At 30.8% G+C, this 57671-nt stretch carries 55 protein-coding genes, 1 pseudogene and 1 riboswitch (2 of these 57 only partly in view); of the genes and pseudogenes, 31 read left to right on the top strand and 25 right to left on the bottom strand.

Going from position 1 to position 57671, the window contains the following annotated elements; translation table 11 throughout:
* The 4 genes from NSQ15_RS06985 to mprF all read left to right on the top strand — a co-directional run.
* Nucleotides 1-1122 carry the 3' portion of an alanine/glycine:cation symporter family protein gene (locus NSQ15_RS06985; protein ID WP_017638430.1) on the top strand. 345 nt of this gene lie to the left of the window's left edge, so only the last 1122 of its 1467 coding nucleotides appear in the window; the start codon falls outside the window, past its left edge; it ends in the stop codon at nucleotides 1120-1122.
* Nucleotides 1123-1327: 205 nt separating this feature from the next.
* The gene (gene glcT, locus NSQ15_RS06980) at nucleotides 1328-2176 is read left to right on the top strand and encodes a glucose PTS transporter transcription antiterminator GlcT (protein ID WP_217193886.1); all 849 of its coding nucleotides are present in this window, start codon (nucleotides 1328-1330) and stop codon (nucleotides 2174-2176) included.
* Between the two features lie 175 nt (nucleotides 2177-2351).
* Nucleotides 2352-3560 carry an AI-2E family transporter gene (locus NSQ15_RS06975; RefSeq protein WP_176745265.1) on the top strand — a complete coding sequence of 403 codons (1209 nt, stop codon included), beginning with the start codon at nucleotides 2352-2354 and terminating at the stop codon, nucleotides 3558-3560.
* Nucleotides 3561-3821: 261 nt separating this feature from the next.
* Nucleotides 3822-6344: a bifunctional lysylphosphatidylglycerol flippase/synthetase MprF gene (mprF, locus tag NSQ15_RS06970; RefSeq protein ID WP_070451233.1), complete on the top strand. Its 2523-nt coding sequence runs from the start codon at nucleotides 3822-3824 to the stop codon at nucleotides 6342-6344.
* 83 nt (nucleotides 6345-6427) lie between these two features.
* On the opposite strand, the gene msrA is transcribed toward mprF, so the two are convergent.
* A complete protein-coding gene (gene msrA / locus NSQ15_RS06965; protein WP_029055389.1) occupies nucleotides 6428-6934 on the bottom strand; it encodes a peptide-methionine (S)-S-oxide reductase MsrA in 507 nt (168 codons plus the stop codon).
* A gap of 136 nt (nucleotides 6935-7070) precedes the next feature.
* Between msrA and NSQ15_RS06960 the strand changes: the two genes are divergently transcribed.
* A complete protein-coding gene (locus NSQ15_RS06960) occupies nucleotides 7071-8075 on the top strand; it encodes an LCP family protein (protein ID WP_017636419.1) in 1005 nt (334 codons plus the stop codon).
* Nucleotides 8076-8131: 56 nt separating this feature from the next.
* Here NSQ15_RS06960 and NSQ15_RS06955 read toward each other — a convergent pair whose 3' ends face one another.
* The gene (locus NSQ15_RS06955) at nucleotides 8132-8317 is read right to left on the bottom strand and encodes a 2-hydroxymuconate tautomerase (protein WP_017636418.1); all 186 of its coding nucleotides are present in this window, start codon (nucleotides 8315-8317) and stop codon (nucleotides 8132-8134) included.
* A 150-nt stretch (nucleotides 8318-8467) separates the two neighbouring features.
* Here NSQ15_RS06955 and NSQ15_RS06950 point away from each other — a divergent pair, with 150 nt between their 5' ends.
* On the top strand, nucleotides 8468-9730 hold the full coding sequence (locus NSQ15_RS06950) for a Y-family DNA polymerase (RefSeq protein ID WP_070451232.1): 1263 nt from the start codon (nucleotides 8468-8470) through the stop codon (nucleotides 9728-9730).
* A 101-nt stretch (nucleotides 9731-9831) separates the two neighbouring features.
* Here NSQ15_RS06950 and NSQ15_RS06945 read toward each other — a convergent pair whose 3' ends face one another.
* Nucleotides 9832-10923 carry a prephenate dehydrogenase gene (locus NSQ15_RS06945; RefSeq protein ID WP_070451230.1) on the bottom strand — a complete coding sequence of 364 codons (1092 nt, stop codon included), beginning with the start codon at nucleotides 10921-10923 and terminating at the stop codon, nucleotides 9832-9834.
* A gap of 144 nt (nucleotides 10924-11067) precedes the next feature.
* Here NSQ15_RS06945 and NSQ15_RS06940 point away from each other — a divergent pair, with 144 nt between their 5' ends.
* From NSQ15_RS06940 to NSQ15_RS06885, 12 genes and pseudogenes are all read left to right on the top strand, one after another.
* Nucleotides 11068-12102, top strand: coding sequence for a M42 family metallopeptidase (locus tag NSQ15_RS06940; RefSeq protein ID WP_070451228.1), 1035 nt, complete (start codon nucleotides 11068-11070; stop codon nucleotides 12100-12102).
* Nucleotides 12103-12691: 589 nt separating this feature from the next.
* A complete protein-coding gene (locus NSQ15_RS06935; protein ID WP_124760157.1) occupies nucleotides 12692-14098 on the top strand; it encodes an anthranilate synthase component I in 1407 nt (468 codons plus the stop codon).
* Nucleotides 14095-14670 (top strand): anthranilate synthase component II, encoded by a 576-nt coding sequence (locus NSQ15_RS06930; RefSeq protein WP_070451223.1) that lies wholly within the window; start codon nucleotides 14095-14097, stop codon nucleotides 14668-14670. The genes NSQ15_RS06935 and NSQ15_RS06930 overlap by 4 nt, the downstream gene beginning before the upstream one ends.
* Entirely contained in the window at nucleotides 14671-15669 is a 999-nt protein-coding gene (gene trpD / locus NSQ15_RS06925) for an anthranilate phosphoribosyltransferase (RefSeq protein WP_070451221.1), read from the top strand.
* Nucleotides 15670-16473 carry an indole-3-glycerol phosphate synthase TrpC gene (gene trpC, locus NSQ15_RS06920; protein WP_029055386.1) on the top strand — a complete coding sequence of 268 codons (804 nt, stop codon included), beginning with the start codon at nucleotides 15670-15672 and terminating at the stop codon, nucleotides 16471-16473.
* Nucleotides 16464-17084: a phosphoribosylanthranilate isomerase gene (locus tag NSQ15_RS06915; protein ID WP_217193891.1), complete on the top strand. Its 621-nt coding sequence runs from the start codon at nucleotides 16464-16466 to the stop codon at nucleotides 17082-17084. The genes trpC and NSQ15_RS06915 overlap by 10 nt, the downstream gene beginning before the upstream one ends.
* Before the next feature lie 3 nt (nucleotides 17085-17087).
* Nucleotides 17088-18307 (top strand): annotated as a pseudogene (gene trpB, locus NSQ15_RS06910) (tryptophan synthase subunit beta).
* On the top strand, nucleotides 18300-19028 hold the full coding sequence (trpA, locus tag NSQ15_RS06905; protein WP_029055384.1) for a tryptophan synthase subunit alpha: 729 nt from the start codon (nucleotides 18300-18302) through the stop codon (nucleotides 19026-19028). Before trpB ends, trpA begins: the two are co-directional and overlap by 8 nt.
* A 474-nt stretch (nucleotides 19029-19502) precedes the next feature.
* On the top strand, nucleotides 19503-20759 hold the full coding sequence (locus NSQ15_RS06900) for an aminoacyltransferase (protein WP_029055383.1): 1257 nt from the start codon (nucleotides 19503-19505) through the stop codon (nucleotides 20757-20759).
* 42 nt (nucleotides 20760-20801) lie between these two features.
* A complete protein-coding gene (locus tag NSQ15_RS06895; RefSeq protein WP_070451219.1) occupies nucleotides 20802-22061 on the top strand; it encodes an aminoacyltransferase in 1260 nt (419 codons plus the stop codon).
* 916 nt (nucleotides 22062-22977) lie between these two features.
* Complete coding sequence (locus tag NSQ15_RS06890; RefSeq protein WP_070451217.1) at nucleotides 22978-23724, top strand: HAD-IIB family hydrolase; 747 nt, start codon at nucleotides 22978-22980, stop codon at nucleotides 23722-23724.
* A 66-nt stretch (nucleotides 23725-23790) separates the two neighbouring features.
* On the top strand, nucleotides 23791-24807 hold the full coding sequence (locus NSQ15_RS06885; protein ID WP_340747049.1) for a siderophore ABC transporter substrate-binding protein: 1017 nt from the start codon (nucleotides 23791-23793) through the stop codon (nucleotides 24805-24807).
* A 72-nt stretch (nucleotides 24808-24879) separates the two neighbouring features.
* Here NSQ15_RS06885 and NSQ15_RS06880 read toward each other — a convergent pair whose 3' ends face one another.
* The 5 genes from NSQ15_RS06880 to NSQ15_RS06860 form a co-directional block, all read right to left on the bottom strand.
* Nucleotides 24880-25575 carry an ABC transporter ATP-binding protein gene (locus tag NSQ15_RS06880; protein WP_017636985.1) on the bottom strand — a complete coding sequence of 232 codons (696 nt, stop codon included), beginning with the start codon at nucleotides 25573-25575 and terminating at the stop codon, nucleotides 24880-24882.
* Nucleotides 25568-26341, bottom strand: coding sequence for an ATP-binding cassette domain-containing protein (locus tag NSQ15_RS06875; protein WP_340747048.1), 774 nt, complete (start codon nucleotides 26339-26341; stop codon nucleotides 25568-25570). Before NSQ15_RS06875 ends, NSQ15_RS06880 begins: the two co-directional genes overlap by 8 nt.
* Nucleotides 26342-27157 carry a nickel transporter permease gene (gene nikC / locus NSQ15_RS06870; protein WP_070451213.1) on the bottom strand — a complete coding sequence of 272 codons (816 nt, stop codon included), beginning with the start codon at nucleotides 27155-27157 and terminating at the stop codon, nucleotides 26342-26344.
* Nucleotides 27147-28148: a nickel ABC transporter permease gene (nikB, locus tag NSQ15_RS06865; protein WP_017636982.1), complete on the bottom strand. Its 1002-nt coding sequence runs from the start codon at nucleotides 28146-28148 to the stop codon at nucleotides 27147-27149. The genes nikC and nikB overlap by 11 nt, the downstream gene beginning before the upstream one ends.
* Before the next feature lie 149 nt (nucleotides 28149-28297).
* Nucleotides 28298-28654, bottom strand: coding sequence for a hypothetical protein (locus tag NSQ15_RS06860; RefSeq protein ID WP_029055375.1), 357 nt, complete (start codon nucleotides 28652-28654; stop codon nucleotides 28298-28300).
* 194 nt (nucleotides 28655-28848) lie between these two features.
* Between NSQ15_RS06860 and pepF the strand changes: the two genes are divergently transcribed.
* Nucleotides 28849-30663: an oligoendopeptidase F gene (gene pepF, locus NSQ15_RS06855; RefSeq protein WP_070451210.1), complete on the top strand. Its 1815-nt coding sequence runs from the start codon at nucleotides 28849-28851 to the stop codon at nucleotides 30661-30663.
* Nucleotides 30664-30752: 89 nt separating this feature from the next.
* On the opposite strand, the gene phoU is transcribed toward pepF, so the two are convergent.
* The 6 genes from phoU to cvfB form a co-directional block, all read right to left on the bottom strand.
* Nucleotides 30753-31400 (bottom strand): phosphate signaling complex protein PhoU, encoded by a 648-nt coding sequence (gene phoU, locus NSQ15_RS06850; protein ID WP_017636979.1) that lies wholly within the window; start codon nucleotides 31398-31400, stop codon nucleotides 30753-30755.
* 3 nt (nucleotides 31401-31403) lie between these two features.
* The gene (pstB, locus tag NSQ15_RS06845) at nucleotides 31404-32279 is read right to left on the bottom strand and encodes a phosphate ABC transporter ATP-binding protein PstB (RefSeq protein WP_070451208.1); all 876 of its coding nucleotides are present in this window, start codon (nucleotides 32277-32279) and stop codon (nucleotides 31404-31406) included.
* A gap of 88 nt (nucleotides 32280-32367) precedes the next feature.
* The gene (pstA, locus tag NSQ15_RS06840; protein ID WP_017636977.1) at nucleotides 32368-33297 is read right to left on the bottom strand and encodes a phosphate ABC transporter permease PstA; all 930 of its coding nucleotides are present in this window, start codon (nucleotides 33295-33297) and stop codon (nucleotides 32368-32370) included.
* Nucleotide 33298: 1 nt separating this feature from the next.
* Nucleotides 33299-34225 carry a phosphate ABC transporter permease subunit PstC gene (gene pstC, locus NSQ15_RS06835; RefSeq protein ID WP_017636976.1) on the bottom strand — a complete coding sequence of 309 codons (927 nt, stop codon included), beginning with the start codon at nucleotides 34223-34225 and terminating at the stop codon, nucleotides 33299-33301.
* Between the two features lie 176 nt (nucleotides 34226-34401).
* A complete protein-coding gene (locus tag NSQ15_RS06830; RefSeq protein WP_340747047.1) occupies nucleotides 34402-35367 on the bottom strand; it encodes a PstS family phosphate ABC transporter substrate-binding protein in 966 nt (321 codons plus the stop codon).
* Nucleotides 35368-35713: 346 nt separating this feature from the next.
* Nucleotides 35714-36622, bottom strand: a complete 909-nt coding sequence (gene cvfB, locus NSQ15_RS06825) for an RNA-binding virulence regulatory protein CvfB (protein ID WP_017636974.1) — start codon at nucleotides 36620-36622, stop codon at nucleotides 35714-35716.
* A gap of 144 nt (nucleotides 36623-36766) precedes the next feature.
* Between cvfB and NSQ15_RS06820 the strand changes: the two genes are divergently transcribed.
* The 9 genes from NSQ15_RS06820 to lysA all read left to right on the top strand — a co-directional run bounded on the left by NSQ15_RS06820 (nucleotide 36767) and on the right by lysA (nucleotide 47262).
* Nucleotides 36767-38368, top strand: a complete 1602-nt coding sequence (locus tag NSQ15_RS06820) for an ABC-F family ATP-binding cassette domain-containing protein (protein ID WP_340747046.1) — start codon at nucleotides 36767-36769, stop codon at nucleotides 38366-38368.
* Between the two features lie 358 nt (nucleotides 38369-38726).
* Nucleotides 38727-38903: riboswitch (Lysine riboswitch) on the top strand.
* An 82-nt stretch (nucleotides 38904-38985) separates the two neighbouring features.
* Nucleotides 38986-40191, top strand: a complete 1206-nt coding sequence (locus NSQ15_RS06815; RefSeq protein ID WP_141738031.1) for an aspartate kinase — start codon at nucleotides 38986-38988, stop codon at nucleotides 40189-40191.
* A 57-nt stretch (nucleotides 40192-40248) separates the two neighbouring features.
* Nucleotides 40249-41238, top strand: a complete 990-nt coding sequence (locus NSQ15_RS06810; protein WP_340747045.1) for an aspartate-semialdehyde dehydrogenase — start codon at nucleotides 40249-40251, stop codon at nucleotides 41236-41238.
* A gap of 1 nt (nucleotide 41239) precedes the next feature.
* Nucleotides 41240-42124 carry a 4-hydroxy-tetrahydrodipicolinate synthase gene (dapA, locus tag NSQ15_RS06805; RefSeq protein WP_070451198.1) on the top strand — a complete coding sequence of 295 codons (885 nt, stop codon included), beginning with the start codon at nucleotides 41240-41242 and terminating at the stop codon, nucleotides 42122-42124.
* Nucleotides 42124-42846 carry a 4-hydroxy-tetrahydrodipicolinate reductase gene (dapB, locus tag NSQ15_RS06800; RefSeq protein WP_017636969.1) on the top strand — a complete coding sequence of 241 codons (723 nt, stop codon included), beginning with the start codon at nucleotides 42124-42126 and terminating at the stop codon, nucleotides 42844-42846. The genes dapA and dapB overlap by 1 nt, the downstream gene beginning before the upstream one ends.
* A 21-nt stretch (nucleotides 42847-42867) precedes the next feature.
* Entirely contained in the window at nucleotides 42868-43587 is a 720-nt protein-coding gene (dapD, locus tag NSQ15_RS06795) for a 2,3,4,5-tetrahydropyridine-2,6-dicarboxylate N-acetyltransferase (protein WP_217193898.1), read from the top strand.
* Between the two features lie 175 nt (nucleotides 43588-43762).
* Nucleotides 43763-44914: an amidohydrolase gene (locus tag NSQ15_RS06790; protein ID WP_070451197.1), complete on the top strand. Its 1152-nt coding sequence runs from the start codon at nucleotides 43763-43765 to the stop codon at nucleotides 44912-44914.
* A gap of 3 nt (nucleotides 44915-44917) precedes the next feature.
* Nucleotides 44918-45994, top strand: a complete 1077-nt coding sequence (locus tag NSQ15_RS06785; RefSeq protein WP_340747044.1) for an alanine racemase — start codon at nucleotides 44918-44920, stop codon at nucleotides 45992-45994.
* A 2-nt stretch (nucleotides 45995-45996) separates the two neighbouring features.
* On the top strand, nucleotides 45997-47262 hold the full coding sequence (lysA, locus tag NSQ15_RS06780) for a diaminopimelate decarboxylase (protein WP_070451193.1): 1266 nt from the start codon (nucleotides 45997-45999) through the stop codon (nucleotides 47260-47262).
* Nucleotides 47263-47330: 68 nt separating this feature from the next.
* On the opposite strand, the gene NSQ15_RS06775 is transcribed toward lysA, so the two are convergent.
* The 7 genes from NSQ15_RS06775 to msaA form a co-directional block, all read right to left on the bottom strand.
* Nucleotides 47331-47639, bottom strand: a complete 309-nt coding sequence (locus NSQ15_RS06775) for a hypothetical protein (protein ID WP_340747043.1) — start codon at nucleotides 47637-47639, stop codon at nucleotides 47331-47333.
* A gap of 173 nt (nucleotides 47640-47812) precedes the next feature.
* Nucleotides 47813-48058 (bottom strand): hypothetical protein, encoded by a 246-nt coding sequence (locus tag NSQ15_RS06770; RefSeq protein ID WP_340747042.1) that lies wholly within the window; start codon nucleotides 48056-48058, stop codon nucleotides 47813-47815.
* Between the two features lie 15 nt (nucleotides 48059-48073).
* On the bottom strand, nucleotides 48074-48928 hold the full coding sequence (locus NSQ15_RS06765; RefSeq protein WP_124760152.1) for an ABC transporter ATP-binding protein: 855 nt from the start codon (nucleotides 48926-48928) through the stop codon (nucleotides 48074-48076).
* Complete coding sequence (locus tag NSQ15_RS12515; RefSeq protein WP_046466669.1) at nucleotides 48922-49323, bottom strand: Msa family membrane protein; 402 nt, start codon at nucleotides 49321-49323, stop codon at nucleotides 48922-48924. Before NSQ15_RS12515 ends, NSQ15_RS06765 begins: the two co-directional genes overlap by 7 nt.
* Nucleotides 49324-49327: 4 nt before the next feature.
* A complete protein-coding gene (locus NSQ15_RS12510) occupies nucleotides 49328-49633 on the bottom strand; it encodes a CPBP family intramembrane glutamic endopeptidase (protein ID WP_186803558.1) in 306 nt (101 codons plus the stop codon).
* A 567-nt stretch (nucleotides 49634-50200) separates the two neighbouring features.
* A complete protein-coding gene (gene cspA / locus NSQ15_RS06760) occupies nucleotides 50201-50401 on the bottom strand; it encodes a cold shock protein CspA (protein WP_002433901.1) in 201 nt (66 codons plus the stop codon).
* Between the two features lie 186 nt (nucleotides 50402-50587).
* Nucleotides 50588-50896 (bottom strand): regulatory protein MsaA, encoded by a 309-nt coding sequence (gene msaA / locus NSQ15_RS06755; RefSeq protein WP_017636529.1) that lies wholly within the window; start codon nucleotides 50894-50896, stop codon nucleotides 50588-50590.
* A 156-nt stretch (nucleotides 50897-51052) separates the two neighbouring features.
* On the opposite strand from msaA, the gene NSQ15_RS06750 reads away from it, so the two are divergent.
* The 3 genes from NSQ15_RS06750 to NSQ15_RS06740 are packed head-to-tail and all read left to right on the top strand — an operon-like array spanning nucleotide 51053 to nucleotide 53128.
* Complete coding sequence (locus tag NSQ15_RS06750) at nucleotides 51053-51322, top strand: acylphosphatase (protein ID WP_026083438.1); 270 nt, start codon at nucleotides 51053-51055, stop codon at nucleotides 51320-51322.
* A 25-nt stretch (nucleotides 51323-51347) separates the two neighbouring features.
* On the top strand, nucleotides 51348-51971 hold the full coding sequence (locus NSQ15_RS06745; protein WP_017636527.1) for a 5-bromo-4-chloroindolyl phosphate hydrolysis family protein: 624 nt from the start codon (nucleotides 51348-51350) through the stop codon (nucleotides 51969-51971).
* Nucleotides 51972-51994: 23 nt separating this feature from the next.
* The gene (locus NSQ15_RS06740) at nucleotides 51995-53128 is read left to right on the top strand and encodes a toxic anion resistance protein (protein WP_070451425.1); all 1134 of its coding nucleotides are present in this window, start codon (nucleotides 51995-51997) and stop codon (nucleotides 53126-53128) included.
* A 76-nt stretch (nucleotides 53129-53204) separates the two neighbouring features.
* On the opposite strand, the gene brnQ3 is transcribed toward NSQ15_RS06740, so the two are convergent.
* The 4 genes from brnQ3 to NSQ15_RS06720 all read right to left on the bottom strand — a co-directional run.
* Nucleotides 53205-54548, bottom strand: a complete 1344-nt coding sequence (gene brnQ3 / locus NSQ15_RS06735) for a branched-chain amino acid-like transporter carrier protein BrnQ3 (RefSeq protein ID WP_017636525.1) — start codon at nucleotides 54546-54548, stop codon at nucleotides 53205-53207.
* A 126-nt stretch (nucleotides 54549-54674) separates the two neighbouring features.
* Nucleotides 54675-56564 carry a vWA domain-containing protein gene (locus NSQ15_RS06730; protein WP_070451185.1) on the bottom strand — a complete coding sequence of 630 codons (1890 nt, stop codon included), beginning with the start codon at nucleotides 56562-56564 and terminating at the stop codon, nucleotides 54675-54677.
* A 12-nt stretch (nucleotides 56565-56576) separates the two neighbouring features.
* Entirely contained in the window at nucleotides 56577-57368 is a 792-nt protein-coding gene (locus NSQ15_RS06725) for an ATP-binding protein (RefSeq protein ID WP_070451183.1), read from the bottom strand.
* Nucleotides 57369-57494: 126 nt separating this feature from the next.
* Nucleotides 57495-57671: the 3' portion of a DUF6501 family protein gene (locus NSQ15_RS06720; RefSeq protein WP_002451189.1), read on the bottom strand. Its footprint extends 27 nt past the window's final position; 177 of the gene's 204 nt are visible here — the last part of the coding sequence; its start codon lies beyond the right edge, outside the window — the gene reads right to left on this strand; it ends in the stop codon at nucleotides 57495-57497.

The following is a 57671-nucleotide window of genomic DNA, read 5'->3' as shown; positions in this document are numbered from 1 at the left end:
GGTGCGGCAAGTGCTTTTATGGAAGCTACTTTAGCTCAGGTTTATAAAGTTCATGATAAAGATGGTGGTTTCCGTGGTGGACCAGCTTATTACATAACTAAAGGTTTAAACCAAAAATGGCTTGGTATTGTGTTTGCGATATTAATTACAGTTACCTTCGCATTTGTATTTAATACAGTGCAATCTAATACGATTGCGGAATCATTAAATACTCAATATCATATTAGTCCAGTGATTACAGGAATAGTATTAGCAGTTGTAACAGCCATTATTATTTTTGGTGGGGTTAGAAGTATTGCTACTTTATCATCATTAATTGTTCCAATTATGGCTATCATATATATTGGTATGGTTTTAGTTATCTTGTTATTAAACTTAGACCAAATTGTTCCAATGATTGGTACAATTATTAAAAGTGCTTTTGGTTTTGAACAAGTAACTGGTGGTGCAGTTGGTGCTGCTATTTTACAAGGGATTAAACGTGGTTTATTCTCAAACGAAGCAGGTATGGGTTCAGCACCTAACGCAGCTGCAACAGCAGCAGTCCCTCATCCAGTAAAACAAGGTTTAATTCAATCATTAGGTGTTTTCTTTGATACAATGCTAGTATGTACAGCTACAGCAATAATGATTTTATTATATTCAGGTTTAAAATTTGGAGAAAACGCTCCTCAAGGTGTTGCAGTTACTCAATCAGCTTTAAATGAACATTTAGGTTCAGCTGGTGGTATTTTCTTAACAGTGGCAATAACATTATTCGCATTTTCTTCAGTTGTAGGTAACTACTATTATGGACAATCTAACATTGAGTATTTATCTAATAACAAAACAATTATTTTCATCTTTAGATGTTTAGTAGTTGTGCTTGTATTTATTGGTGCGGTTGCTAAAACTGAAACAGTTTGGAGTACAGCCGATTTATTCATGGGCTTAATGGCCATAGTGAATATTGTCTCCATTATTGGACTTTCCAATATTGCATTTGCAGTAATGAAAGATTACCAAGTACAACGTAAAGCAGGTAAAAAGCCTGTATTCAAACCAGAGAATCTTGAAATTAATTTATTTGGTATTGAATCTTGGGGAATTAATGCAAACAAATCAAATAAAGATTTAAAATAAATGATTAGCTTGAGTGTCGTAAGGATACTCAAGCTTTTTAATTTGAAATTTATAATTATATCTATTATTTATTATAAAGAGGTAGAAAATTGTTTAATATACTAAAAATTAATTTTACTCATGAAAGTATTTAATAAGTTATTTTCTTTTCATTTATATCATTAAGCCTTATAATTTTAATAATGGAGTAAGAAAGGTGATAATGATGGGGAAGTATAAAATTAGTAAAATTCTCAATAATAACGTTATCATATGCACGAATAAAAACCAGGAAGTTGTTTTAATTGGAAAAGGTATAGGTTTTAATAAAAAGCAAGGCTATACGTTAGATGAATCAGCTTCCATTGAAAAAGTTTATAAACTTGATCTAGATAAGCATAAAGAACACTATAAGACATTAGTTGAGATGGCTGATGACCATGTTCTACAAGCAGTGATTGAAGCTGTTAATTTAATTACAAATACGACTCTAGATGTTAATGATGAAAATCTAGTTGTTGCGCTAACAGATCATATTATTTTTGTGTATAAACGTTTAAAACAAAATCAAATAATTAGCAACCCTTTTGCCATGGAAACAAAATACTTATATCGAGATGCTTATCAAATAGCTGAAAAAGTAATTGATAGACTAAATGAACAGTTAGATGTTGATTTTCCAGAAGATGAAATTGGTTTTATCGCATTACATATTGCTTCGAACTCTGAAGAATTATCTATGAGAGAAATGGCGTTAATTAATCAATTAATCAATAAAAGTATCACTATTATTGAAACGGATTTACAACATCAAGTTGATCAATCCTCAATACAATATCAACGTTTTATTAGACATGTACAATTTCTCATTCGTCGTTTAAGAAATAATGAAACATTACATGCTCAAAATGATTTTGTTGATATGGTTAAAAATCAATATCCTAGTTGCTATTCTACAGCTTTTAAAATATTAAAAATGATTCAGATGGAATTTGATATTACTGTTAATGATGTTGAAATCATTTATTTAACATTACATATCCATCATTTTGAAGCCCAAATGAAGTTGGATTAAAAGTACTTATGCGCTCTCATAAGTACTTTTAATTTTTATATAGACTAGTTTTTAATATTCCTTAGTTTTGTAAAATTATGTTATGATTAGTGTTAGAAATTTTTAGTAACTCATTTTTATGATTTTTATAAAGCGAGGTAACATGAAAGTATGGTGATGTCGAATGTCGAATGAAATGAAATCTTCCGAAAAGAAGACATCTAGAAAGTTTAAAACGATTTTCAGTATGTCTGAAACAAGATTCATGAAATTTTTAGGCGGCAATGATTTAATTTATGCTTTGTTAGCACTTGTGCTTTTAGGGATAGTTATATTTATCTTTGATAAAGTATCATACGTGTTTCAACCATTTATTATAGTATTCAATACTATTGCTGCACCAATTATAGTTTCATTGATTATATTTTATTTATTTAACCCTCTTGTTAATTTGATGGAACGTTATCGAATTCCAAGATTAGTAGGGGTTTTGATTATTTATGTTGCGATTGTAGGCATAATCGTGTTGATTGTTAATTTATTAATTCCTCTAATTAGTTCACAATTAGGAAGTTTCATTAATAACTCTCCTCAATATTTTAAAAAGTTAACTAATACAATTAATAAAGTAACAAGTAATTCAATTTTTGCTGGTTATTATGATCAAATTAATGATCAATTGAACTCATTAACTAAAAAGATACCATCTATGCTTTCAGATTATTTTGATGGCTTTGGTTCAAAATTAGCATCATTCGTTGAAGCAGTAGCTAATGTTGGAGTAGTCATTGTGACTACACCATTTGTTTTATTCTTTATGTTAAAAGATGGTCATAAGTTCAAAGATTTCACTACTAATATTATGCCACCTAAATTTAGAAAAGATTTTCATGATTTACTTGAAAAAATGAGTGTTCAAGTAGGTTCTTACATACAAGGACAAATCATTGTGTCATTCTGTATAGGTGTTTTACTATTTATTGGTTATTCTATTATTGGATTGAAATATAGTTTAATATTAGCTTGTATAGCTGCTGTAACAAGTGTGGTACCTTATTTAGGACCTACAATAGCGATTTCACCAGCTATCATTATTGCTTTAATTACGTCTCCAATAATGTTACTCAAATTAGCGATTGTATGGACTTTAGTTCAATTCTTTGAAGGACACTTCATTTCTCCAAATATCATGGGCAAAACATTACAAATTCACCCGCTAACAATTATCTTTATCTTACTAAGTGCAGGTAATTTGTTAGGTATAGTCGGGGTTATATTAGGTATTCCTGGTTATGCAGTGTTGAAAGTTTTAGTTTCTCATATGTTCTTATTATTCAAGCGTAGATATAATAGATATTATGGAGAAGATGCAGGAAATTATAAGTTAAATAAAGAACAAGAATAATCTATCTTTGTACAAGGATATCTTTAGAAATTATTTCAAGTAGCTTTTATGCCATCAATTTGTGGCACATGGATACTTAATTTCTAAGATATCCTTTTTTGTTTTTAAAGATATACAATCTTCTTATCTACAAAAGATTTGCACATTACATTGAGTATGACAATAATGTTATGCATAATTGACTTTATTTATATTCTATTTATCTTATTCTTATGATATATTTTTCTATATAGAAGAATTAAATAGAATTGAAGTGAAAAAATGACCCAGGAAAATAAAAGTAAATTATTATCTATATTAAAATTTGTGTTTGCTGCTGCACTATTTACGTTTGTAGTTTTCACGTTATATCGAGAATTATCTTCCATTAATTTCAAAAATACTTTAATGCAATTTGGTAAAATCAATCGTTTATGGATTGTATTATTGTTTATTAGCGGGGGAGCGTCTTTATTAATTTTATCTTTATATGATGTCATTCTTGTTAAATCACTTAAGTTAAAAATTCCTTTAATAAAAGTATTAAGAGTGAGTTATATTATTAATGCTTTAAATGCCATTGTAGGCTTTGGTGGGTTTATCGGAGCAGGTTTAAGAGCATTTATTTATAAAAATTATACCCAAGATAATAAGAAACTCGTTCACTATATATCTATCATACTCATTTCGATGTTAACAGGTTTGAGCTTGTTATCGATTTTAGTTGTTCTTCATGTGTTTAACGCATCTGATATGTTAGATAAAATATCATGGGTACGTTGGGTTTTATATATTGTTGCTTTATTTTTACCAGTATTTATTATTTATACGATTGTGAAACCTGCGGATACAAATAACCGATATATGGGCGTATATTGTACGTTAGTTTCTTGTGTTGAATGGTTAGCTGCTGCAGTTGTTTTATATTTTTCTGCATTAATTGTAGGTATTGATATTTCCTTTATGAATTTTATTGGTATTTTCATTATTGCAGCATTGTCTGGATTAGTTAGTTTTATTCCAGGAGGCTTTGGTGCATTTGATTTAGTAGTACTACTCGGTCTTAAATCACTTGGTATAAATGAGGAAAACATTTTATTAGCTTTATTACTATATCGTTTTGCTTATTATTTCGTACCTGTAGCCATTGCATTAGTATTATCTACATTTGAATTTGGTAATACAGCTAAAAAATATATCGAAGAATCTAAATACTTTGTTCCTGCAAAAGATGTTACGTCATTTTTGATGTCATATCAAAAGGATATTTTATCTAAAATTCCATCTTTTTCATTAGCTATTTTAGTATTTTTAACAAGTGTTATTTTCTTTATTAATAATTTAACAATCATATATGACGGATTATATGATGATAATCATTTAGCTTACTATTTAACATTATCTATTCATACAAGTGCTTGTTTATTATTAATGTTAAATGTAAAAGGAATATTTAAGCAAAGTCGACGTGCAATTATTTTTGCTATTATTTCGATTTTATTAATTTTTGCGGCAACAGTTTATACGTATGCGTCATTCATACTTTTAACATGGCTGTTGGTTATGTTAGTACTCTTGTTTATTGCTTATCGTCGATCAAAAGTACTTAAGAGACCATTAAGATTAAAAAATGCCTTCTTATTCATATTAATAAGTATCATCGTACTTTATATTAATCATGTTATTATCTCTAGCACGTTATATGCACTCGATGTTTATAATATTGAAGTAGATACGACAGTGCTTAGATATTATTTCTGGATAACGATAGCTCTAATTACTATTATTGTTGCACTTATTGCATGGCTATTTGATTATCGATTTATTAAATCAAGTCAAAATAAAAATTTAGCTGTTTGTGAACAAATTATTCAACAATATGGTGGTAATTATTTAACGCATCTTATTTATAGTGGAGATAAAAATTATTTTATTCATGAAAACGAATCAGCCTTTTTGATGTATCGATATAAATCTAATGCTTTAGTAGTATTAGGTGATCCAGTTGGGGATACTGCATCGTTCGAATCTTTATTAGAAGCATTTTATGAATACGCTGAATATTATGGCTATGATATTATTTTTTATCAAGTAAGTGATAGATTCATGCCACTTTATCATAATTTTGGTAATCAATTCTTTAAACTTGGGGAAGAAGCAATTATTGATTTAACTACATTTACTACTTCTGGTAAAAAGCGTCGTGGTTTTAGAGCAACTTTAAATAAATTTGAAGATTTAAATATCAAATTTGAAATAATTGAGCCGCCATTTTCACAAGATATGTTCGAAACATTAAAAAATGTGAGTGATCAATGGTTAGAAGGTAGAAGTGAAATGCATTTTTCAGTAGGTCAATTTAGTGAAGATTATTTATCTAAAGCGCCGATTGGTATTATGCGAAATGAAGAAGGAAAAATTATAGCGTTCTGTACTCTAATGCCAACATATTTTAATGATGCTATTTCGGTTGATTTAATTCGTTGGTTGCCGGAATTAGATTTACCATTAATGGATGGATTGTATTTACACATGCTATCGTGGAGTAAAGAAAAAGGATATCAATCATTTAACTTAGGTATGGCGACGCTATCTAATGTAGGACAACTACATTATTCATATCTTAGAGAACGATTAGCTGGAAGAGTATTTGAACATTTTAATGGATTATATCGTTTCCAAGGTTTAAGACGTTATAAAGAAAAGTATGGTCCACAATGGGAGCCAAGATTTTTAGTTTATAGAAAAGATGCCTCGTTATGGCAATCTATGATTAAAGTAATGAGAGTTATACGTCACAAATAATATAATAAAAGCGATTGATGAAAATAAATGATTTCATCAATCGCTATTTTTGTATGTTTATACAACTTTCTCTGAATTAACAGTTAGTCTTTTTTATAATTTTTACGATCTTGTTCTTCTTTAGCATATCTTTCAGGTTGTTTCTTATAAAAATCTTGATGATATGCTTCTGCTTCATAAAACGTCGTTGCAGGTAAAATTTTAGTAGCAATCGCTTTATCAGCGTTGATTGTATTTTGCATTGCCTTGATATAGTCTTCGGCTAGTTTCTTTTGATGTTCATTGGAATAGAAAATCGCCGTTTGATATTGAGAACCTCTATCTTGAAATTGTCCTTCATCATCTAAAGGATCAATTACAGAAAAAAAGATTTCTAATAATTTATTGTATGAGAATAATGCGACATCATATTCTACTTTTACAGTTTCATAGTGTCCAGTAGTGCCACTTTTAACCTGCTCGTATGTAGGATTAGCAATATCTCCACCCATATATCCTGATGTAACTTTTTCTATTCCATCAAATGTATCAAAAGGTTTCGTCATACACCAAAAGCACCCACCCGCAAAATATGCAGTATTTATATTCATTTATGACACCCTTTCATTGGACCTTAGTACCATTTATTAAAAAAACCCTTGCTTTTTGAATACTTTTTCTATAACGTTAATACATATTAATTATAGATGATAGTATTATAATTTTAAAGGTATAAGGTAGGTAAATATGAGAGACGAGAAGGATAACAGAGAAGAAACTGAGTATAAACGACAAGCAGGTACATCAACTACACCTTCTAGGCGACGAAAGAAAAAAAGAGTGCGCAAATTACCTTTTATTATTTTATTAATTTTAATTATCTTCATCATTATTATTGCTTATATTGTTCATGGATATAATAGTGGTGTGAAGTATGCTGAAAAGCATGCTAAAGACATTAAAGTACATCAATTTAACGGTCCAGTGAAAAACGACGGTAAAATTTCTGTATTGGTTTTAGGCGCAGATAAAGCTCAGGGTGGTAAATCACGTACAGACTCCATTATGGTTGTACAATATGATTACATTCATAAAAAAATGAAAATGATGTCAGTCATGCGTGATATATATGCAGACATACCTGGATATGATAAATATAAAATTAATGCTGCTTATTCTCTTGGTGGTCCAGAATTACTAAGAAAAACATTAAATAAAAATTTAGGAATTAATCCTGAATATTACGCAGTGGTTGATTTTACTGGTTTTGAAAAAATGATAGATGAATTAGAACCTAATGGTGTTCCTATAGATGTAGAAAAAGATATGTCTGAAAATATTGGAGTATCATTGAAAAAAGGTCATCATCGTTTAAATGGTAAAGAGTTACTTGGTTACGCAAGATTTCGTCATGATGCAGAAGGCGATTTCGGACGTGTACGTCGTCAGCAACAGGTGATGCAAACACTTAAATCTGAATTAGTGAATTTTGGTACAGTTGCTAAGCTACCTAAAGTAGCTGGTATTCTTCGAGGATATGTGAATACAGATATGCCTGATTCAGCTATGTTCCAAACTGGAATAAGCTTTGGTATTCGAGGAGACAAAAATGTTGATTCATTAACTGTTCCTATTAAAAATTCTTATCAAGATATTACTACTAATAACGATGGTAGTGCATTGCAAATTGATAAAGCAAAAAACAAAAAAGCAATTCAAGACTTTTTTGATGACAAAAATGATAAAAAATAATACGAATAAAGCCACGCACAAGTTGTTAAGTGCGTGGCTTTATTTTATTTATCAACTTATTGATCTGATTTTCTAACTCCTGCAACACCATAATGATTTTTCTTCATTTCTTCAATGACTACATGGATAGCCTCTCTATTAGCACCTGTTGTTCTTTCTACCGCTGATGTTACTTCTGTAACTAAGTCTTTAAGTTGTTCATCTGAACGACCTTCTAATAATTTAACGTTTACGATTGGCATATGTCATTCCTCCAATGATATTTATTACACTCTTAGTATAGCATGAATAGTTAATAAAAAAACATTTTCCTTTTAGAACGTTTGTTCGTTATATACTTGAATAAGAACATTTGTTCGTATATAATGAAAATGTATTAGGGAGGGGTAATGATGTATGACTATCATTTATTAGAAGATAGAGATGTACTATGTATTGATCAAAAGAGCTTTTTCGCAAGTGTGTCATGTATAGAAAAGGGATTGGATCCTTTAACAACAAAATTAGCAGTAGTTGCTGATACTAAAAGACAAGGCTCAGTCGTATTAGCTGCGACACCTAAACTTAAAGAACTAGGTGTTAAAACGGGATCAAGGTTATTTGAAATACCACATCGCAACGATATATATATTATTAATCCAAGTATGCGAAAGTATCTTAACGTTTCAGTAACTATATCTAAGATTGCTTTACGTTATGTGCCACCAGAAGATTTACATCAGTATAGTATTGACGAATTTTTTATGGATGTGACTGATAGTTACCATAGATTTAATTCAACCGTTCAAGCATTTTGTGAAAGATTACAGAAAGAAATTCATGAAGAAACAGGTATTAGATGTACTATTGGTATAGGTTCCAATATGTTACTAAGTAAGGTAGCAATGGATATTGAAGCCAAGCATACAAAAAACGGTATTGCTGAATGGCGTTATCAGCATGTACCAGAAAAGTTATGGCCAATTCAACCATTAAGAGAATTTTGGGGAATAAATAGAAAGACAGAAGCTAAATTAAATAAAAGAGGAATTTTTACTATAGGTGATTTAGCTCAATATCCGTATCAATATTTAAAAAGGGATTTTGGGATATTAGGTGTGGATATGCATCTTCATGCTAATGGTATTGATCAAAGTAAAATGAGAGAAAAATATAAAGTCAATAATCCATCAATATGTAAAAGTCAGATATTGATGAGAGATTATGAATTTGAAGAAGCCAAAGTTGTTATGCAAGAGTTAATTGAGGATGTAGCAAGTAGGGTTCGAGCAAGAAAACAATTGGCACGTACCATACACTTCTCATTTGGTTATAGTGATGAAGGTGGCGTACATAAGCAATATACCTTGGAAGAAGGAACTAATTTAGAAAAAGATATTTTCAAGGTAGTTAACTATTTTGCGAACAAATTGTGTGATAAACAAGCATTGTACCGGACATTAAGTGTGTCACTAACACAATTTATAAATGAGAATGAAAGACAAATGAACTTGTTTATTGACGAATATGAACGGAAACGAGACGAAAAATTAGCAAAAACGATTGACCATTTACATTTGAAATATGGAAAAGGTATTGTTTCCAAGGCAACATCGTATACAGAAGCTGGTACGAAACATGGACGACTAGGACTTATGGCAGGTCATAAAATGTAATAAAACGCTAATAGAAATATTATTTTTAAAACGTAATAAGCATATTTTAACCTGAGACGTATTAATTAAAGTCTCAGGTTAAAATCATTGAATCATAAATATTATTCAATATAAGTATCAAATTGACTTAGTGCTTGAATAGCACTTTCCCGATCTTCAGGAGTTTTAAAACTAATTTGTAAGGCACCATAAATATCTTCACGGACTTCTAAAATTTTAAGGTTGCTTATAGAAATATTATGTAAACCTAGAATGTGAGTAACTTTGCTAATCATACCCGGTTTATCCGGAATATCAACAAATAGATCATACGCCGTAGATAGCGCACCTCGTTGTTTAGCGGGTAGTTGATCTCTGTAATCTTTAGCATTAGCAAAAAATTGATAAATATCTTCAGATTTTGAAGATGAAATCATTGTCATAACAGAACTAATTTGATTTTGTAAATCTTCTAAAATATCTAGAATGAAAGTTTTATTATTTAATGTGATATCTTTCCACATCTCTGCATTACTACTAGCAATTCGAGTTATGTCACGGAATCCTCCTGCAGCTAATTGTTGTACTAAATGATGTTTTTCTACGTGGTCGGCACTTAAGTGAACTAGACTGGACGCGACTATATGTGGTACGTGACTAACAATACCAGTAACAAAGTCATGCTCATTAGCGTCAGTGAATATAAATTTAGCTAACGTTGATTTTAATAATTCTTGGATTTTCTCAGCAGCTTTCTTATTTTCCTTTTGATTAAAGACAAGTAAATAATAGGCATTTTCGAAAAGATGTTTTTTTGCATTTAATACGCCAGATTTATGACTACCAGCCATTGGATGACCACCAACTAGATGGATATCATGTTCTAACAACTCATTTTCAAAAGATTGAATTGTTGATTTAGTACTACCAGTATCTGTAACAATTAAATGGGGTTTGGTATTTAATTTAGTTAAATGTTTAAGATAGTAGACAGTTTGTTCAACAGGGGTAGCATAAATGATCATATCAGCATTTTCAACAGCTTGGGTATAATGAATAGCTTTGTTATCGATAATACCAATTGATAGTGCTTTATCTAACTGTGATTCGTCTGCATCGAAAGCTGTAATAGTAATGTCTTGATGATAATATTTTAAATTACTTGCTAAACTCCCACCAATCAAACCAAGTCCTACGAATAATATGTTTTTCATGAATGACCACCTATTTCGAAATTTTCAGAATACTAATATTGTAAAAGACGAGAGCAACGGAATCAATAGAAATATATATTAGAATATATTAGTTAAATAGTCTAAACTGAAACTAAACATATTATGCAGGAAAGGGTAAATAAGATGAGTAATATTTTACAAACTATAAAGACATTAACAGAAATTAATAGTCCATCAGGCAATGCTGAAAAAGCAATAAATTTTGTAAAGGATATAGCAGAAGATTTAGGTTATCAAACCGAACTCACTAACAAAGGTGCTTTGATTATAACAGTAGATGGAGACAATCAAAGTCAACAGCGATGTATTACAGCTCATGTTGATACATTAGGTGCAATGGTTAAAGAAATAAAAGAAAATGGAAGATTAGCTATAGATTTAATTGGAGGATTTCATTTTAATGCTATAGAAGGTGAGTATTGTGAAATCCAAACAGAATCTGGTGATGTCTATACAGGAACGATATGTTTACACGAAACGAGTGTACACGTATATAAAGATAATCATGAAATACCGAGAGATTTAGAACATATGGAAATAAGAATAGATGAAAAGACAAATTCAGTTCAAGAAACTAAAGATTTAGGTATTGAAGTAGGGGACTTTGTTAGCTTTGATCCTAGAACACAAATTACAACATCTGGTTTCATTAAGTCACGCCATCTTGATGATAAAGCAAGTGTAGCAATGATTATTGAGTTATTGAAAAAAATTAAGCAAGATAATATTAATTTACTTCATACTACACAGTTTTATATTTCTAATAATGAAGAAATTGGCTATGGTGCAAATGCGTCACTTTCAAATAACATTGTGGATTTTATTGCGTTAGATATGGGCGCTTTAGGTGATGGACAATCATCTGATGAATATACAGTTTCAATATGTGCAAAAGATAGCTCAGGCCCATACCATAAAGGATTGAGATCTCAATTAGTACAATTATGCAAATTAAATGCCATACCATATAAAGTAGATATTTATCCTTATTATACTTCTGATGCTACAACAGCACTGAAAGCAGGAGCTGATATTCGCCACGGGTTATTTGGAGCTGGAATAGAATCTTCACATGCATTAGAAATAACACATATTGAATCTATTGAAGCAACACAGAATCTTTTGTATGCGTATTGTATGTCGCAAATTTCAAAATAAATTTTGATTTTACGTTGACAAATATTAGAGTGGAATGTATTATACTAAATAATTAGAATTGTTAAACAATTCGGAAGATAAAGTAGCGAATGTGATTTGTAGCAAATAGAAAGCTAATGGTTAATGTAAATTAGCACAACATATTCAGTGAATTGGGCTTTCGAATATAAAATTAAATAGTATAAAAGTGAGCAATAATAATTTGTTAACTAAGGTGGCACCACGGTAACGCGTCCTTATTGATTTTACGCGTTTCGTGGTGCTTTTTTCATTGGTGCAAAATGTAGTAGTTTGTAGCAAGGTAGTGACAGAAAGTTAGTGTGTGATGAGAACTAACACCTCTATAAATGAAATTGGGTTTTGCAAATAAAGACAAATAATTAAATAAAGAAAATGAGTGAACGTTTAATATTCTGAATGTTAAGAATATTACGTTAATTAAGGTGGTACCACGCGTCAGCGTCCTTTTATAGGAGGCTGATTTTTATTTGCATAAAAATCATTCTTCAGAAATAAGCAATCTAATAAAACAAACTAAAAGATAAACATGAGTAAGAAAGCAATATTAATCATAAAGGAGTATTCAAAAGTGGAAATATATTATGAAAAGCTACAAGCCAATATAACACCAGAAACTTTAGCTCAACTCAAAAACCGAAAAATCATTTTAGAAAGTTCGAGTCAGAATAAACTTAAGGGAAGGTATTCCATTGTTGTATTTGATAGTTATGGACAAATCACGCTAGATAACAATCAAGTTCATATTAGTACTCAACACAAAAACGAATCTATAACAGAGAAACCATATCAATATTTAAAACAATTTGTTAATCAGTACTATGAAGATATAGAAGATAAAAGTTTACAAGAATTACCTTTTATCTCAGGTTTTATTGGAACATGCAGTTTTGATTTAGTAAGACATGAATTTCCTAAATTACAAAACATAAATTTAGATGATCATCCACAACATGATGTTAATTTTCACATGATAGAAGACGTTTATATATTTGATCATTACAAAGAAGAATTATATGTCATTAGTACAAATCTATTCTCTCAAGTAGCTCGAGAAAAATTAATTACACGTGTAAAGGAAAGAATCAATCAACTCAAAACGATTCAAGTATATCAACCAAGTATTCAATTTAAACCTAAGGACAAACAAATAGAAACCAACATAAGTGAACAACATTTCATGGAAATTGTCAGTGATTTTAAAAAGAAAATAACTGAAGGGGACATGTTTCAAGTGGTACCTTCAAGGATTTATCGCTATAAACATCATTTTGAAAATCAACGTCAATCATTATCATTTCAGTTATATCAAAATTTAAAAAGACAAAATCCAAGTCCATACATGTATTACATCAATATGAGTGAACCAATTATTGTAGGTAGTTCGCCTGAAAGTTTTGTAAAAGTGCATGATGGTTTAGTTGAAACCAACCCAATTGCTGGAACTATCAAAAGAGGACGGACACTAGAAGAAGATGAAGCTAATGCACATCAGCTCATTAATGACGAAAAAGAACGCAGCGAACATAGTATGTTAGTAGACTTAGGTAGAAATGATATTCACAGGATATGCCGAAATGGAACGTCTCATATTAAGAAATTGATGGAAATAGAGAAATATGAACACGTAATGCATATAGTAAGCGAAGTCACAGGGCAAATTAAAAAAGATATTTCACCAATGTCTGTGATAGCAAGTTTATTACCAACCGGAACAGTTTCTGGTGCACCAAAACTAAGAGCAATACAAAGAATTTATGAAGTTATGCCCAACAAACGTGGTGTATACAGTGGTGGCATTGGTTATATCAATTGTAATCACAACTTAGACTTTGCACTTGCAATACGAACAATGATGATTGATGACACATATATCAATGTAGAAGCAGGTTGTGGCGTTGTTTATGATTCTGAACCACAGAAGGAATTAGAAGAAACTAAATTAAAAGCTAAAAGTTTATTGGAGGTGTCACCATGATATTAATTGTCGATAATTATGACTCATTTACTTATAACTTAGTTGATATCGTCACGCAGTATATGCCAAACGAAGATGATGTCACTGTATTATATCCAGATGATGAAAAGGTAATGAATCAAGATGTAGATGGTGTCATTATTTCACCTGGACCAGGCCATCCATTGGATAATAAATGGTTAGTTAATATTATTGAACGTTATAAAGATAAACCCATACTTGGCGTTTGTTTAGGAGCACAAGCACTCACGTGTTATTACGACGGAAAAGTAATACAAGGTGAAACTGTAATGCATGGAAAAGTAGATGAAATAAAGCAAAATGGTACCTCCATACTATATAGAGACTTACCTCTAAACTTTAATGTCATGCGATACCACTCATTAGTTAGTGACGCAAAACATTTTCCTAAGTCACTAATTATAACTGGAACAACAAATGATTGTATCCAGTCATTTGAACACGAAAATCAATTGCATTTTGGAATTCAATATCATCCAGAATCTTTTGCAACAGAACACGGAGAAGATATTATTAAAAACTTTATTAATTTAGCAGTAAAGGGTGATTAGATGGAAATTTTACAACAACTAGAAAAGAAACAACACTTAAATGAAGAAGATATGAAATCATTTATAAATTTAATGATTAATCCAGAAGTTGAAAATCAAGTTAAATATAAGGCATTAAAAACATATACTGATAAAGAAATGCAGCAAACGGAGTTAACATTTTTAGCTAAAAGTTTAATTAAAACAATGTATAAAGAACAACCTTATTATGAAGGCGCAATGTGTGTATGTGGTACGGGAGGGGACAAGTCAGGAAGTTTTAATATTTCGACGACCGCTTCATTTATAGTTGCTAGTGCAGGAGCTTTAATTGTGAAGCACGGAAACAAGAGTATCACTTCTAATTCTGGAAGCACAGATTTACTCAATCAATTAAATATAAATACTACAAAAGTTAACGATGTGATTAACACATTACAACAATATAACTTAGCATTTGTCAGCGCTACAGAATCCTATCCAATTATGAAATATATTCAACCTATTAGAAAAATGATGTCAAAGCCAACTATTTTCAATCTAGTGGGACTGTTAATTAATCCATTTAAATTAACATACCAAGTAATGGGTATTTATGATCCCAATCAATTAGGTAATGTTGCACAAACAGTAAAATACTTAGGTCGTAAGAAAGCAATCGTACTTCACGGGGCAGGAGGTATGGATGAAGCAAGTTTATCAGGAGAAAACTTAATTTATGAAGTAACCACAGGTAAAGATATAGAAACATATACTATTAATGCAAAAGACTTCGGATTACGCAATGCTTCTAACAATACTTTAAAAGGCGGCACACCTGAGGAAAATAAAGCAATTACAGTAAATATATTGAATGGACAAGATCATACAAGTAAACGAGATGTTGTTGTGTTGAATGCAGGTATAGCTTTATATGTTGCAGAAAAAGTTAATGATATCCAGACAGGTATCAATCTTGCTCAATACTTAATAGATAGTGGCTTAGCAATGAAACAATATTTAAGAATGGTGGGAAATTAAATGACAATTTTAGATGAAATTGTAAGTTATAAAAAGAAATTATTATCGTCTCATTATTATCAAGAAAAATTAATATCACTCAAATCATACAACAATGATCACACGCCACACCTAAAGAAAAAAACATTAAAAGAAAGTTTAGCTAATGATAACCAACTTTCTATCATTGCAGAAATAAAATCTAAAAGTCCTTCTGTAAATCAATTACCAGAACGAGATTTATCACAGCAAATTAAAGACTATGAAAAGTATGGGGCAAATGCAATATCAATTCTAACTGATGAACAATATTTTGGTGGAAGCTTTGAAAGGTTACAAAAGTTAGCACCACAAACAACATTACCCATTTTATGTAAGGATTTTATCATTGATGAAATTCAAATAGATGTAGCAAAAACTGCAGGGGCGTCGATTATTTTGCTTATTGTTAATATATTGTCTGACGAACAACTTCAACGATTATACCAATATGCGACACAACTCAATTTAGAAGTGTTAGTAGAAGTTCATGACAAAGATGAACTTAATAGAGCGTATCAAATACAGCCAGAAATAATAGGAATTAATAATAGAGACTTAAAGCAATTTGTAACTGATGTTAATCATACAAATGACATTTTAGCAGAAAGGAAAGATGGATTTTATTATATTTCTGAGAGTGGCATTCATAATAAGTCTGATATAGAACAAATTATTAACTCAGGTATCGATGGATTACTTATTGGAGAAGCTTTAATGAAATGTGATGATTTAAGTCAATTTCTACCAACACTTAAGTTAAACAAGGTGAAATCATGTATTTAAAATTTTGTGGATTCAGATATGAAGACGATGTGAAAAAGGCAATTGAATGTAATATCGATGCGATAGGATTTATTCATTTTTCCAAAAGTCGACGTCATCTAGAAATTAATGAAATCAAGCATTTGTCAGCGCTTGTTCCTGAGAAAATACAACGTGTAGTTGTTGTAGTGAATCCAGATAAGCAGCAAATCCAACAAATAGTTACGCTTACTAATATTGATATAATCCAATTTCATGGTAATGAAAACATTGAACTTATCAAATGGGTTAAACACCAATATCCAAATATTAAAATTTTTAAAGCGTTACCCGCTACTCAAGACCTCAATAGTCAACTTGATTTATATAAACCGTATGTTGATTTATTTATTATAGATACACCATCTATTGAATATGGTGGTACAGGTCAAACTTTTGATTGGAATTTAATAAAACATATTGAAGATACACCATTTTTAATAGCAGGTGGTCTCAATGATGAACATATTAAGACGATTCAACATATGCCTTTAAAACATTTAGGTTATGATATCGCCTCTGGTATTGAAACAAATGAACGAAAAGATAAACGCAAAATGAAAACAATCTTTAATATAGTGAAAGGGGAATGAGTTATGATTAAACAAATACAAACGGAAGCAGATGAATTAGGGTTCTTTGGAGAATATGGTGGACAATATGTACCGGAGACATTAATGCCAGCAATCATAGAACTAAAACAAGCATACCAAAAAGCTAAAAATGATCAAAAATTTCAAGATGAACTTCAATATTATTTAAAAGAATATGTGGGTAGAGAAACACCCTTAACTTATGCCAAAGCATATACAGAGCAATTAGGTGGAGCAAAAATTTATTTAAAAAGAGAAGACCTTAACCACACTGGTGCGCATAAAATTAATAATGCACTTGGACAAGCACTGTTAGCAAAACGTATGGGTAAACGTAAACTGGTAGCTGAAACAGGTGCTGGACAACATGGTGTGGCTAGTGCAACAGTTGCTGCATTATTCGATATGGAACTCATTGTCTTTATGGGAAAAGAAGATATTCAAAGACAACAATTAAATGTCTTTAGAATGGAATTGTTAGGCGCTAAAGTTGTTTCGGTTGAAGAAGGTCAAGGCACTTTATCAGATGCAGTAAACAAAGCATTGCAATATTGGGTTAGTCATGTTGAAGATACACATTATCTTTTAGGATCTGCATTAGGGCCAGATCCATTTCCAACAATAGTTAGAGATTTACAAAGCGTAATAGGAAAAGAAATTAAATCTCAAATATTGAACAAAGAAAATCGATTACCGGATGCAATCGTTGCTTGTATTGGTGGTGGCTCTAATGCTATCGGCACATTTTATCCATTTATTCAAGATGAAGTGAAACTATATGGTGTTGAAGCAGCAGGTAAAGGCAAAAATACTGATAAACATGCACTTGCAATTGGTAAAGGGAATCCTGGAGTTTTACATGGTGCCAAAATGTATTTAATTCAAGATAAGCATGGACAAGTGCAATTAGCACATTCCATTTCAGCTGGTTTAGATTATCCAGGTATTGGTCCTGAGCATTCTTATTATAACGACATTGGACGTGTAACTTATACCGAAGCTAGTGATGAACAGGCTATGGAAGCTTTAATACGTTTCACTAAAGCTGAAGGAATTATTCCAGCCATTGAAAGTGCGCATGCATTAAGTTATGTAGAAAGACTAGCCTAGCTCCAACTATGAATAAAGATGACATCATTGTTGTAACACTTTCTGGTCGTGGTGATAAAGATATGAATACGATACGTCAATACACACAACAAAGAGGTGACACAAATGAGTAAACTATTTATTCCATATATTATGGGCAATTCTAAAATGATAGAACATATGAAAGTGTTGAGTCAGTGTGGCGCAGATATTATTGAAGTTGGTGTACCATTTTCAGATCCAGTGGCAGATGGACCGACAATAATGGAAGCTGGTGGAAAAGCTATAGAAGAAGGTATTACAATTGAATACATTTTCGAGCAACTAGAATTACATCAATTAGAAATTAAAAGTCAGTATGTGTTAATGACTTACTATAATATTATTTGTAATTACGGTGAAAAAGCATTTTTTGAAGCTTGTCAACGAGCAGGTGTTTATGGAGTGATTATACCTGATTTACCGTTTGAACTTGCTCAAAAATTAAAACAACAAACATATGAAAGTAATGTGAAAATAATTCCTTTAATTGCTATGACAACGTCTGAAGAACGAATGAAACTAATAGCTGAAAAAGCTGAAGGTTTTATTTACACTGTTACAATGAATGCAACTACTGGAAAAAATGGTGAATTCCATCCAGAGTTAAAATCCAAACTTAATTTAATTAAACGAACTGCTCAAGTTCCGGTTGTCGCTGGTTTTGGAATTAGAAATGTGCAACATGTTAAAGATATTTCACAAATAGCAGATGGTGTAGTTATAGGTAGTGAAATAGTAAGACGCTTCGCTAATGATTCAACTGAAGAGAATATTAAATATTTCAATTCGATACGACATGCACTAAATCAATAATTTAAATGGATTTTAATTCATAGCATGATAAATCAGAAAATGTAATTATAAAGGATATATGTAATTTAATACACGTATTATGATAGAACTTAATCAAATTGCATAAATTTTACAATGTTTTAAGGGAAGTCATTGGCAATAGGTTTGTAAATGCATTAAAATAATAGATGATAATACATTAATAGTATGGGTTTATATATTTAACTCATACTATTATTTATTACAATTAGTCAAAATAAGTTGAAAAAGGTTATGAAAGGCATTCTTAATATTATTAAAACAATTATTTTTAAGGTGTACCAGTAATAACTTATATGGACACCATAAATAGCAATATTTATATTGCACATATTTAAGTATTATTAGATATTATATACATAGAAAGTAACATCATTTGAACATAGTATAATTTGAACTTAAATCGAATTCTTAACAGAGATAAAAATAGAGATAAAAACAATAGGAGTTATGATAATGAAGTTTACAAACTTAACAGCGAAGGAATTTGGCGATTTTACAGACCAAATGCCTTACACCCATTTCACACAAATGATAGGTAACTATGAATTGAAACTTGCTGAAGGTACAGAGTCACATTTAGTTGGTATTAAGAATAATGACAATGAAGTCATTGCAGCATGTTTACTAACAGCAGTACCAGTGTTGAAATTCTTCAAGTATTTCTATACTAATAGAGGTCCAGTCATTGATTATGATAATAAAGAATTAGTTCATTACTTTTTTAATGAATTAACTAAATATGTTAAAAAACATAACTGTCTTTATTTAAGAGTAGATCCGTATGTACCGTATCAATATTTAAATCATGATGGGGAAGTCCTTGGAAATGCCGGCCATGATTGGATATTTGATAAAATGAAATCACTAGGGTTTAAACATGAAGGTTTTCATAAAGGCTTTCATCCAGTATTACAAGTTAGATATCATTCAGTATTAGACTTAAAAGACAAGACTGCTAAAGATGTTTTAGACGGAATGGATAATTTACGTAAACGTAATACTAAAAAGGTACAAAAAAATGGTGTGAAAGTTAAATTCTTATCCGAAGAAGAATTACCAATATTTAGATCATTTATGGAAGATACATCAGAAACTAAAGAATTCCAAGATAGAGACGATAATTATTATTATGATCGTTTTAAACATTTCAAAGATCGAGTTTTAGTGCCATTAGCATATATTAATTTTGATGAATATATTGAAGAGTTAAATAATGAAAAAGAGACACTAAACAAAGATTTAAATAAAGCCATCAAAGATATTGAAAAGCGCCCAGATAATAAAAAATCACATAATAAAAAGGCTAACTTAGAGCAACAAATAGCTGCTAATCAACAGAAATTAGATGAAGCACAACGACTTCAAGCAGAACATGGTAATGAATTACCAATTTCTGCAGGTTACTTCTTTATTAATCCTTTCGAGGTTGTTTACTATGCAGGCGGTACGTCAAACAAATATCGACACTTCGCAGGTAGTTATGCTGTACAATGGACAATGATTAATTATGCACTAGAACATGGCATCAACCGTTATAATTTCTATGGAATCAGTGGGGACTTCACAGAAGATGCAGAAGATGCTGGTGTAATCAAATTTAAAAAAGGCTATAATGCTGATGTCATTGAATATGTAGGAGATTTTCTTAAACCAATAAATAAACCTATGTACACTGTTTATACTACATTAAAGAAATTACTTAAAAAATAAACATAAATAATAAATTTTTATTAGGAAGGGAATTATCTAAATATGAAATTTACAGAGTTGACAGTTAAAGAATTTGAGAACTTTGTACAAAATCCATCTTTAGAAAGTCATTATTTTCAAGTAAAAGAAAATATTGCTACTCGTGAAACAGATGGTTTTCAGGTTGTATTATTAGGTATAAAAGATGAAAGTAATAAGGTCATTGCAGCAAGTCTATTTTCTAAAATTCCAACAATGGGTAGTTACGTTTATTATTCAAACCGCGGCCCTGTTATGGATTATTCTGACTTAGGACTAGTTGACTTTTATTTGAGAGAGTTAGAAAAATACTTACAACAACATCAATGTTTATATGTCAAAATGGATCCATATTGGATTTATCAAATTTATGATAAAGATATTAAACCTCTAGATAATCATGAAAAAAATGATGCACTCGTTAATTTATTTAAATCACATGGCTATGAGCATCATGGATTTACAACAACATATGATAATTTCAGTCAAGTAAGATGGATGGGTGTATTAAATTTAGAAGGAAAAACACCAGCATCATTGAAAAAAGAATTTGATAGTCAACGTAAAAGAAATATTAATAAAGCGATAAACTACGGAGTTAAAGTAAGATTTTTAAGTAGGGACGAATTTGATATCTTCTTAGAACTTTATCGTGAAACTGAAGAAAGAACTGGTTTTGCTTCTAAAACGGATCAATACTTTTATAATTTTATAGACCATTATGGAGATAAAGTATTAGTTCCTTTAGCATATATTGATTTAGATGAATATATTGAATCATTACAGCATTCACTAAATGATAAAGAAAGCCGCCGCGATCAAATGATGGCTAACGAAAATAAAAGTGATAAGCAACTTAAAAAAATTAGTGAGTTAGACAAACAAATTGAGCATGACAAAAAAGAAATGCTTCAAGCGAGTGAAATTCGTCAAACTGATGGTTCAATATTGAATCTTGCTTCAGGTGTATACTTTGCTAATGCTTATGAAGTTAACTATTTCTCAGGTGGTTCATCAGAAAAATTCAATCAATACATGGGTCCATACATGATGCATTGGTTCATGATTAATTATTGCTTCGATAATGGCTATGATCGTTACAATTTTTATGGCTTATCTGGTGATTTTACTGAAAATAGTGAGGACTACGGTGTTTATCGCTTTAAACGAGGCTTTAATGTTCAAATTGAAGAGTTAATAGGAGATTTTTATAAGCCAATTAACAAAGTGAAATATTGGTTATTCACTACATTAGATCGTATTCGTAGAAAAGTGAAAAAGTAAGTTAAATAGAATAATTTATTGTATTTAAGAGGTTGGGGCCAGTGTCTCAATCTCTTTTAATATTTATCTACTTTATTCAAAAGTTAAAATCTACAAATAAATATTATAAAAATTCTAATTTTTATAATCATATTGCACCCTACTAAAATAATCATAGCATAATAGAATCGCTTAACAACAATAGTTATAGCGAAATTTTTAATAAATTAATTATAAGTAGAATATCACTAATATTAGCGGAAATATAACAAATTACGTACAGGAATGTTTAAAACTATTATTTAATTTACAAATATGTATAAATAGATTTGTGTTAATAATCGTGTACGGAAGTTTAGAGTTATATGATTTTATATGTTAAATTTCATTAATAATATATGTGTAAAAAGAATTCATATAGATGATTAATTGATAATATCAATAGATATGTCAGTTATGCGATATGACATAAGCTGAAGTTTGTAGCATTTATTGGTATCTCACATAATAGTCTTAGTTTCTGTGAGATTATAACAGTTAGCATTTAATAGAAATTATTTGATGGTCTGTATCAAAGTAATAATTTATCTTATATTGAGATTAACAAGCTAATGGATATTATTAACTATAGACTTATAAAAATCAATACAGGATAAATTAAGGTTTAATAGTTATAAGTCATACAAAAACAAAACTACTTAAAAATATAACGAATTGTAAAATATAAAATACGGTAGTGAAATTTAGAATTTAAGAATAATCCAAGGAGACTAAGTTGTTTTTTAATTTTAGTTTACATAATATATATTATAGGAAGTTATAGATATTCGATACAGGGGACCCTATTTTCAGTTTATTACAAATGAATTTCGTTTTTTAACGCTAACTTACACTATGCTATAATAAGTTCATCATTTTAGTTTAGGAGTTTTGTTTTATGAATTTTGTTTTTGATATTGATGGTCTACATGTAGATCAACGTATTATCGATCGTATATTTAAACTACATGCTAACGGTCATCAAGTTATATTTGCATCAGCACGTCCAATTAGAGATTTATTACCAGTAATTCCAGAATTTGAAGATTTTACACTTATTGGTGGCAATGGCTCAATTATTTCTCAAAATGGTCGTATTGAAGTTATTAAATCAATCCCACTCGATGTTTTGCAATTAATTAAAGATATTGTAAATGCATACCAACTAAAATACATATTTGATGATAAATACAACTATTCAACGAACTTAGATACTACAAATGAATTATTTCAACGAATTGACCCTAATAATACTGCAAAGGCTTTAGATATGAATGACATTCCTCAACCAATTAAAGCCATTATATTAGAAATTCGTAAAGATGATTTTGAAGAAATTGCTACGATTTTAGCTGAAAAATCTAAATCAGTTGAACTTATACATCATCTTAATGAACGATATATTGATATTACAGCTCAAGGTATTGATAAACATACTACTATCCAAAAACTCATTGGTAATACCACTGAATATATAGCTTTTGGTAACGATCATAACGATATTCAAATGCTAGAACATGCTACACAAGGCTACTTTGTCACAAATGAACATATGGACCATACAACATTCATCAATAATACTAATATTACATTAATTGAAAATACTAATGAAGCCGTATGTGAAGTAATAGATAAATGGTTGTAAAATAAGTAAAATTTCTATTGATAATGATTCTCATTTTCAATTATAATATTGATAAGGAGGATTATTATGAAAAATACATGTAAATTATTATTTATTTTAATGATAGGATTAATTTTAGTAGCTTGTAGTCAAGGTTCTCATAAATCAAAGGAACAAAATAAAGACACAGTTACTATAAAGAATACATATGAATTTAAAGATAAAAACAATACCCACTCTAAAGGAGATAAGAAAACTGAGACAGTCAAGGTACCTAAAAATGCTAAAAATGTCACAGTTATGGACTACGGTGCTTTAGATATTATGCAACAAATGGGTCTTCAAAGTCATATTAAAGCAATTGCGAAAGGTCAAGGTAATAGCTTTTTGCCCCACTCTTTATCTGAATTCAAAGATAAAAAATACATTAATTTAGGAAACCCTGGGCGACCTAATTATGATAATTTAGCTAAAGCAAAACCAGACTTAATACTTGCTTCTTTCAGACAAGCACATACGAAAACGGTTGATGAAATGAAGAAGGCAGCACCTAATGCTAAAATTTTATTTGTAAGCCCCGATAACGATAACTATATTTCTTCAATTGAAAATACGACAAATCAACTTGGTAAAATATTTGATAAAAAGCAAAAAGCCAAATCTTTAAATAAACAATTGAAAGATAAAGTTAAAGAAACACAACGTGTAATTACTAAAGACAAAGTATTATTATTGTTGGTTGATGATAAAGGTATGAAAGCATTTGCTAATACTGGTCGTTTTGGTGGCTTTTTAAATAAAGATCTAGGTATTCAACATGCTGATGACAATATGAAAGCAAATTCAGCGGGAAATCAAGTGAGTTATGAATACTTAAATAAAATTAATCCTGATAAAATATTCGTAATTAACCGTACTAAAGATGGTAATGACAAAACTATACCTAAAGAATTAAATAATAAAGTCATTAAAAATGTTAAAGCAATTGAAAATGATGAAGTATATCAATTTGAATCAAATGCATGGTACTTTGGTGAAGGTGGACATCAACTTACAATTGATCAACTTGACCATATACAAGATGCCTTTAAAAATAAAAAGTAACATTCAATAAAACAATAAAAAAGTGAGTGAGGTTGGCAATGTAATGCCTTCCCCACTCACTTTTTAACTTATTTATTCAAATGCTTGAACAAGTTGTTTAGTATAAGGATGTCGGTCCTCATTAAATAACAATCCAGTTTCAAAATCATCAACAATTTCGCCATTTTGTAATACAATCATACGTTGACACATCCGCTGAATGACAGACAAATCGTGTGAAATCATAATTAAAGTTTGTATATGTTTTTGATAATTTTCTTTTAAAATATCTAACATGTGTTGTTCTGCGATAACATCTAAATTGGATGTAATTTCATCGCAAATTAATATTTGTGGTTTTGCGAGTAACGTACGCATCAAGTTAAAACGTTGTAGCTGACCACCACTTAATTCATTTGGATATTTTGTTAGTAAAGATAACGGTAAATTAAATGATTGTGTTGTATCGTTGATGATTTTATCAATATCATTATCATTATACTTTTTATAGTAGATCAAAGGTTCAGACAATGACTGTTGGATAGTCATATTAGGATTAAAACTTTCTGAAGCATGTTGAAATACAGGTAGTATGTCTTGAGTATCTGACTTAATAAATCCCTCTGATGGGCTGTGTTCATTCATTAATAATGAGGCAAGTGTACTCTTCCCTGACCCACTTTCCCCAACAATACCAACGATTTCATTATCTTGTATTGTTAAATTAATATGTTTCAACACAGGTAGATTTTTATGGTAATTGAAAGAAACATTGTCTAATTTAATCATGTTCATCCCTCTTTAAATGACTTCTAGAATGTAATAATTGTTGAGAATAAGGATTGATATGGTGACTTTGAAAATAGTTAAGGTCGCCATAATCTATGATTTGTCCAAATTTCATAACATTAATATAATCTGCATATTTTAAAACATGACTCATGTTATGAGTAACAATTAAAAGGGTTTGATGATGATCTTTAACAATATGTTGTAATAAATCCATAATTTGTTGTCCATTTACAACGTCCAAAGATGCAACCGGTTCATCAGCAATAATGAGTTTCGGGTCAAGCATAAGTACGCTAGCGATATATACACGTTCTAACTGCCCTCCTGATAATTGAAAGCTATAACGTTGTAATATAAATTCACCTTCTAAGTTCACCCATCCTAATGCTTTATTTACTTTAGAAATAGCCTCTTGTTTTGTTACATCGTAATGGGTGCGATAAATAGCAACAAGTTGTTTGCCTAGTTTAGAGTGGTCATTGAAACTTTGTGTATAATTTTGAGAAATATACCCGATATCTTTACCTAATTGGTATTGAATAGTGCCATGAGAGTGATCATTAAAATGAAAATGATCACAATTAACTCGAAAATGCGACGGTAGTTGATTTAATATAAAACGCATCAATAGCGTTTTTCCTGCCCCACTTTCACCAATGATGGCATTTACTTGTTTATCATATATAGTTAAATCGACATTTGTTATTAGTTGGTTTCTATGTTCGTCTTCAATTGAGAAATTTTTAATGTCTATAGTATTCAATTATCGATTTCCCCTTTCTAATAAACGATCACGTAAAGCATCACCGGTTAAATTAAATATTAAGATTGTAATAGCAATAGTCGTTGCAGGTGCAATCATCATAATAGGATGAGAAGTTATAAAATCACGTCCTGCTTGCAACATCGCGCCCCATTCTGGTGAAGGTGGTTGAGCACCAAGACCTAAAAATGATAACGAACTAATATATAAAATAATTTTCCCAAAGTCTACAATGACTAATACTAATATTGATGGTAATACTTTAGGCAATAAATGTTTAAAAAGAATCTTCGATGTAGGTACTTTGAAAAGTTGTGCCATACGTATATAAGATTGATGCATCTCGCTGTTAACTATTCCTCTTGTGACTCTTGTATAATTCATCCATTTTATAACTGTAATAGCTATAACTAAATTCCAAATACTTGGATGAAAGAAACTTGCTAAAGCAATCATAATAACAAATTCTGGAATACTTAATCCGATATCGATTGCACGCATAATAATATTGTCTGTCCAACCTTTTTTATAACCTGCTAATAAACCAAGTGGAACGCCAATTGTGACTGTAATGATAAGTGTTAATACTGTTACCAATAAAGTTGAACGTGCACCAACAACTAAACGTGTAAATAAATCTCTTCCGTAATCATCAGTTCCTAAAAAGTGTTTTCCACTCATTGGCTCAAACGTTTGAGATAAATTAACTTTTATAGCAGTTTCATCATTTACAAAAAATTGCATCAGAATAATGATTAAAATATAAATGAAAAATACATAAAATATCCAGTTTTTCTTGTTGAATTTAATTTTCATGAGGTGTCGCCTCCTTTTGTTCATATCCTTGAGACGATTTCTTTGTATTACGGTGTGAAGCCAAACGTTGTTTTGGGTCTAACATTACACTTAATAAATCAGCTAAGGTATTAATAATAATGACTAAAGTGCCGATAAATAAAACAACGCCTTGGATAACGGGATAATCTCTAGAACGAATACTATCGACTAAAAAAGCACCTAAACCAGGTATTTCAAATAGATTTTCAATAACCACCGTACCTCCGACTAAACTACCTACTGATAACCCAATCAATGGAATGGTTGGTAAAAGTGCAGGTTTTAATAAATCATGAAATAGAATATAGTGTTCAGACATACCTCGTAATCGAGAAACTTGTACGATCGGACTTTGATATAAATCTAACAAATTAGATCTAATTAATCTAATGAGGTATGCGCACATACCAATACTCATTGTTAAAATTGGAAGTATATATGAAACAAATTGACCATCACTAGCTGGTGGTAAGATGTTTAATTTCAAATCAAATATATATAATAAAAGTATACCTATAAAAAATGCAGGTAAACTGACCAATAATGAAGTACCTATTCTTATTATTTTATCAATTGGGCGATGATAATGGATTGCTGCTAAGATACCTAATGGTAATGAAATAATAATAGAAACAACAAGTGTACCTAAAGTTATAATTAAAGTTGGGGGTGCATAGTTAGTGATTTCTTGAGTAACTGGCTCATTTGTTTGATAACTAACACCTAAATCCAAATGTAAAATTTGATTGATCCAATGCCACCATTGAATAAATATGGAATCATTTAGTCCAAGTTTGTCCTCTGTTGCTTTAATTTGTGTATTTGAAACTTGTGCAGTATCTAAATGTAAAATCTTATCAACTGGATTACCCGGTGATAATTTCATCAATAAAAAAGTAATCGTTGATAAAACTAACAGCACAACGATCATTTGTATGCACTTTGCAGTGATTATTTTAAAAATATTCATTGATATCTCTCCATAAAAATGATGATATTAAATTAATAACGCCAAAGTTTATAGACGCTAATATTTATATTGTAAAAATGTTTAGTTACATCAAAATTAAAAACCCAACTCTGTTAGTTATATTCAGAATCGGGTTATGAAAATTATATTTAACGACGACGATATTTATCGAAATCATCATTATAGTCATGTTCAAATTGTTCATATCTACGCATATCTTTTTCGAGTCGTTTTTTCTTTCTTTCACGTCTCCAATTACGAGTGAAATACCATAATAAGAAACTAATAATTAAACTGATTATTGCCATAAAAGCAGCAAATCCTAATAACGGTTGATATGTAATATCTTGAAAGTTAGGGATTAAGAATGCCAACACACCTAAAACCACAAATGAAATTACTGCCGCAATAAACCATCTATGTAATACTAAAGTGCAAAACACTGTTAGTATGATGACCGCTAATATAGTAATCCATAGGAAATTGGGCATATCAAAAATTGTCATATACGAATTCTCCTTATTTAAAATAACACTATTTTATTATACTATTTTCTAACTAACAACTAAACCTACTATAGTAGTATATCTCATTAATAACACTTTTAATTAAAGTTTGATTTTCCTATCTGAATCAACTGCGTAAGAAAAATAACTAATGTATAATATGACGTATATTAACAAACAGGGAGTGAAACATATTGTCTCAAGGCTTACCTAATAGAAAAGATGTATCAAGTTCAGAAATCTGGGATTTAAAAGACTTATTCCAAAATGATGATGCCTTTTACGAAACGTTAGAAGAAATAATGGCTTCAACTATAGATTTTAATAAACGATTTGCTGGTCAACTAACAAACTATCAAATTGCTGAAAAAGCATTACATGAGTATGAGACTCTATTAATACAATTAGATCGTCTAGGAAACTATTCAGAATTACGTCTAAGTGTAGATACTAGTGATGAAAAAGCACAACAATTAAATGCGAAATTAAATACTTCATATGGTAAAATCGCAAGTCAGCTATCATTTTTAGAATCGGAAATATTAGATTTAGATGATGATGAATTACAACACTTACTAGCTGAAACACAATATCCACACTATATTCAGCAACTCATTCAGCGTAAACCATATCAACTAGATCCTAAAGTAGAACAAACTTTAGCTAGTTTATCCCCTACTATTAATCAACCTTATGATTTATATGGTACGACAAAAATGCTAGATATCGCATTTGAATCGTTTGAACATGAAAATGTAGATTATCCAATGGATTACGCAACATTTGAAAATGAATATGAAGATCATGCTGATGCAGAATTCAGAAAGAAAAGTTTCAATTCATTTAGTGATGCTATTAAACGATATCAACATACAACTGCAGCAACTTATAATATGCAAGTTCAACAAGAAAAAATTGAAGCAGATTTAAGAGGCTATGATTCTGTTATTGATTATCTGTTACAAGAACAAGAAGTGACACGAGACATGTTTGATAGACAAATTGATGTAATTATGAGTGATTTAGCACCAGTAATGCAAAAATATGCCAAATTATTACAACGTGTTCATGGTTTAGATAAAATGCGATTTGAAGATTTGAAAATTTCAATAGATCCTACTTATGAACCAGATATTTCAATAGAAGAATCTAAAAAATATATTTATGGTGCATTAAATGTGTTGGGTGATGATTATACTTCAATGCTTGAATCTGCTTATCAGAATCGTTGGATAGATTTTGCTCAAAATAAAGGTAAAGATACTGGCGCTTTTTGTGCTAGTCCATATTTTACACATTCATATGTCTTTATTTCTTGGACGGGTAAAATGGCTGAAACATTTGTATTAGCACATGAATTAGGACACGCTGGACATTTTACATTAGCACAAACACATCAAAATTTCTTAGAATCTGAAGCGTCTATGTATTTTGTAGAGGCCCCGTCTACTATGAATGAAATGTTGATGGCCAATTATTTATTTAACCATAGTGATGACCCGCGTTTTAAACGTTGGGTGATTGGCTCAATTTTATCACGTACTTATTATCATAATATGGTGACACACTTACTTGAAGCGGCATATCAACGGGGAGTTTATAAAAAAGTAGATAATGGAGAATCTCTAACTGCTCCAGTACTAAATGATATTATGTTAAATGTTTACCAAACATTTTTCGGTGACGCAGTTGAAATGACTGATGGTGCCGAGTTAACTTGGATGAGACAACCACATTATTATATGGGATTATATTCATATACTTATTCTGCAGGTTTAACAATAGGTACGGTTGTTTCTCAAAAAATTAAAAATGAAGGTCAACCAGCAGTCGATGCTTGGTTAAATACGTTAAAATCAGGTGGCAGTTTATCTCCTGTTGAATTAGCTAAACAAGCAGGTGTAGATATTACAACTGAAGCGCCATTAAAAGATACTATTCGCTATATTTCTGAATTAGTCGATGAAGCAATTGCATTAACTGATGAGATTGAAGGTCAATCAAAATAATTATAATAAAAGCCCCTCAAATGAAAAAATCACCATTCATTTGAGGGGCTATTATATGTTTATTTGTTAATTTGGATTATATAGGTAGATTAATGTGATGTTTCATAACGGTTACCAGTTAAGAAGTAATATACACTTTCAGCAATATTACTAATATGGTCCCCTACACGTTCTAAGTTTCTAGCGGCTAAATGAGCTTGTCCAGCAACGAAAGGATCATTATCAATTAAGTAAGTAGTATTAACGATATTGATATATAAGTCATCAATATCTTGATCGCGTTCGATAATTTCTTTAATCAAAGTAATATCTTCATTTTTAACGGCTGTATTTAAATCTTCAAGCATTAACATAGCAAGTTTACCCATTGTTTTTAATCTAGTTAATACATAATGGTCAGTTATTTTGACTCGAAGTCTAATATGAGCGATATTAGCTGCATTGTCTCCCATTCGCTCTAAATCTGTAGAAATTTTTAATGCTGACATCATCATTCTCAAATCTGTAGCTATTGGTTGCTGTTTTGTAATCAACATAATCACTTTTTCATTAATTTCATGATCTAGATGATTGATTTCTTTATCTTTTTGAATAGTTTCTCTGGCAAATGTTCTCTTCTCTTCACTTAACGACACTAAGGCATTCTCAATATTAAAATAAACACGAAGACCTAGTCGGCGTAAATCTTTGATTAAGCCTTCTAGTTGATCTTCGTATTTTTGTCTAATAACTGCCATCTATTATCCGAATCGTCCTGAAATATAATCTTCAGTTTGCTTATCAGCAGGATTTGAGAAAATTTTGTCAGTGTCGTCATATTCATTAATATAACCATTTAAGAAGAAAGCAGTTTTATCAGAAACACGCGCCGCTTGTTGCATGTTATGTGTAACCATAATAATTGAATAATTTTCTTTTAATTCTTGAACTAATTCTTCTATTTTTAAAGTAGAGATTGGGTCTAATGCTGATGTAGGTTCGTCCATTAAAATAACATCAGGTTCAATCGCTAAACATCTAGCTATACAAACACGTTGTTGTTGTCCACCAGATAAACCATACGCATTCATGTGTAATCTGTCTTTTAATTCATCCCAAATAGCAGCACCACGTAGTGATTTTTCAACAATTTCATCTAATACTTTTTTGTTTTTGATACCATGTGTTTTTGGACCGTAAGTAATATTGTCGTAAATTGATTTTGGAAATGGATTTGGTTGTTGGAATACCATACCTACATTAGTTCTTAATTTCTCTTTTGAATATTTAGCATCAAATATGTTTTGATCGCGGTATAAAATTTTACCAGCTGTTTTTACAGAAGGTACAAGTTCTACCATACGGTTTAATGCTTTAATATAAGTTGATTTACCACAACCTGATGGTCCAATAATAGCAGTGACGTTATTTTCAAGAATATCTAAATTGATATTTTGAAGTGCATGGTTATCGCCATACCATAAATCTAAATTTTGAGTAGAATATACTACTTTTCTTTCGCTATCTGAAATTGAATCTTTTTTATCATCTGTAGTTACAATTGTAGCAACGCTTTGCCCTGAATTGCTTTTAAGTTCATTTAATTTCTTGTTTTCTTCGACTTGTTTGTTAGCCATAGTATAAAACTCCTTCTAAATAATTAAGTTGAAATAAGTCTACTTAATAATCAATATCGCTTTCCCAATATTAAGATTTCGTTTGTTTTTAAAATTTCTTACTAAATTTGTTACGGAAGTATATTGCTAAACCGTTCATTAATAATAAGATAACTAATAATACGATAATGCCTGCTGACGCAACATTTTGGAATTCTTCTTGAGGCATTTTAGCCCAGTTATAAATTTGTATTGGCAATGCTTGGAATTGATCCATGATGCCGCTTGGTAAACGTAATAGAATTGTTGGAATACCAATCAAAATTAAAGGCGCTGTTTCGCCTAATGCACGAGATAAAGCTAAGATAAATCCAGTTAAAATACCTGGTAATGCAGCCGGTAAAACGACTTTGTAAATCGTTTGCCATTTATTTGCACCTAAACCATATGACGCTTCTCGTACTGAATTGGGTACCGCGCGAATAGCTTCTTGTGATGCTACGATAATGACAGGTAAGATTAATAAAGACATTGTTAATGCACCAGCTAAAATTGATTTGCCAAGAGATAATGACTCGATTCCCATACCACGTACGAATAATGTAAGTCCTAATAAACCGAATACTACTGAAGGTACCCCGGCTAAGTTAGAAATACAAACTTTCACAAAGTCTGTAAATGGATTTTTACGAGCATATTCTTCAAGATAAATTGCTGTACCGACACCTAAAATAATTGAAATTGGAATGATAGTAATCATTAACCATAATGTTCCCACTAAAGCACCTTTAACACCGGCCATAGATGGTGTAGATGAAGAAAAGTTAGTGAAGAATGAAGGTGTTAAATGACCAGCACCTTTGATTAATGTATCTATTAATAATGCTGCTAATACGATTAATCCTATTAATGTACAAGCTAAGAATATACCTTTAAATACTTTATTCTTCGTCATACGACTAGAAATATTTTTTTCGACTTTATTTTGATCGACTAATGTTTTGTTATGATTTGCTACGTTAGTAGTTGTTGTAGACATTTTAATACTCCTCTCTGAAACGTTTAGAAATCCATTGTGATAGTAAGTTCATAGCTAATGTGAAAATAAATAGCGTGAATCCTACCGCATAGATACTGTAGTAAACGTCTGATCCGAAAGTAGCATCTCCTGTAGCAACTTGAACAATATAACCAGTCATTGTTTGGATTGACCCAGTTAGGTTTAATGAAGCTGTAGGTGTACTACCAGCTGCTAGAGATACGATCATTGTTTCTCCAATTGCTCTTGAAATAGCTAAGACAATTGATGCTAAAATACCTGAAGCTGCTGCAGGTAAAACAACTTTTATTGCAACTTCTAATTTTGTAGCACCTAACCCTAATGCACCTTCACGAATTTTGTTTGGAACTGATGCCATTGCATCTTCACTCATACTTGTAATAAGTGGGATAATCATTACCCCTACTACTAATCCAGGACTAATTGAGTTAAAACTACCTAAGTCAGGAAATATAGATCTTAAAATCGGTGTAACAAATGTTAATGCGAAGAAACCGAACACGATAGTTGGTATACCTGCTAACACCTCAAGTACTGGTTTAATAATGCGTCTAGCTCTATCTGAAGCATATTCACTTAAATAAATAGCTGCGCCTAATCCAATTGGAACTGCGAATAAAGCTGCAATAATTGTGATTTTAAGTGTTCCAATGATTAATGCCCAAATACCATATGAAGGTTTAGCTGAGAACGGGTTCCAATCTGTAGAAAATAAAAATTCTGTGATTGATACACGTGTAAAGAAAGTGATTGTTTCAGTTAGTAATGTAAATAAAATCCCTAAAGTTACTAAAATTGAAATTGCTGAAATGATAGCTAAAATGATTGGCACTATTTTATCGCTCATGCCACCCTTTTTGGCATTGTTTTTAGCAATCATTTCTCTAATGTTTGTATTTGAAACCATATGAAAACCTCTCTTCTTAAATCTCCCAATTATAAAAAAAGAGTGGGAATATTTCAGGTTGATAAGAGTAAAGACTCATGATATTTATGTGCTAACCTGAAAAGAAAATCATACAAAGTGGCTGAATTAACCTACTTTGTATTGATTTTCGTTGTATTCCCAAACTCTATTGTTAATTATTTATCTTCTTTTTTATCAGAGTCTTTGCTGTTTTTCTTAATGTAATCTTTTAATTCTTTAAGTTCATCTTTGTAATCTTTCTTAGGAAGTGCTACATAACCAGCATCTTCTGCAGATTTACCTTCATCTTTAAGTGTGAATTTCATGAATTCCTGGAAAGCTTTGTTTTCTTTTAATGATTTTTCTTTAGCGTAGATGAATAATGGTCTACTTAAAGCATAAGAGTTATCTTGGATTGTTTTCTTAGTTGGTTTAGTATCTTTGCCCTTATCATCTTTGACTTTAACTTCTTTTAATTTGTCTTTATTTTGTTGATAGAAGTTATAACCAAAGTAACCAATACCTTGTTCGTTCTTTTGAACTGATTGTACGATGACGTTAGTATCAGCATTTTTCTCAGCTTTGATATCGCCTTTATCCATTACTTCTTCAGTAAAGAAGTCGAATGTACCATGTGATTGGTCAGGAGAGAACGCTTTGATTTTTTTATCAGGCCATTTAGAGTTAACGTCTTTCCAAGTTTTAGCTTTTCCAGAATAGATCTCTTTAAGTTGGTCTTTAGATAATGATTTTACGAAGTCATTATCTTTGTTTACTGTTACTGTTACACCATCTTGAGCAATTTTATATTCTTTGTATTTAATACCTTTGTCTTCTAATTTTTTCTTTTCTTCATCTTTAATAGGTCTTGAAGCATTTGAGAAATCTGTTTCTCCAGAAATGAATTTCTCGAATCCGCCACCTGTTCCTGAAGTACCTGATGATACTGTAGCGTCTGGATAATCTTTAGCGAATTTTTCGTTTAATTTTTCAATGATAGGACCGACTGTTGAAGATCCGTCACCTTTTACTTCACCATTTACATCTTTACCTTCGCCTGAACCGCCGTTACCGCCGCCACATGCGCCTAAAAGTACTGAAGCTCCTAATACAGTCGTACCGACTAATTGCCACTTTTTCATTGAAACATCCTCCTAATATAAATAACCCAAATGTTATATGTATTTCTTACAGTTCTAATATTAACGAATCATTGTTAATTAAAAACTATGTTAATGTAAATGTTTTGTTAAGTTTAGATTTAGTTATGTTAAGTTATTAGAAATTCTTATATATATCAGCTTTTTAGACTTTAATCGTATTGAGATTATTCAAAGATTTAGGAGAAATTCAGTAGAAGAGGAAATATTAAAGTAAGTATCGTTAACATAAAAATAGCGTCGATTGAAATATAAGTTTCAATCAACGCAATACATAGTTGTTATTAAATTATTTTTACCTTTTTAATAGAAGAAATAAGATTTTGTATTAATTATCTTGGTTGTTTTCAGTGCGAGACCAACCTTTTTTAGTTAAACTAATTTTACCTGTTTCAATATTGATGATTTTTTGTTTATATAAATGTCCGATAGCACGTTTAAATGAACCTTTACTCATGTTAAACACTTCTTTAATGGCTTCTGGACTTGATTTATCCCAAAATGGTAATTCACCGTCGTATTCAACTAATAAATCAAAAATGACTTGTCCATCATCGTCTAGTCGTTCATGTGCTAATGGCAAGAATGAACCATTTAGCTCACCTTGTTCATTATGGCCAATGATACGTACTTTAACTAACTCACCTAGTCTAGGTTCAGCTTTACGTTCTGATTCATGTACGAAGACTTTGTAGCCTTCCGTACTTAATAAGAAACTACCTACACGTAAGACACGATAAGGTCTAGCTTCTAACATTTCATTTTGCTTACTATCATCATGAACTGGCGTGTACATATTATCTACAATACCTTCACTTGCTAAACGAGCAAACATTTGATTTTCTCTATCGATTCTTAGAGTAACAAGTAGTTTGTCACCAGCTTCTGGCCAAAGTGTTTTAACTTTTGGTAAATCTTCCCATGGTATCAATACTTCTCTTGGTAAACCTACATCAACTCGTGCACCATCACGGTCTACTTTTAATACTTTTGCAAAATCATATTTATCTTTAGTGATATCAGGCATATTTTGCGTTGCAAATAATTCTCCTGATCTATTTGGATAGATAAAGAAACTATATTCTTCACCTACTTGTAATTCATCTTCTTCATTTACTTCTGATTGATTCAGTTTAACTTGTTCTCCGTTTGGTCCTTTTAACATATAAGTCGAACCTTGTAAGCCGGTAACTTCAAGAAATTCAATTGAACCTACGATATCTTTTTCTAGTGCCATTATATTCTCCTTCGAGTCATTTATTCTTTTATAGTATAACATGAGCGGAGTAATCTATCATTACAAGTTGTAGGTGGTCGAAAGTATCTTAATAATATGATATAATTCTTCCGTTAGAATAACGATATAAAAAGGAGCAAATGCATGTTACAAGTAACTGATGTAAGTTTACGTTTTGGCGATCGTAAACTATTTGAAGATGTAAATATTAAATTTACTGATGGTAATTGCTATGGATTAATTGGAGCGAATGGTGCAGGTAAATCTACTTTCTTAAAAATATTATCTGGTGAGTTAGATTCACAAACTGGTCATGTATCACTAGGTAAAGATGAAAGATTAGCAATTTTAAAACAGGACCACTTTGCATATGAAGACGAACGTGTACTTGATGTAGTTATTAAAGGTCACGAACGTTTATATGAAGTAATGAAAGAAAAAGATGAAATTTATATGAAACCAGATTTCAGTGATGAAGATGGAATTCGTGCTGCTGAACTTGAAGGCGAATTTGCTGAGATGAATGGTTGGAACGCAGAAGCAGATGCTGCAAACTTACTATCTGGTTTAGGTATTGACGCATCTTTACAAGACAAAAAGATGTCTGAACTTGAAAATAATCAAAAAGTAAAAGTATTATTAGCGCAAAGTTTATTTGGCGATCCAGATGTACTATTACTAGATGAGCCTACCAATGGTTTAGATATTCCAGCTATTAGTTGGTTAGAAGATTTCTTAATTAATTTTGAAAATACAGTCATCGTAGTATCACATGACCGTCACTTCTTAAATAATGTATGTACACATATTGCAGATTTAGACTTTGGTAAAATTAAAGTTTATGTTGGTAACTATGATTTCTGGTATCAATCAAGTCAATTAGCTCAAAAAATGGCACAAGAACAAAATAAGAAAAAAGAAGAAAAAATTAAAGAACTTCAAGATTTCGTGGCACGTTTCTCTGCAAATGCTTCTAAATCTAAACAAGCAACAAGTCGTAAAAAACAATTAGAAAAAATCGAATTAGATGATATTCAACCATCATCTAGACGTTATCCATATGTAAAATTCACTCCAGAAAGAGAAATTGGTAATGACTTGTTAAGTGTTCAAAATCTTTCTAAAACAATTGACGGTGAAAAAGTATTAGATAATATTTCATTTACGATGAACCCTAACGATAAAGCTATTTTAATTGGAGATAGTGAAATTGCTAAAACTACCCTACTTAAAATTTTAGCTGGTGAAATGGAACCAGACGAAGGTTCATATAAATGGGGTGTTACAACTTCATTAAGTTACTCCCCTAAAGATAACTCTGAATACTTTGATGGTGTAAACATGAATCTTGTTGATTGGTTACGTCAATATGCACCAGAAGATGAACAGACTGAAACGTTCTTACGTGGTTTCTTAGGGCGTATGTTGTTTAGTGGTGAAGAAGTTAAGAAAAAAGCAAGCGTGTTATCAGGTGGAGAGAAAGTACGTTGTATGTTAAGTAAAATGATGCTTTCAAGTGCGAATGTATTATTATTAGATGAACCAACTAACCATTTAGACTTAGAAAGTATTACTGCAGTCAATGATGGATTAAAATCATTTAAAGGTTCACTTATTTTTACGTCATATGACTTTGAATTCATTAACACTATTGCTAACCGTGTAATTGATTTAAATCCACAAGGTTCTGTTTCAAAAGAAATTCCTTATGAAGAGTACTTACAAGAAATTGGAGTATTACAATAATTAAATTATATTGATTACCCTTAAGTGAATGTTGATGTCACTTAAGGGTTTTTTATGGGATTTTAGTCCCCTATTTTATTAAGATTTTTAACAAACGATTGCATAAAAACTATTGATCTTTGAAAGAAGTTAAAAAGGAATACACTCGTTCTTCTAACGATTGCACAAGCGATACTAAGCATTAAAATGCTATAAGGTTTTAAGGAATACAAAAGTTTTAATCAAACTTTTGCATAAAAGCCACTAATCTTTGCTAAAAGAAAGTGGCTTTAAAATTTTCTGTTTATTTGAAAAAATCACAATTATCGGTTTACAGTCACATGTCAGATATGTATAATAAAAACATATCAATTGAATAAGATTTTGATGAGGCGCATTAAACATGAGTAAATATTAGATTACTGTCTGCTAACAGCTAATATTGAAAGGGGGCAATGCCGAAACGAATGATAATAGCAGATATCATTTGTTGGACTTTTTGGTTAAGAGCTAAGAGTTTGTCATTATTTGATAATAATGGAGTGCATCACTTGTACATAAATGTAGAACAAGTCGCATTCCAGACTTGTTCTTTTTTTATTGAATAGGTGGGTCTCCCTACTAACTGAGGAGGACAAATTTTGAATAGAAGTGTTTTGAAATTTGGCGGATCTTCCGTCAGCGATTTTACAAAGATTAAAAATATAGCAAACATGTTAAAAGATCGAGTTGAACAAGATGAACAACTGATTGTTGTAGTGAGTGCTATGGGTAAAACTACAGATCAATTGATGGAAAATGTATCAACCTTAACGTCAACTCCAAAAGAGCAAGAACTTGCCCTACTTTTAACAACTGGAGAGCAACAAACAGTTTCGTATTTGTCTATGGTGCTAAACGATATTGGTGTTAGTGCTAAAGCCATGACTGGATACCAAGCTGGAATTAAAACAATTGGACATCACTTAAAAAGTAAAATTGCTGAAATTAACCCTTCAACCTTCACTGATGCATTTGAGAAACATGATGTGCTTGTGATTGCTGGTTTTCAAGGAATTAATGAGAACCATGAATTAACTACATTAGGTCGAGGTGGCTCTGATACTACAGCAGTGGCATTAGCAGCTAGCAATAACATACCTTGTGAAATCTATACAGATGTAGATGGTGTATATGCCACAGATCCTCGAATTTTAAGTCATGCTAAACGCTTAGAGTATGTATCTTATGAAGAGATGATGGAAATGAGTGCACTTGGTGCTGGCGTGCTTGAGACGCGCAGTGTTGAATTGGCTAAAAATTACAATATTCCACTATATTTAGGAAGAACTTTATCAAATGTGAAAGGAACATGGATTATGTCTAGAAGTGATTTATTAGAGAAAAAAGCAGTAACTGGGGTCGCATTAGATAAACACATGATGCATGTTACAATCACATATCCCCTACCAGATAATCGTTTATTAACACAATTATTCACTGAATTAGAAGAAGGCTCAGTTAACGTGGATATGATTTCCCAAATCGTTAACCATGAAGGATTACAATTATCATTTAGTATTAAAGACACAGATGTACATCAAATCTCACAAATTTTAGAACAGTTAGCAGTTAATTTTGAAGCTCTTGATTATAAAATTAACGAAGCTTATGTAAAAATTTCTTTAATTGGTTCAGGTATGAGAGATATGTCAGGTGTTGCATCTAAAGCATTTATAACTTTAATTAATGCTAAAATCCCCTTCTACCAAACAACCACATCAGAAATTAGTATTTCTTATGTCATTGATGCTGAAAATGGTGAAAAAGCTGTCGAAGAACTATACGGTGCTTTTGATATATAAATGATTTAACTTAATTTTTCACAATATTAATAATATTGAAAACGGAGTGACTTACACATGACAAAATTAGTAGTAGTTGGCGCAACAGGATTAGTAGGAACAAAAATGTTAGAAACATTAGATAGAAAAGCAATTCCCTTTGACGAATTAGTGTTATTTTCTTCAGCACGTTCTGCTGGTCAAAATATAGAATTTCAAGGACAAACATATACAGTACAAGAATTAACTGACGAAGCAGCAAGTGAACATTTTGACTATGTATTAATGAGTGCTGGTGGCGGTACAAGTGAACATTTCGCCCCACTATTTGAACAAGCTGGCGCTATTGTTATCGATAATTCTAGTCAATGGCGTATGGCAGAAGATGTAGACTTAGTAGTTCCAGAAGTCAATGAACCTAAATTCACTAGAGGAATTATTGCAAACCCAAACTGTTCTACAATTCAATCAGTTGTACCGTTAAAAGTATTACAAGAAGCGTTTGGTTTAAAACGTGTTGCTTATACAACATATCAAGCGGTTTCAGGATCTGGTATTAAGGGTAAAAAAGATTTATCTGAGGGTTCCAATGGTAAAGAACCTGAAGCATATCCTCACCCTATTTATAATAATGTGTTACCACACATTGATGTATTTTTAGAAAATGGTTATACAAAAGAAGAGCAAAAAATGATTGATGAAACACGTAAGATTTTAAATGATAAAGATTTAAAAGTAACTGCTACATGTGTTCGTGTACCTGTTCAAGATAGTCATAGCGTGGAAATGGATGTCACATTCAATCAAGATACAACTGTTGAAGAAATACAAGCACTATTTGACAAAGATGATCGAGTAGTTCTTGTAGATAATCCAGCTAATAATGAATATCCACTTGCAATACATTCTACTGGTAAAGATGAAGTGTTTGTAGGTCGTATTCGTAGAGACGATTCTTTAGACAATACATTCCATGTATGGTGTACATCAGATAATTTATTGAAAGGTGCAGCATTAAACGCAGTTCAAGTTTTAGAACAAGTTTTAAAATTGAAAGGAGTTCTTTAATATGACACACATGTTTAAAGGCGTAGGTGTAGCATTAACTACACCATTCGTAAATAACGAGGTAGATTATGATGCTTTAAGAAGTCACGTTTCATTTTTACTAGAAAATAATGCTCAAGCAATCATTGTAAATGGTACAACAGCAGAAAGCCCTACTTTAAATGACGATGAAAAAGAGCATGTATTAGAAACTGTAGTAAATTTAGTAGATAAACAAGTACCTGTAATTGCAGGTACTGGCACAAATAATACTGAAAAATCAATTCAAGCATCTGTTCGAGCTAGACAATTAGGCGCTGATGCAGTCATGTTAATTACACCTTATTATAATAAAACGAATCAACGCGGTTTAGTACAACATTTTGAAACAATTGCAAATGCAGTTGAATTACCAGTTGTATTATATAATGTGCCTTCTCGTACAAATATGACGATTGAACCAGAGACAGTTGAAACGTTAAGTAAAAATCAATATATTGTGGCTTTAAAAGATGCTACAAATGACTTTGATTACTTTGAAGAAGTTAAAAAACGAGTTAATCAAAATGAATTTGCAATATACAGTGGTAACGATGACAATGTAGTTGATTTCTACGAACGTGGTGGCAATGGCGTTATTTCTGTCATTGCAAATGTTATTCCAAAAGAATTCCAACATTTATATGACGCTAAACAAAACGGGGACGATATCACTAAAGCGTTCGAACCAATTGGACAATTGTTAGATGCTCTATCTGTAGACATAAATCCTATACCAATCAAAGCATTAACTGCTCATGAAGGCTTTGGAAGCTATGAACTACGCTTACCTCTTCTACCATTAGAAGAAAATGATCGTAAAAAATTAGTACAAGCTTATGAAACATTTAAAGCAGGTGAAAAATAATGAAAATTCTTTTAATTGGTTATGGGGCTATGAACCAACGAGTTGCTAGATTAGCTGAAGAAAAAGGCCATGAAATTGTAGGCGTTATCGAACATACACCGAAAGATTCAACACCTTATCAACAATACGAACACATTGCTGACGCAAAAGATGCCGATGTTGCGATAGATTTTTCTAATCCTAATTTATTATTCCCATTATTAGAAGAATCGTTCAAATTACCATTAGTTATCGCAACTACTGGTGAAAAAGAAAAATTAGTTGAAAAACTAGAAGATTTAGGGAAAAACATGCCAGTATTTTTCAGTGCGAATATGAGTTATGGCATACACGCGCTTACCAAAATTCTAGAAGCGGCTGTTCCCCTATTACAAGATTTTGATATTGAACTTACCGAGGCGCATCACAATAAAAAAGTCGATGCCCCTAGTGGTACGTTAGTTAAACTATATGATGTCATTGAAGGATTACGTGAAAAAACAACGCCTGTATATGATCGTCATGATAAATCAGAAAAACGAACACCTGATGAAATAGGTATTCATGCAGTTCGTGGAGGTACAATTGTCGGAGAACATGATGTATTATTCGCTGGTACTGATGAAACAATTACTATTTCACATAAAGCACAATCAAAAGATATCTTTGCCAATGGAGCAATTGGCGCTGCTGAAAAATTAATTCACAAAGACAAAGGTTTTTATACTTTTGATAATTTATAATTCAACTGAAGGAGCGAAATTATGGTACAACATTTATCAGCCCAAGAAATAATTCAATATATTAGTGATGCAAAAAAATCAACACCATTAAAAGTTTATGTTAACGGTAATTTTGACAATGTAACTTTCCCTGAATCGTTTAAAGTATTTGGTTCAGATAATTCTAAAGTGATTTTTGTAGAAGCAGACGAATGGAAACCATTCTATGAACAACATCAAGGTCAATTTGAAGATGTTGAGATTGAAATGGACCGTCGTAATTCTGCGATTCCTTTAAAAGATTTAACTAATACGAATGCTAGAATTGAACCCGGTGCATTTATTCGTGAACAAGCGATTATTGAAGATGGTGCTGTCGTAATGATGGGCGCTACGATTAATATCGGTGCAGTTGTTGGCGAAGGTACTATGGTAGATATGAATGCAACTTTAGGTGGTCGTGCTACTACAGGTAAAAATGTACATGTTGGTGCAGGTGCAGTATTAGCAGGTGTTATTGAACCACCTAGCGCATCACCAGTTGTCATCGAAGATAATGTTTTAATCGGAGCAAATGCAGTTATTTTAGAAGGTGTACGTGTTGGTGAAGGTGCAATTGTTGCAGCTGGCGCTATTGTGACACAAGATGTTCCTGCAGGTGCAGTTGTTGCAGGTACACCTGCTAAAGTGATTAAACAGACTTCTGAAGTTGAAGATTCTAAACGTGAGATTATGTCTGCATTAAGAAAATTAAACGATTAATATATCGTAAATGAAAGTAAGTTGAAACGAAGACGTGGTTGAGCAGTTTAAGTTTAAAGGAGTAAATGATTAACTTCTAGAGAACAGATAGCTCCCCACCCTTTCGTTTCGACTTTTTATTATCATTAAATATGATAACGTCATTAGGGGATTTTTAGAGAAAGGAATGATTTTGATGAATGAATTAGAATTTGTAACTACTCATAGAAGACATTTACATCAACATCCTGAATTAAGTTTACATGAATACGAAACAACTGAATATATTACTCAATTTTTAAATGACTTAGGTGTGACATTTGAAAGACCGCTAGAAACAGGTGCTATCGCCTATTTAGAAGGTAATAGTAATCATACGATTGCTTATAGAGCAGATATTGATGCTTTACCGATATTCGAAGAAAATGATGTAGACTATCGAAGTCAAAATGACAATGTGATGCATGCTTGTGGACACGATGGTCATACAACTGCCCTTATGTTGTTTGTACAACGTTGTAAAGCAATGGCTGATAAAGGAACTCTTCCACATAATGTTGTATTTATTTTCCAACCTGCTGAAGAAACTGGTGGAGGCGCGCATCGTCTTATTAATGCAAATGCCTTTGAACAATACCCAATTGAAGCAGTATTTGGTGTTCATGTGAATCCATTCTCAGATGAAGGCACAGTAGTTATTAGAGATGAAGAAATCACAGCTAGTGCAACTGAATATCGCTTTTATTTAAAAGGTTTATCTAGTCATGTTGCTGATAAAGAACAAGGATATTCATGTGGTGAAGCATTACAACATGTGTTAAACCAAGTTGCTCAAATTCAACAATATCATTTAAATGGTTTAAAACGTAATATCGTACATATGGGACATTTTGAAGCTGGTGAAGCGATTAATACAGTACCAAGTCATGGTTATCTAGAAGGTACTATTCGTACATACGATGTTGATGATTTAACTATTGTTAAAAATCAAATGCAAAAAATAGCTGACAGTGTGAAACTACTATTTAATGTGGATTGTGAAGTGAAATTTGAAGAAGGATACCCTGCTACAATTAATAATCCTAAATTACGCAAACCTGTAGAGCAAGCGCTTAAAGATGCTCACTTAGAAGTCATTGAAAAACCAACGCCATTTTTATTTGGCGAAGACTTTAGTTTCTATGGTCAATTATTAGCACCAGCTTATTTTGTGTTTGTAGGTACACGAAATAAAGATAAAGGCTATGTAACAGGATTACATACATCTCATTTAAATTTTGATGAAAAAGTATTAATTGATGTAGCTAACTATTATGAACATTTATTACTAAATTACAAAGAGGTGTAACCATTGACAGCAATTTGGTCAGTCGATTCAGACGCTTTTTTAGAAAATGCAAAGAAAGTAAAAAATCAACAACCTATTATGGCTGTTGTTAAAAATAATGCCTATCATTATGGTTTAGAATTTGCAGTAAAGCAATTTTTAAAAGCAGGAATTGATACATTCAGTACGACTTCGTTAAAAGAAGCTGTAAGAGTACGTGAATTAGCGCCTAATGCTACAGTATTTCTTATGAATGCAGTGTATGATTTTGATAATGTTCGTGAAAATGAAATTCATATGACGTTACCTTCTTTAAAATATTATTATGAACATAAGAATGACTTGCATGGTATTCATGTGCATTTAGAATTTGAAAATTTGTTACATCGTTCTGGTTTTAAAACATTAGACGAAATACAAGAAGTATTACAAGATCACCAACAAAATTCAAATCAAGATAAAATGATTATTTCTGGTTTATGGACTCATTTTGGTTATGCAGATGAATTCGGTGTACCTGAATATGACCATGAACGTGCAGCATGGCTAGAAGTATTGAACACTTTATTAGATGAAGGTCATCATTTTGATTTAATCCATGCTCAAAACAGTGCAAGTTATTATCGTGAAGGTCAAGTCGTTCTTCCCCATCATACACATGCAAGAGTTGGTATCGCATTATATGGTTCACGCCCATATAGTAGTTTAGATGAAGAAGTGATTCAACAATCACTAACAGTGAAAGCCAATGTTATACAAGTGCGTGATGTTCAGCAAGGCGATTATTGTGGTTATAGTTGGGCATTTGAAACTCAAAATGATAATACGAAACTTGCAGTAGTAGATGTTGGTTATGGTGATGGTATTTTAAGAACGAGAGCACAACATGAAGCACTTATTAATGGAAAACGCTACCCTATTCGTACATTAATGATGAGTCATATGTTTGTGGAAGTTGACGATAACGTACATGCACAAGACCAAGTTGTATTATATAATGAAGATATGCGCATAGACGAATACACATTTAAGGGTGTGGGAGCAAATTCAGAACAACTTAGCGCAATGAATCATGATTCTCTTATAAAGGAGTATAGATAAATATGACAGTAGAATATAACGAGTACGGCGAATTAACATTAGGAGGTACAAGTCTTAAAACAGTGGCTCAAAGTTTTGGTACCCGTACCATTGTTTATGATGAAGATCAAATTCGTAATCAAATGCGTCGTTATCATCAAGCATTTCAACAAAGCGGGTTAAAATATAATATTTCATATGCTTCTAAAGCATTTACATGTATACAAATGGTTAAACTTGTTCAAGAAGAAGATTTACATTTAGATGTAGTGTCTGAAGGAGAATTATATACAGCACTTGAAGCAGGTTTTGATCCAAGTCGAATCCACTTCCATGGTAACAACAAAACGAAACATGAAATTAGATATGCTTTAGAAAATAACATTGGCTATTTTGTTATAGATTCTTTAGAAGAAATTGATTTAATTGATCGCTATGCTAATGATACTGTACAAGTAGTATTAAGAGTCAATCCTGGTGTAGAAGCACATACACATGAATTTATCCAAACAGGTCAAGAAGATAGTAAATTTGGCCTTTCAATCCGTTATGGATTAGCTAATGAAGCGGTAGATAAAATTAAACAAACTAAACACCTTCATTTAAAAGGTATTCACTTCCATATTGGTTCACAAATCGAAGGTACTGAAGCAATGATTGAAACAGCTAAAATTGTGTTGAATTGGTTAAATGACAACAATATTGATATTGAATTGCTTAACCTCGGTGGCGGATTTGGAATTAAATATGTTGAAGGCGATGTTAGCTTCCCTATTGAAACTGGTATTGCTGAAATTACAGATGCCATTAAAGAAGAAGTTAACAAGTTAAATATGGATACACCTGAAATAGGCATCGAACCAGGACGTTCAATTGTTGGTGAAGCTGGTATAACACTATATGAAGTAGGAACAACAAAAGTTATTCCTGGAGTCAATAAATATGTATCTATTGATGGTGGTATGAGTGATCATATTAGAACATCGTTATATGATGCCGAGTATCAAGCGTTACTCGTTAATCGTCATGAAGAAGCGGATGATACTATGACAATTGCAGGTAAATTGTGCGAATCGGGAGATATTATTATTAAAAATGCTAAGCTTCCAAGTTCAGTACAACGTGGAGATTACTTAGCGATATTATCAACTGGTGCTTATCACTATTCTATGGCTTCAAATTATAACCAAATGCAAAAGCCATCAGTGTTCTTTATTAAAGATGGCAAAGCACGTGAAGTCATTAAACGTCAATCATTAAGACAATTGATTATTAATGATACAAAATAGTTAAAAAATAAGGTTCAATATAAGACAACCAATTAATGATTGTCTTGTATTGAACCTTTAATTTTGTATTAATACTGTAATTTTTTAAATAATGTACGAGCGATGACGTAAAAAATAATAATGTAGAGCAATGTTAGCCCTATCATCATACCTAACTGAAAATTAAAATTTTGAACATGTTCTAGTTTTATAAAAGATACTGGTAGAACTTTAAATTTAGGTAGCATTTCTACGATTTTAGTTAATATGTATCCAATTACCATAATCATAATTGTATAAGCTGAATTAAATTTAATTGATGATAAAATTCCTAAAAATAACAAAATAATAATCGTACTGAAAATACCTACTAATGATAATATAAAGCTTTTATTCACTAATGTATCATTTAAGAATAATGAGTGTGAAGAATAGTCGTGTTTATTAACAAAGAATAGATATACGATAATGCTAGAAATGATTAATATTATTCGTGAGATAATAACTAATAATAAAATAGATAAAAATTTATAGTTAAATATCTTATCCCTATTTTGATCTTTAAATAAGATTAAGCGGCCTGATTTAATATCATCATACCTATTAATACAATGGGTAATAAAAATTTAAGTTCTGTATCAGAAATAGCAATCAGTAATTCTGCAAACGAGACACTATTTTTTTCAGTTGATGATAATGAAACAAAATCACTATGTGTTAGTTCTGCTATAAAAATAAGTAATGGATATAAACTGATTAATAATAAGACCCAAAATGACTTTAACTTTACTGTAAATTTAAAAATTTCGTTTAACATTGTTTAATCCCCTAACTATTTAAATAATGATATATAATCTGCTTCAATATTTTTGATGTTGAGTAAAGTATTATCATTACCTATGTAATTTTGAATTAATTTCAGATTATCTTCTTGGTCAATAATTTCTATAGTATTGCCATCTATATGCGTAATAAAATCAAATTGTTGTTTGATTGATTGCATATCTTTTATTGGATTTGTATATGTAAGTAATTGTCGATTTTCAAATTGTGTAGATTTTAATTCTTTGATTTCACCATTGTTAAGGAACAAATAACGATTACATATTTGTTTTAATTCATTAATCTGATGACTAGAAATTAAAAATATAGATTGATATTTTGCAGCATATTGTTGTAAAAGTTGAATTAATTGATCAATACCTACTGGATCTAAACCAACAAACGGTTCATCTAGAACTGCTATTTTAGGTTCTGTAATTAAGCACATTGCTAAACATAGTCTTTGCTTCATACCAAATGAATAGTCTTTAACCTTCTTTTTATTGTCTTCTAAAGCAACAAAAGTTAAAATATCACTTATTTTATCGAGATATTGATTTTGATTGTTTACTTTTAAATAAAATTCTAAATTTTGACGCGCGCTATAATTAGGAAAATATACTTGATTAATCATAAAACCAAAGTCAGTAAGTATATTTTCATTTATATGTATATCTTGGTTATTGTATGAAATAGTCCCTTCAGAAGGTCGTTGCATTTTAGCAATTAATTTCATTAGAGTGGTTTTACCCGAACCATTTTTACCAATTAAACCAATAATATCGCCATTATTCATATCAAAATTAATATTATTTAAGATAGTTGTAGAACCATAAGTTTTTTTAATATTCTGTAATTTTAGCATTTAAAACCCCTCCTTTTTTTGATAAGTATTAATAAAAATAAAACGGAAGTCATAAATAAAAATATAAAAATTAATTGAGGTATAGCTATCATATTCTCATCAATAGAAATTTCAAATTGATCATTCGTTTTTTTAGAATTTAAAATATAAGAATCATAATTAGGTAAATTCATTATATAAAGACTGTATAAGATATAACATAATAAATTAAACAGACTATTTGTAATCATAAATTGATAGTGTTTGTTACAGTAAAAAATAAAAACACCCGTAATAATAGTAGGAATTAAAAGCGTTAATATTGATGCAAGGTAAACATTAATATTGAATTGAAAATAACACATTATCCCGTAAAATATTGAAATTAAAATAAAAGTAGAAAAATAATATTTCATTAATTCACCCCAAATAAGTTAATAGTAAATTATAAATCCAATGTGTAATTATACTAAAACTTAAATTTATATTATAACGAATAAAATATAATATTATACTGCTTGGAAACCTATTAATCAAATTAATTAAAAAAGGTTCATTTAGATGTAATAAAAAAGCAAATAAAATTGAACCAATTATCGATATAAGTACTATATTAAATTCCTTACTAAGTATTTTGTATATTATATGTCTAAATAAATATTCCTCTCCAATAGCTACACATAGGAAATAAAATGTTATTAAATAGTCTTTAGTAATAAATGACATAAAAATAAAACATAAAAATATTAACAGACATTTGTTCACATTAATAGATAAACCTTCAACACTATTTAACTTAAAAAGTTTAATAAAAAGAATTGGTATTATTATAAAACTTATTATAAATGATAGTAGTGTACATAGTTGAAGTACAAATTCATTTTTTATTAATATAGAAAAAATGCCTATGGAAATACTTAATGAAGCAGAGGAAAATATTACTAATAAAATAGAGAATAAGATGATTTTTATCTTATTCTCTAAAGTAGGTGTATTAATTACCATTTAACACGTCTGCCTCTATAGCCAATATGAAAGCGTCCAATTGATACATGTAATAATTTGAATAAACTTTCCATTTTAATCCCTCCCTTTAGTTGTTATAATTATTGTATAATATTTATATAAAATTGTCTACATTATTATTCTTTAATATACTTCTATTCCTCAAATAAAAAACGGTTAGTGACCCTATGATCACTAACAGCTAATTTTATATAAAAACTCCAATAAAAAACACCTTACATCTTGGTAAGGTGTTAGTTAATAAAGTCAATTTTTACAATCTATTTATTATAGTTTTACAACGTTCGCAGCTTGTGGTCCGCGGTCGCCTTCAACTACTTCAAATTCAACTGATTGACCTTCTTCTAATGATTTGTAACCATCTTGGTTAATTGCTGAGAAATGTACGAATACGTCGTTTTCTCCTTCAACTTCGATGAAGCCGAATCCTTTTTCAGCGTTAAACCATTTAACTGTACCTTGTTTCATAATCTGAAACCTCCAAGACTAAAATTCATTCAATATGCGTTATTCGCATATTACAAAAAATACATGGTCTAATTAGTCATAACGATAATAGCAAATACTTTTTGCAATATGGAATAAAACTATTGCTTAATTAATATTATAGTTTAAAAATAGCAAAATTGCAATACAATTATAGGAAATTATCATTTAAACTATTTTTGGAAGATTATAATATACTTCATTATTTTTTAAAACAATAAAACTATAAAATATTTGTAAATCTTCATCACAATCTTCGCAGAAATTTAAATCACAATTATTGTAAAATGCGTACATATTATATTTTCCCATTACACAGTTATCATAATAGGCTTGGCAAGCTTTAATTAAATCTTGATATTCTTCTAACATCTCATCATATGATGAAAACTCAGATTGCTTTACGATTTTTTCTGGCCAATCTTCAAATAACCACCAACCCTCGTAGTCAGCTCTAATTTTTGCAACTGTCCACATATGTATCCCCTTCTTTGTATAATTCTATATGTTAATTTTAACTTGTTGTATAACAAAATCAAGTTTGAAGACTCATACTTTTGGCCGATACGTAGTGTAGTTATTATTAGTTTTTTTAACGTTTTATCCTTATAATGATATTAAGAGGTGATTATGGTGGAACGCAAACATATACAAGTATTCGGCACAGTTCAAGGTGTCGGTTTTAGATTTTATACACAGAAAATAGCAAATCAACATGATATTAAAGGAACAGTACAAAATGTTGATGATTATGTAGATATATATGCACAAGGAGATACAGAAAGTTTAGATCAATTTATTAATAGTGTTGTTTCAGGTGCTTCTCCTGCCTCAAATGTAACCAATTATGATATTGAAACACTTGATGTTGATGAATCATTGAAAGATTTTAAAACGATTTAAACTAATTTAAAAAGGAAGATGGCAGTTGAGATATAATATTTCAAGAATATTTGGAATGATGGTAGGTATTCCTGTAGCGATTATTGCTTGGATGATTAGTATCTTTGGATTAGATCTGTCATTTATCATAGATGCTGTTATTGGTTTGGGTGGGTTTATAGTGTCATACTTCCCTACCCAACGGCTAACATCACGGAAGTATTTAAATGAAATAGGTTTAACTAGAAGAGAATATAGATATGTTAGAGGTCAATTGAATCAAGCGCAGGCTAAAATTCGAATGATTTTAAAATCATTTATTAATATTCGATCTATTAAAGACTTCAGACAAGTAAATGATATCTATAGAATATCTCGCTCTATTTATATGAGTGTGAAACAACGTCCAGGTATGTTTTTTAAAGTAGAAGGATTTTTCTATTCACATATAGATAATGCTTTGAATTTAGTGGATTCGTATACTAGATTAACGAAAATGCCTAAGAAATCACATGAAGAAAAGCAAAAGTTAGAACAAACGCGTATTACTCTTGATGAGGTTAAACGCACATTAGTAGCAGACTTAAAACAATTAAATGAAGAAGATTATGAACGATTAGATGTTGAAATGGAATTAAACAAATTAGAGCAACAACGTAGACAAAAATAATATAGAAAGGAGCATTAATGGCTATGTCAAATGAACTAGAACGTGAGGCCTCACATCCTCTTGATCAGTATATTAATAATCAAACTGGGCAATCAAATACAGTTGTCGAAGATTTTGAACATCAATTTACTGAGAAAGACCAACAAAAAATCAATCAAATTAGCGAGCAAATTAAACCGCTAGATCATGATGGCTTATTATCATTTGGTACTAATTTACAACAAAATATGTCTCAATTCTCTCATCAAATGTTAGATGATGTTCAATCTAAAGACATGGGACCTGTCGGTGACTCATTAAATCAATTGATGAGTAAGTTAAAATCAGTTAATCCAAATGATTTAGACCCAAGCAAACAATCTAAATTAAAACGTATCTTTAGAAGAACTCAAGCCTCAATTAATGAAATATTTTCCAAAATGCAATCTGTTAGTTCTCAAATTGATCGTATAACAATTCAATTGGAAAAGCATAAAGGTAATTTAACAAAAGATATCGATTTATTAGATGGATTATATGACCAAAACAAACAATATTTTGATGAAGTAACGTTATATATTGCAGCTGCTCAACGTAAAAAACAAGAGATACGACAAACAACGATTCCCAATTTACAACATAAAGCAGAACAATCAGGTAATCAAATGGATATACAAGCAGTTGCAGATATGGAACAATTTGTGGATAGATTAGAAAAAAGAATTTATGATTTACAACTCTCAAGACAAATTGCAATACAAACTGCCCCACAAATTCGTATGATTCAAAATGTTAATCAGGCCTTAGCTGAAAAAATTCAAAGTTCGATTTTAACAAGTATTCCACTTTGGAAAAATCAAATGGCTATTGCCCTAACGCTCATGCGACAAAGAAATGCAGTATCTGCTCAACGCGCAGTCACTGATACTACTAATGATCTACTAACTCAAAATGCCGCGATGTTAAAACAAAATGCTATTGAAACAGCCACAGAAAATGAACGTGGTGTTGTAGATATTGAAACATTAAAACAAACTCAAAGTGATATTATTGATACAATCGAGCAAACATTGCAAATTCAGCATGATGGTCGACAAAAACGACAAGCTGCCGAAAAAGAACTATCAGGCTTAGAAAATGATTTAAAACAACATCTATTATCAATGAGAAAAGAATAGCACAAAGCAAGATAAATAAAGAAGCCAGTAAAATGAGTCATTTTAAAACTCATTTTACTGGCTATTTTTCTATGATTTATTCTTTTTGATAGACGATAGGTTGTTGTTTAATAAATGCACCGATAATATATGCAATAATTGTTGTAATAACAGCAATTGGGAACCATTCTAATGAATAATCTTTTAACCAAAGATAATCCATAAAGTTAAGTTTTAACCACCCTTGTGTGTGAATTACACTTAAAATCGATACGATTGCAACTACTATAACAGTAATTTGTTGTGTAATTGGCTTTGTTGGAATAAATCTAGCTAATAATATTAATAAAACTACTGTAATCGCTACTGGATAGATGACACTAAGAACGGGTTGTGACATCGTAATCACTGCATTTAAACCTTGATTAGCAATAATAAAGCTAACAATTGTAAAGAACACAACATATGTCTTATAAGATATTTTAGGAATAATTCGATGGAAATATTCACTAACAGCTACAATTAATCCACATGCCGTTGTTAAGCAAGCTAATGCAACAATAATACCTAATAAATACTTACCAAATGTTCCGAAACCTGTTGATGCCATAGTAGTTAATAAATATGTACCTACATTTTGGTCTTTCGCGGCTAATGCTTTTAATTTTGCATCTGAGACATCGATATGATTTCCGATAAATCCAAGTGATATATAAATAAAAACTAATGCTACAGCTGCTATTAATCCAGCAATTAACGTTTGTTTGAAAATTTTATCTGCGTGATTAACACCAGTGGCTTTTATCGCATTAACTACAATCATAGAAAATGCTATTGCAGCAATAGCATCCATAGTTAAGTAACCTTGTGTAAAGCCTTGTGAAAAACTACCGATATTATTGTTAAACAGTTCTGTTTTCCCATGACTTGAAGAATGACTACTAAAATCAATAAACCCTTTAATAATCATAGCTAATATAGTAATTAATAATAAAGGTGTTAATAATGAACCTATACGATCAACCATTTTATTAGGATTGATACATAAATATAATACGATAATGAAATATATTAACGTAAAAATAAATAATGTTAGATTACCATGTGAATGTGCAATTGGAGTTATTGTCATCTCAAATGATGTTGATGCCGTACGAGGTATGGCAAACAAAGGTCCAATAGTTAAGTAAATAACAATTAAAAAAATAATTGAAAATATAGGTGAAATTTTATTAAATGCGCCAATATAACCTTGTTTATCAAGTGCACCAACCACGACGCCAAGTAAAGGCAATCCTATCCCAGTTAATGCAAAAGCGAGAATCGCAGGCCAGAAAAAGTGTCCACTATCTAAACCTAAATTCGTTGGGAAGATTAAATTACCTGCACCAAAGAACATAGCAAATAGCATGAACCCTACAATCCATGTATTCTTATTCATAATGCTGCTCCTTTATAATTAAATATGCAACATTAAATATTCTAGCATAAATATAATTTGTAAGTCTATATAATTTCAGAAAATTTAAACACTTACTTCATTTAAATTTCATAATTAGACAAATTTTTAAAAAGATTTAAGTAAGAGTTTTTTCAATAATGGAGATAATAAACTAGGAAGATGTTCTACACCTTCAACAAATATAGAATACTGACCATAGATATTATGAATCGTTTGTTCTATATCTTCTGTTATTGGCTCCTGACTTAAAAATACATTAAAGACTTCAATACCGTATTTTCTTGCATTTTCCACTGCTTCATAAGTATCTATAATACCATCTTGACTGTAATTATATGCAGAAGGTTCCCCATCTGAAAAGACAATTAAAAATCGTTGGTTATGACTGCGTCGAATCAGTCTATCGCTAGCAACGCGTATGGCTACACCATCACGATTATCATCTTGTGGTTCTAGTGCCATAATACGAGGACCATCTTTTTTCATTGTAGAATAGTCATAATGAATGATTTCATCAAAAATATTGGGTTGCTTAGAATCATCAGAGTCGAAAGCATCCTCATTAAATGCAAGTATCTCATGTTTAACATTTAATTCTCGTAATGTTTCATGGAAAAGTACAACGCCTTTTATCGTTTCATCCATTTTGTCATGCATGCTTGCAGAAGCATCAATTAATAAAGTGAACGTTGCATCAAACGATTGACTTAAGTCCTGTTTTTTATAAAATAATTTGTATTGATCATCTATAAACCAATTAATTAAGTCTTTTTGTAGTCGACCTTTAGTTAAATTATGACGTTCATCTTGATGTTCTCTTTCGATTGTCTTTTTAATAATTTTTATTAAATCTTTAATTTCAAATTGAACATCATGTTTGACGTCTTCATATAATTGAAGATATTCAGGTAAAATATCAGGGACTTTCCACTCAATTTCGACATTTTGATTGATACCTTCTAATGCGAATGCACTATTTTGTCCAATAAACCCGCCTTCTTCACGGTCTAATGTATTTTGTGACCCTTTCCCTTTTTTGGTCATCATGTCTGTCATATCATCAGACGAGTCGCCTTCTCTAGCAGTATCATTATCTGCCATAACATCACTATTTTCACCTTCATGAAGTTCCATTTCTAAATAAGCGCCACCTTCAGATTGACTGTCTGCAGATTTAGTTTCAGCTTCTGCCGTAACTGCATCAGTATCTTCTTGCGTTTGATCGTGGCCATCAGTATTTGCTGCATCTGTACGTTTCAAATCTTCGAATGTTTCAGCTTGAATATCTTCGTATAAATTTTTAGGAATATAATAATATTCGTTTAACATATCTTCTTTTAGTAAGTCGTCAACTTGATATAATATACGTTCTGCTAAATACATATTGTCTTCTGAAGATTTGTTTTGGAAAAAATTAGGTAAATATTGATACATATTTACTAATACATCATCGAATTTAGGGTGAATTGATGGAACATCATAGAAATTTTGCTTTATAAAAGCGTGTTCTAAATATAAAAATAATAAGTCTGTATATAGTGTTTTTGTTTTGTATACATTAATTTGTGATTCAGTAAATGTGAGTCTAGTTTTCAAGCGTAAATCAATATATTTTGCTGTGCTTGGTCGCATAGTTTTGATTTCATTAAAAATACGCATATCTTCCAATAATTTGAATAATTGTTGGAAAAATTTAGGATGATTAAATTCATCGTTATGAAGTACTTCATTAGTAATATCTACATCCATCATATAATATCCATAAGCAGCTAACATAACATCCGTTTTTAGACCTGCTTCTTCAACGGGTTTTGAGCGATGAGACCAAAACCAACTAGTAATTAATGTATTGTTAAATGGATTATAAAAAGGGAATTTTTGAATTTTGACTTGCGTTTGTTCATTTTTTAAAAGTAAACGTGCTAAGTCTTGCAACATCATAACTTGTTTAGCATCTAATTGTTCATCGTTAAATTTTATGAAACGGTCGCTCATAATAATCCCTCTCTAAAAGTTAAGTTCTATTGCGTTAATAATTGCTTGTTGTTCTCTTTCATCTTCAAGTTTATCGATGATTGTACGTTTGATGGCACGTTCAATTGGCATTACTGTAATTAAATCACTTAAGTCAATGAGGGCACGAATACTTGCTGCTTCTTCAGAGATTTGACCTTGTTTTGACATTATGCGTAGATCTTCATTGAACTTAATAATTTGTTTGATGATGGCATCATCTTGTAAACGACTTTGCTCTTTAATAACGTTGCTAAGAATGTCTCCATCAATATAATCAACTTGGATAACTACGAAACGGTTTTTAAGTGCTTCGTTCATCGGTAATGTACCGACATAGCCTTCATTAATTGCTGCAATAACGTTGAATCCAGGTTTAGCTTGAATCACTTCACCTGTAAATGGATTCGTAATTCGACGACGATAGTCTAATACACCATTAAGAATTGGTAATGTTTCAGGTTTAGCCATGTTAATTTCATCAATATATAGAATATGGCCTTCTTTCATTGCTTTGATTACTGGTCCATCTATAAATACTATTTCTTGATGACCTTGTTCGTTAGTTTTAATTGTTTTAAAGCCTAATAAACTTTCAGCATCTAAATCAACTGAACAGTTAACTTGATACATTGGTGTATCTACAACTTCACTTAATGTTTCGGCAAGTTTAGTTTTACCAGAACCTGTAGGCCCTTTTAATAATATATTTTTATTTAAATCAAATAGTGCTTTCGCATCGTTAAATACGGAAACATCTGAGTTTTTATATTGTGATTGTGCCATTATTTGCATGCTCCTTTTTAATATGAAAAAGACTAAGACATGTGGGTTGTACTTTCCAATTGTCTTAGTCTTGTTGACTATTGTTTTATCTACTTTTAGTAAAGTTAACTTTAAAATATTAGGAAATTAAACTTCTTTAAAGTATGTTTTATAATAGCCACCAACTAAACCAGAATTATCAATGATTTGATAATATTCTTCTGTTTCATTTATTACATCATATTGCTTACCAACAGTTAACATATCAGATACAGTAAATTTTTTAGCATCTGTATTCGTAACCTCAACTTTTTTAATTGGTGT

Source organism: Staphylococcus sp. FSL W8-0774, assembly GCF_038006785.1.
GTDB classification, from domain to species: domain Bacteria; phylum Bacillota; class Bacilli; order Staphylococcales; family Staphylococcaceae; genus Staphylococcus; species Staphylococcus pasteuri.
The sequence above is the reverse complement of the archived record's forward strand: the minus strand, read 5'-3'. Positions and strand labels throughout refer to the sequence as shown.

Excerpts from the sequence above, each read along its gene's own strand:
- NSQ15_RS06895 (WP_070451219.1), top strand. The coding sequence starts at position 20,802 with ATGAAATTTACAGAGTTGACAGTTAAAGAATTTGAGAACTTTGTACAA.
- dapA (WP_070451198.1), top strand. The coding sequence starts at position 41,240 with ATGACACACATGTTTAAAGGCGTAGGTGTAGCATTAACTACACCATTC.
- NSQ15_RS06885 (WP_340747049.1), top strand. The coding sequence starts at position 23,791 with ATGAAAAATACATGTAAATTATTATTTATTTTAATGATAGGATTAATT.
- brnQ3 (WP_017636525.1), bottom strand. The coding sequence starts at position 54,548 with ATGAATAAGAATACATGGATTGTAGGGTTCATGCTATTTGCTATGTTC.
- NSQ15_RS06725 (WP_070451183.1), bottom strand. The coding sequence starts at position 57,368 with ATGGCACAATCACAATATAAAAACTCAGATGTTTCCGTATTTAACGAT.
- NSQ15_RS06950 (WP_070451232.1), top strand. The coding sequence starts at position 8,468 with ATGTATGACTATCATTTATTAGAAGATAGAGATGTACTATGTATTGAT.
- NSQ15_RS06940 (WP_070451228.1), top strand. The coding sequence starts at position 11,068 with ATGAGTAATATTTTACAAACTATAAAGACATTAACAGAAATTAATAGT.
- msaA (WP_017636529.1), bottom strand. The coding sequence starts at position 50,896 with ATGTGGACAGTTGCAAAAATTAGAGCTGACTACGAGGGTTGGTGGTTA.
- mprF (WP_070451233.1), top strand. The coding sequence starts at position 3,822 with ATGACCCAGGAAAATAAAAGTAAATTATTATCTATATTAAAATTTGTG.
- NSQ15_RS06765 (WP_124760152.1), bottom strand. The coding sequence starts at position 48,928 with ATGCTAAAATTACAGAATATTAAAAAAACTTATGGTTCTACAACTATC.
- pstB (WP_070451208.1), bottom strand. The coding sequence starts at position 32,279 with ATGGCTAACAAACAAGTCGAAGAAAACAAGAAATTAAATGAACTTAAA.
- glcT (WP_217193886.1), top strand. The coding sequence starts at position 1,328 with ATGGGGAAGTATAAAATTAGTAAAATTCTCAATAATAACGTTATCATA.
- NSQ15_RS06830 (WP_340747047.1), bottom strand. The coding sequence starts at position 35,367 with ATGAAAAAGTGGCAATTAGTCGGTACGACTGTATTAGGAGCTTCAGTA.
- NSQ15_RS06730 (WP_070451185.1), bottom strand. The coding sequence starts at position 56,564 with ATGAGCGACCGTTTCATAAAATTTAACGATGAACAATTAGATGCTAAA.
- trpA (WP_029055384.1), top strand. The coding sequence starts at position 18,300 with ATGAGTAAACTATTTATTCCATATATTATGGGCAATTCTAAAATGATA.
- NSQ15_RS06740 (WP_070451425.1), top strand. The coding sequence starts at position 51,995 with ATGTCAAATGAACTAGAACGTGAGGCCTCACATCCTCTTGATCAGTAT.
- msrA (WP_029055389.1), bottom strand. The coding sequence starts at position 6,934 with ATGAATATAAATACTGCATATTTTGCGGGTGGGTGCTTTTGGTGTATG.
- NSQ15_RS06880 (WP_017636985.1), bottom strand. The coding sequence starts at position 25,575 with ATGATTAAATTAGACAATGTTTCTTTCAATTACCATAAAAATCTACCT.
- NSQ15_RS12515 (WP_046466669.1), bottom strand. The coding sequence starts at position 49,323 with ATGAAATATTATTTTTCTACTTTTATTTTAATTTCAATATTTTACGGG.
- NSQ15_RS06915 (WP_217193891.1), top strand. The coding sequence starts at position 16,464 with ATGTATTTAAAATTTTGTGGATTCAGATATGAAGACGATGTGAAAAAG.
- cvfB (WP_017636974.1), bottom strand. The coding sequence starts at position 36,622 with ATGGCACTAGAAAAAGATATCGTAGGTTCAATTGAATTTCTTGAAGTT.
- nikB (WP_017636982.1), bottom strand. The coding sequence starts at position 28,148 with ATGAATATTTTTAAAATAATCACTGCAAAGTGCATACAAATGATCGTT.
- NSQ15_RS06890 (WP_070451217.1), top strand. The coding sequence starts at position 22,978 with ATGAATTTTGTTTTTGATATTGATGGTCTACATGTAGATCAACGTATT.
- lysA (WP_070451193.1), top strand. The coding sequence starts at position 45,997 with ATGACAGTAGAATATAACGAGTACGGCGAATTAACATTAGGAGGTACA.
- NSQ15_RS06900 (WP_029055383.1), top strand. The coding sequence starts at position 19,503 with ATGAAGTTTACAAACTTAACAGCGAAGGAATTTGGCGATTTTACAGAC.
- NSQ15_RS06955 (WP_017636418.1), bottom strand. The coding sequence starts at position 8,317 with ATGCCAATCGTAAACGTTAAATTATTAGAAGGTCGTTCAGATGAACAA.
- NSQ15_RS06960 (WP_017636419.1), top strand. The coding sequence starts at position 7,071 with ATGAGAGACGAGAAGGATAACAGAGAAGAAACTGAGTATAAACGACAA.
- NSQ15_RS06810 (WP_340747045.1), top strand. The coding sequence starts at position 40,249 with ATGACAAAATTAGTAGTAGTTGGCGCAACAGGATTAGTAGGAACAAAA.
- cspA (WP_002433901.1), bottom strand. The coding sequence starts at position 50,401 with ATGAAACAAGGTACAGTTAAATGGTTTAACGCTGAAAAAGGATTCGGC.
- NSQ15_RS06975 (WP_176745265.1), top strand. The coding sequence starts at position 2,352 with ATGAAATCTTCCGAAAAGAAGACATCTAGAAAGTTTAAAACGATTTTC.
- dapB (WP_017636969.1), top strand. The coding sequence starts at position 42,124 with ATGAAAATTCTTTTAATTGGTTATGGGGCTATGAACCAACGAGTTGCT.
- trpC (WP_029055386.1), top strand. The coding sequence starts at position 15,670 with ATGACAATTTTAGATGAAATTGTAAGTTATAAAAAGAAATTATTATCG.
- dapD (WP_217193898.1), top strand. The coding sequence starts at position 42,868 with ATGGTACAACATTTATCAGCCCAAGAAATAATTCAATATATTAGTGAT.
- phoU (WP_017636979.1), bottom strand. The coding sequence starts at position 31,400 with ATGGCAGTTATTAGACAAAAATACGAAGATCAACTAGAAGGCTTAATC.
- NSQ15_RS06860 (WP_029055375.1), bottom strand. The coding sequence starts at position 28,654 with ATGACAATTTTTGATATGCCCAATTTCCTATGGATTACTATATTAGCG.
- NSQ15_RS12510 (WP_186803558.1), bottom strand. The coding sequence starts at position 49,633 with ATGTCATTTATTACTAAAGACTATTTAATAACATTTTATTTCCTATGT.
- NSQ15_RS06945 (WP_070451230.1), bottom strand. The coding sequence starts at position 10,923 with ATGAAAAACATATTATTCGTAGGACTTGGTTTGATTGGTGGGAGTTTA.
- NSQ15_RS06820 (WP_340747046.1), top strand. The coding sequence starts at position 36,767 with ATGTTACAAGTAACTGATGTAAGTTTACGTTTTGGCGATCGTAAACTA.
- pstC (WP_017636976.1), bottom strand. The coding sequence starts at position 34,225 with ATGGTTTCAAATACAAACATTAGAGAAATGATTGCTAAAAACAATGCC.
- NSQ15_RS06930 (WP_070451223.1), top strand. The coding sequence starts at position 14,095 with ATGATATTAATTGTCGATAATTATGACTCATTTACTTATAACTTAGTT.
- nikC (WP_070451213.1), bottom strand. The coding sequence starts at position 27,157 with ATGAAAATTAAATTCAACAAGAAAAACTGGATATTTTATGTATTTTTC.
- pstA (WP_017636977.1), bottom strand. The coding sequence starts at position 33,297 with ATGTCTACAACAACTACTAACGTAGCAAATCATAACAAAACATTAGTC.
- trpD (WP_070451221.1), top strand. The coding sequence starts at position 14,671 with ATGGAAATTTTACAACAACTAGAAAAGAAACAACACTTAAATGAAGAA.
- NSQ15_RS06790 (WP_070451197.1), top strand. The coding sequence starts at position 43,763 with ATGAATGAATTAGAATTTGTAACTACTCATAGAAGACATTTACATCAA.
- NSQ15_RS06770 (WP_340747042.1), bottom strand. The coding sequence starts at position 48,058 with ATGTTAAACGAAATTTTTAAATTTACAGTAAAGTTAAAGTCATTTTGG.